The 49775-nt window shown below is 62.8% G+C and carries 44 protein-coding genes; 27 read left to right on the top strand and 17 right to left on the bottom strand.

Annotation, left to right across the window (positions count from 1 at the left end; all coding sequences use genetic code 11):
• A partial coding sequence (locus NE850_RS37735; RefSeq protein WP_310700246.1) for a hypothetical protein occupies window positions 1–191 on the top strand: 191 nt, incomplete at its 5' end.
• A 599-nt stretch (window positions 192–790) separates the two neighbouring features.
• Here the strand turns inward: NE850_RS37735 and gyrB are convergent.
• The 3 genes from gyrB to dnaA all read right to left on the bottom strand — a co-directional run bounded on the left by gyrB (window position 791) and on the right by dnaA (window position 6314).
• Window positions 791–3262 (bottom strand): DNA topoisomerase (ATP-hydrolyzing) subunit B, encoded by a 2472-nt coding sequence (gene gyrB, locus NE850_RS37740; RefSeq protein WP_007180119.1) that lies wholly within the window; start codon window positions 3260–3262, stop codon window positions 791–793.
• Between the two features lie 114 nt (window positions 3263–3376).
• Window positions 3377–4480, bottom strand: a complete 1104-nt coding sequence (dnaN, locus tag NE850_RS37745; RefSeq protein WP_310700247.1) for a DNA polymerase III subunit beta — start codon at window positions 4478–4480, stop codon at window positions 3377–3379.
• A gap of 220 nt (window positions 4481–4700) precedes the next feature.
• The gene (dnaA, locus tag NE850_RS37750) at window positions 4701–6314 is read right to left on the bottom strand and encodes a chromosomal replication initiator protein DnaA (RefSeq protein WP_007180117.1); all 1614 of its coding nucleotides are present in this window, start codon (window positions 6312–6314) and stop codon (window positions 4701–4703) included.
• Window positions 6315–6706: 392 nt separating this feature from the next.
• On the opposite strand from dnaA, the gene rpmH reads away from it, so the two are divergent.
• The 4 genes from rpmH (at window position 6707) to yidC (ending at window position 9376) form a co-directional block, all read left to right on the top strand.
• Window positions 6707–6841, top strand: a complete 135-nt coding sequence (rpmH, locus tag NE850_RS37755; RefSeq protein ID WP_004198824.1) for a 50S ribosomal protein L34 — start codon at window positions 6707–6709, stop codon at window positions 6839–6841.
• Between the two features lie 23 nt (window positions 6842–6864).
• Window positions 6865–7350: a ribonuclease P protein component gene (locus NE850_RS37760; RefSeq protein ID WP_007180116.1), complete on the top strand. Its 486-nt coding sequence runs from the start codon at window positions 6865–6867 to the stop codon at window positions 7348–7350.
• Between the two features lie 106 nt (window positions 7351–7456).
• Window positions 7457–7687: a membrane protein insertion efficiency factor YidD gene (gene yidD / locus NE850_RS37765; RefSeq protein ID WP_007180115.1), complete on the top strand. Its 231-nt coding sequence runs from the start codon at window positions 7457–7459 to the stop codon at window positions 7685–7687.
• A 30-nt stretch (window positions 7688–7717) separates the two neighbouring features.
• A complete protein-coding gene (gene yidC, locus NE850_RS37770; protein WP_007180114.1) occupies window positions 7718–9376 on the top strand; it encodes a membrane protein insertase YidC in 1659 nt (552 codons plus the stop codon).
• Between the two features lie 149 nt (window positions 9377–9525).
• Here the strand turns inward: yidC and NE850_RS37775 are convergent, their stop codons facing one another.
• Together NE850_RS37775 and NE850_RS37780 are read right to left on the bottom strand one after the other, a co-directional pair.
• On the bottom strand, window positions 9526–9933 hold the full coding sequence (locus tag NE850_RS37775) for a transcriptional regulator (protein ID WP_007180113.1): 408 nt from the start codon (window positions 9931–9933) through the stop codon (window positions 9526–9528).
• Window positions 9934–10325: 392 nt separating this feature from the next.
• Window positions 10326–10742, bottom strand: coding sequence for a transcriptional regulator (locus NE850_RS37780; RefSeq protein ID WP_007180112.1), 417 nt, complete (start codon window positions 10740–10742; stop codon window positions 10326–10328).
• Between the two features lie 366 nt (window positions 10743–11108).
• Between NE850_RS37780 and mnmE the strand changes: the two genes are divergently transcribed.
• From mnmE to NE850_RS37795, 3 genes are all read left to right on the top strand, one after another.
• On the top strand, window positions 11109–12503 hold the full coding sequence (gene mnmE, locus NE850_RS37785) for a tRNA uridine-5-carboxymethylaminomethyl(34) synthesis GTPase MnmE (RefSeq protein ID WP_007180111.1): 1395 nt from the start codon (window positions 11109–11111) through the stop codon (window positions 12501–12503).
• Window positions 12504–12676: 173 nt separating this feature from the next.
• Window positions 12677–13876 carry an integrase arm-type DNA-binding domain-containing protein gene (locus NE850_RS37790; protein ID WP_165187289.1) on the top strand — a complete coding sequence of 400 codons (1200 nt, stop codon included), beginning with the start codon at window positions 12677–12679 and terminating at the stop codon, window positions 13874–13876.
• Window positions 13877–14130: 254 nt separating this feature from the next.
• A complete protein-coding gene (locus NE850_RS37795) occupies window positions 14131–14292 on the top strand; it encodes a hypothetical protein (RefSeq protein ID WP_007180109.1) in 162 nt (53 codons plus the stop codon).
• Between the two features lie 87 nt (window positions 14293–14379).
• On the opposite strand, the gene NE850_RS37800 is transcribed toward NE850_RS37795, so the two are convergent.
• Complete coding sequence (locus NE850_RS37800; RefSeq protein WP_007180108.1) at window positions 14380–14700, bottom strand: hypothetical protein; 321 nt, start codon at window positions 14698–14700, stop codon at window positions 14380–14382.
• 275 nt (window positions 14701–14975) lie between these two features.
• Here NE850_RS37800 and NE850_RS37805 point away from each other — a divergent pair, with 275 nt between their 5' ends.
• Genes NE850_RS37805 through NE850_RS37835 form a run of 7 tightly spaced genes read left to right on the top strand, consistent with a single transcriptional unit; the run spans window position 14976 to window position 23783 of the window.
• Window positions 14976–16601, top strand: coding sequence for a methyl-accepting chemotaxis protein (locus NE850_RS37805; protein WP_007180107.1), 1626 nt, complete (start codon window positions 14976–14978; stop codon window positions 16599–16601).
• 56 nt (window positions 16602–16657) lie between these two features.
• Window positions 16658–17122, top strand: a complete 465-nt coding sequence (locus NE850_RS37810; protein ID WP_007180106.1) for a chemotaxis protein CheW — start codon at window positions 16658–16660, stop codon at window positions 17120–17122.
• A complete protein-coding gene (locus NE850_RS37815) occupies window positions 17119–18516 on the top strand; it encodes a protein-glutamate O-methyltransferase CheR (RefSeq protein WP_007180105.1) in 1398 nt (465 codons plus the stop codon). The genes NE850_RS37810 and NE850_RS37815 overlap by 4 nt, the downstream gene beginning before the upstream one ends.
• On the top strand, window positions 18509–19189 hold the full coding sequence (locus NE850_RS37820) for a chemotaxis protein CheW (RefSeq protein ID WP_007180104.1): 681 nt from the start codon (window positions 18509–18511) through the stop codon (window positions 19187–19189). Before NE850_RS37815 ends, NE850_RS37820 begins: the two co-directional genes overlap by 8 nt.
• Window positions 19186–21576: a hybrid sensor histidine kinase/response regulator gene (locus tag NE850_RS37825; RefSeq protein ID WP_165187287.1), complete on the top strand. Its 2391-nt coding sequence runs from the start codon at window positions 19186–19188 to the stop codon at window positions 21574–21576. The genes NE850_RS37820 and NE850_RS37825 overlap by 4 nt, the downstream gene beginning before the upstream one ends.
• A 17-nt stretch (window positions 21577–21593) precedes the next feature.
• Window positions 21594–22610, top strand: a complete 1017-nt coding sequence (locus NE850_RS37830; protein ID WP_007180102.1) for a chemotaxis response regulator protein-glutamate methylesterase — start codon at window positions 21594–21596, stop codon at window positions 22608–22610.
• Window positions 22611–22670: 60 nt separating this feature from the next.
• Window positions 22671–23783, top strand: a complete 1113-nt coding sequence (locus tag NE850_RS37835) for a diguanylate cyclase (RefSeq protein ID WP_007180101.1) — start codon at window positions 22671–22673, stop codon at window positions 23781–23783.
• An 18-nt stretch (window positions 23784–23801) separates the two neighbouring features.
• On the opposite strand, the gene mdeB is transcribed toward NE850_RS37835, so the two are convergent.
• Window positions 23802–26543, bottom strand: coding sequence for an alpha-ketoglutarate dehydrogenase (mdeB, locus tag NE850_RS37840; RefSeq protein WP_007180100.1), 2742 nt, complete (start codon window positions 26541–26543; stop codon window positions 23802–23804).
• A 152-nt stretch (window positions 26544–26695) separates the two neighbouring features.
• Here mdeB and NE850_RS37845 point away from each other — a divergent pair, with 152 nt between their 5' ends.
• On the top strand, window positions 26696–27223 hold the full coding sequence (locus NE850_RS37845) for an Lrp/AsnC family transcriptional regulator (RefSeq protein WP_007180099.1): 528 nt from the start codon (window positions 26696–26698) through the stop codon (window positions 27221–27223).
• 77 nt (window positions 27224–27300) lie between these two features.
• Here NE850_RS37845 and NE850_RS37850 read toward each other — a convergent pair whose 3' ends face one another.
• Window positions 27301–28113 carry an SDR family oxidoreductase gene (locus NE850_RS37850; protein WP_310700248.1) on the bottom strand — a complete coding sequence of 271 codons (813 nt, stop codon included), beginning with the start codon at window positions 28111–28113 and terminating at the stop codon, window positions 27301–27303.
• A gap of 176 nt (window positions 28114–28289) precedes the next feature.
• Between NE850_RS37850 and NE850_RS37855 the strand changes: the two genes are divergently transcribed.
• Window positions 28290–29225 (top strand): GlxA family transcriptional regulator, encoded by a 936-nt coding sequence (locus NE850_RS37855; protein ID WP_165187283.1) that lies wholly within the window; start codon window positions 28290–28292, stop codon window positions 29223–29225.
• Window positions 29226–29294: 69 nt separating this feature from the next.
• The gene (locus tag NE850_RS37860) at window positions 29295–29720 is read left to right on the top strand and encodes an HIT family protein (RefSeq protein WP_007180096.1); all 426 of its coding nucleotides are present in this window, start codon (window positions 29295–29297) and stop codon (window positions 29718–29720) included.
• Window positions 29721–29837: 117 nt separating this feature from the next.
• Here NE850_RS37860 and NE850_RS37865 read toward each other — a convergent pair whose 3' ends face one another.
• On the bottom strand, window positions 29838–30131 hold the full coding sequence (locus tag NE850_RS37865) for a hypothetical protein (RefSeq protein WP_232064232.1): 294 nt from the start codon (window positions 30129–30131) through the stop codon (window positions 29838–29840).
• Between the two features lie 167 nt (window positions 30132–30298).
• Here NE850_RS37865 and speG point away from each other — a divergent pair, with 167 nt between their 5' ends.
• Window positions 30299–30841, top strand: a complete 543-nt coding sequence (gene speG, locus NE850_RS37870) for a spermidine N1-acetyltransferase (RefSeq protein WP_007180094.1) — start codon at window positions 30299–30301, stop codon at window positions 30839–30841.
• 452 nt (window positions 30842–31293) lie between these two features.
• A complete protein-coding gene (gene sap1, locus NE850_RS37875) occupies window positions 31294–31632 on the top strand; it encodes a surface attachment protein Sap1 (protein WP_007180093.1) in 339 nt (112 codons plus the stop codon).
• A gap of 253 nt (window positions 31633–31885) precedes the next feature.
• Here the strand turns inward: sap1 and NE850_RS37880 are convergent, their stop codons facing one another.
• Window positions 31886–33619: an IlvD/Edd family dehydratase gene (locus NE850_RS37880; protein WP_310700249.1), complete on the bottom strand. Its 1734-nt coding sequence runs from the start codon at window positions 33617–33619 to the stop codon at window positions 31886–31888.
• A gap of 615 nt (window positions 33620–34234) precedes the next feature.
• Here NE850_RS37880 and NE850_RS37885 point away from each other — a divergent pair.
• Entirely contained in the window at window positions 34235–34789 is a 555-nt protein-coding gene (locus NE850_RS37885; protein ID WP_035518473.1) for a YaeQ family protein, read from the top strand.
• Window positions 34790–34826: 37 nt separating this feature from the next.
• Here NE850_RS37885 and NE850_RS37890 read toward each other — a convergent pair whose 3' ends face one another.
• Complete coding sequence (locus tag NE850_RS37890; protein WP_007180090.1) at window positions 34827–35252, bottom strand: VOC family protein; 426 nt, start codon at window positions 35250–35252, stop codon at window positions 34827–34829.
• A 396-nt stretch (window positions 35253–35648) separates the two neighbouring features.
• Between NE850_RS37890 and ada the strand changes: the two genes are divergently transcribed.
• The 4 genes from ada (at window position 35649) to NE850_RS37910 (ending at window position 40342) form a co-directional block, all read left to right on the top strand.
• Window positions 35649–36830: a bifunctional DNA-binding transcriptional regulator/O6-methylguanine-DNA methyltransferase Ada gene (gene ada, locus NE850_RS37895; RefSeq protein WP_007180089.1), complete on the top strand. Its 1182-nt coding sequence runs from the start codon at window positions 35649–35651 to the stop codon at window positions 36828–36830.
• Window positions 36827–37744: a DNA-3-methyladenine glycosylase gene (locus tag NE850_RS37900; RefSeq protein ID WP_007180088.1), complete on the top strand. Its 918-nt coding sequence runs from the start codon at window positions 36827–36829 to the stop codon at window positions 37742–37744. Before ada ends, NE850_RS37900 begins: the two co-directional genes overlap by 4 nt.
• Window positions 37745–38013: 269 nt before the next feature.
• Entirely contained in the window at window positions 38014–39630 is a 1617-nt protein-coding gene (gshA, locus tag NE850_RS37905) for a glutamate--cysteine ligase (RefSeq protein WP_007180087.1), read from the top strand.
• A gap of 217 nt (window positions 39631–39847) precedes the next feature.
• Window positions 39848–40342, top strand: a complete 495-nt coding sequence (locus NE850_RS37910) for a hypothetical protein (protein WP_007180086.1) — start codon at window positions 39848–39850, stop codon at window positions 40340–40342.
• Window positions 40343–40423: 81 nt separating this feature from the next.
• On the opposite strand, the gene NE850_RS37915 is transcribed toward NE850_RS37910, so the two are convergent.
• Window positions 40424–41986, bottom strand: a complete 1563-nt coding sequence (locus NE850_RS37915; protein WP_165187277.1) for a DHA2 family efflux MFS transporter permease subunit — start codon at window positions 41984–41986, stop codon at window positions 40424–40426.
• Between the two features lie 136 nt (window positions 41987–42122).
• Window positions 42123–42665 (bottom strand): MarR family winged helix-turn-helix transcriptional regulator, encoded by a 543-nt coding sequence (locus NE850_RS37920; RefSeq protein WP_007180084.1) that lies wholly within the window; start codon window positions 42663–42665, stop codon window positions 42123–42125.
• 252 nt (window positions 42666–42917) lie between these two features.
• Here NE850_RS37920 and NE850_RS37925 point away from each other — a divergent pair, with 252 nt between their 5' ends.
• Both NE850_RS37925 and NE850_RS37930 read left to right on the top strand, forming a co-directional pair.
• Window positions 42918–43286 (top strand): hypothetical protein, encoded by a 369-nt coding sequence (locus NE850_RS37925; RefSeq protein WP_007180083.1) that lies wholly within the window; start codon window positions 42918–42920, stop codon window positions 43284–43286.
• A 183-nt stretch (window positions 43287–43469) separates the two neighbouring features.
• Window positions 43470–45035: an efflux transporter outer membrane subunit gene (locus NE850_RS37930; RefSeq protein ID WP_007180082.1), complete on the top strand. Its 1566-nt coding sequence runs from the start codon at window positions 43470–43472 to the stop codon at window positions 45033–45035.
• Between the two features lie 202 nt (window positions 45036–45237).
• On the opposite strand, the gene NE850_RS37935 is transcribed toward NE850_RS37930, so the two are convergent.
• The 4 genes from NE850_RS37935 to gspK are packed head-to-tail and all read right to left on the bottom strand — an operon-like array spanning window position 45238 to window position 49288.
• Window positions 45238–46017 (bottom strand): type II secretion system protein N, encoded by a 780-nt coding sequence (locus tag NE850_RS37935; RefSeq protein ID WP_165187275.1) that lies wholly within the window; start codon window positions 46015–46017, stop codon window positions 45238–45240.
• Window positions 46018–46051: 34 nt separating this feature from the next.
• Window positions 46052–46555 carry a type II secretion system protein M gene (locus tag NE850_RS37940; protein WP_007180080.1) on the bottom strand — a complete coding sequence of 168 codons (504 nt, stop codon included), beginning with the start codon at window positions 46553–46555 and terminating at the stop codon, window positions 46052–46054.
• Window positions 46552–47979: a type II secretion system protein GspL gene (gene gspL, locus NE850_RS37945; RefSeq protein WP_007180079.1), complete on the bottom strand. Its 1428-nt coding sequence runs from the start codon at window positions 47977–47979 to the stop codon at window positions 46552–46554. The genes NE850_RS37940 and gspL overlap by 4 nt, the downstream gene beginning before the upstream one ends.
• 28 nt (window positions 47980–48007) lie before the next feature.
• Window positions 48008–49288, bottom strand: a complete 1281-nt coding sequence (gene gspK, locus NE850_RS37950; RefSeq protein WP_007180078.1) for a type II secretion system minor pseudopilin GspK — start codon at window positions 49286–49288, stop codon at window positions 48008–48010.
• Window positions 49289–49775: the final 487 nt, after the last annotated feature.

The following is a 49775-nucleotide window of genomic DNA, read 5'->3' on the forward strand; positions in this document are numbered from 1 at the left end:
ACATGAAGGCAGAGGACGATGCCAAGCGGTTTTGTAGACTTGAAAAAGAGACCGGCACAGGTTGGCTACCGTCACCGACGCTGGGTCACTACAATATGTGGGACTCTGCGTACGCAGAATGCGTATACGATCAACGGAAATTGCAGAATAAGCGTCTTCATGAAATTCTCGACGAGCACAATGCTCAATAACAAACGCTAAATTGCCTGCGCGGCTGGATGGTTCGACCGTGCATGCTCTGCCGCCAGCAAAGAGCTGTCTAAGGATAAGAAGTATTTACCTAAAAAAATCAACCCGTTGCAGCCGAATAACAGCTTCTTCGGGGGAAGTTGGGCTGTTGTGTAACGACTTCTAATCCAAATCGCCAAGAGACTGCATTGCTGCCGCTCAATTGCTCCCCCGTCACAGACTTCGCCAGATTCCGCGAGTTGTAGACGTCGAATAGGAAGGTATCAACGGCTAATCCCGCGTCCCGCTCGGCTTTCGGAGGCGCTCGGCGCCGTGCTTTTGCCAGGACGAGAAACAACGCACCCAAGGTCGCCAGGCGGCTCTGACGAGAAGCTCACATACGTCTGCAGAGCAGCAGCGACGGCAAAGTCGGCCGAAAGCGCCGCCTCATGATTTTTGCGAGACTCAGAAAACGACGGCCACATCAACCAGGTGGTCGCCGCGCTGGCGGCTGCGAAGGCAGTCAGGTTCCGCCATGCGAGCTATCGGAGCGCATCCATTGATAAATGTCTCAATGGATGCTTCCCAAAATCTCACATTATGGTTCCCGCTACAACAACACTTAAACATCAATATTCCCCGCCCGCAATGCATTCGACTCGATGAAAGCCCTACGCGGCTCCACATCATCCCCCATGAGCGTAGTAAAGATCCCATCAGCCGCAATAGCATCCTCGATCTGCACACGAAGAAGGCGACGCACGGTCGGATCCATCGTAGTTTCCCAAAGCTGCCCAGGATTCATCTCGCCGAGGCCTTTGTAGCGCTGCTTCGAGATATTGCGCTCAGCATCAGCCAACAACCACTTCATAGCGCTCTTGAAGTCAGTAACAGCCATACTCCGCTCGCCACGTTTAATGACAGCGCCAGTCCCAATCAACCCCTTAAACGTATTAGCGGTATTGATCAGCTGCTGATAGTCAGCAGTGAGTTGAAAATCCTGATCCAACACAGAAATCTTCTGATTCCCGTGATGCGTCCGCGCGACCCGCAGCGAGCGCAATTCACGCACAGGGTCATACATCGTCGTAACCTTAACTTCAGGCTTCAACGGATCATCCCTTAGCTTCGCCTCAAGAGCCTTAGCCGACGCATCAGCCGCTTCCTCGCTGGACAGATCGATCGCAATCCCATCCATCACAGCCTCGAGCGCGCCAGCGTCATACAACCGGCTCAACCGATTAACAACAGCCTGCGCCAGCAAATAAGCCCGAGCCAACTCCCCCAACGCATCCCCAGTAATCGGCGTAGCCCCTTCCGAAGCCAACAACTCCGACCCCTGCAACGCCAGTTTCAGAATGTGAGCATTAACCTCAGCCTCATCCTTCAAATACCGCTCATCCTTACCCGCCTTGATTTTGAACAGGGGCGGTTGCGCGATATAGATATACCCACGCTCGATCATCTCCGGCATCTGCCGATAGAAGAACGTCAACAATAGCGTACGAATGTGCGCACCATCAACGTCAGCATCGGTCATGATAATGATGCGGTGATAACGCAACTTATCGAGGTTGTAGTCCTCCTTACCAATCCCACAGCCCAGCGCAGTAATCAGCGTCACAATCTGCTCCGAAGAAAGCAGCTTGTCATACCTTGCCTTCTCCACATTCAGCACCTTGCCGCGCAGCGGCAAAATCGCCTGAAACTTCCGATCCCGCCCCTGCTTCGCCGACCCGCCCGCCGAGTCACCCTCGACGATATAAATCTCAGACTTGGCCGGATCCTTCTCCTGGCAATCCGCCAACTTCCCAGGCAGACCCACGCCGTCGAGCACACCCTTCCGACGCGTCATCTCACGCGCCTTCCGAGCCGCATCCCGCGCGCGCGCCGCATCCACAATCTTGCTGCAAATGATCTTCGCGTCATTCGGCGTCTCGAGCAGAAACTCTTCGAGCGCCTTCGCGACCACATCCTCCACCGGCGCGCGCACTTCCGACGACACCAGCTTGTCCTTCGTCTGCGCGCTGAACTTCGGCTCCGGCACCTTCACCGACAGCACACACGACAATCCCTCACGCATATCGTCGCCAGAAGTCTCAACCTTCGCCTTCTTCGCGACTTCGTGATCGTTGATGTACTTGTTCAACACGCGCGTCATTGCCGCCCGCAACCCGGTCAGGTGGGTGCCGCCGTCGCGCTGCGGGATGTTGTTCGTGAAGCACAGCACGTTTTCGTTGTAGCTGTCGTTCCACTGCATCGCCACCTCCACGCCCACGCCGTCTTTCTCGCCGCTGATGTGGAAAATGTTCGGGTGCAGCACGGACTTGTTCTTGTTGATGTACTCGACAAAGCCCTTCACACCGCCCACGAACGCGAAATCTTCTTCCTTGCCGGTGCGCTGATCCGTCAAGCGAATCCGCACGCCGTTATTCAGAAACGACAGTTCGCGAATCCGCTTGGCCAGAATGTCGTAGTGATATTCGATGTTGCCGAAAATCGTCTCGTCGGCGAGAAAGTGCACTTCGGTGCCGCGGTTCTCGGTCTCGCCGGTGACCTGAATCGGCGAAACGGCCACGCCGTCGATCTCTTCGATAATGCGGTTCTGCGGCACGCCACGGTGGAATTCCATGAAGTGCTTCTTGCCGTCGCGGCGAATGGTCAAACGCAGCCACGCCGACAGCGCATTCACGCACGACACGCCCACGCCGTGCAGGCCGCCGGACACCTTGTAGCTGTTCTGGTCGAACTTGCCGCCGGCGTGCAACTCGGTCATCACGATTTCAGCGGCGCTGCGCTTCGGATCATGCTTGTCGTCCATCTTCAGACCGGTCGGCACGCCGCGGCCGTTGTCAGTGATGGAAATGGAGTTATCCGCGTGAATGATCACCTGGATGTCGTTGCAATGCCCCGCCAACGCTTCGTCGATGGAGTTGTCCAGCACTTCGAATACGAGGTGATGCAGACCGGTCCCGTCCGATGTATCCCCGATGTACATCCCGGGCCGCTTGCGCACCGCCTCCAGACCTTCGAGGATCTGAATCGAGGATGCGCCGTAGCTGTTGTCGGGTTGCGAATTGTTCGTTTCAGTCATGGATTTTTTCCGGTTCTGCGTTGCTGCAAGGTTGCTGCTCGGGACTTTTCAAATCACCATAAAAACGCCAAAGGGGCGCTGCGCCCCTTGGTGTGTTCTTTGGTGTTGGACGCGTTAGATGCGCATCGGCATCACGACGTATTTGAATTCGTCGTTCTCGGGAATCGTGATCAACGCGCTGGAGCTGGCGTCGCCCAGGCTCACTTGCAACGTGTCGACCTTCAGGTTCGCGAGCACGTCGAGCAGATACGTGACGTTGAACCCGATATCGACGCTGTCGCCGTCGTATGCGATTTCCAGTTCTTCCTGCGCCTCTTCCTGATCGGCGTTGGTCGACATGATCTTCAACTGGCCCGGCTCGATGATGCAGCGCACGCCCTTGAATTTGTCCGAGGTCAGAATCGCGGCGCGTTGCAGCGAGCGCTGCAGTTCTTCACGGCCGATCACGAACTGATTCTTGTGCGACTTCGGAATCACGCGCTGGAAGTCGGGGAATTTGCCTTCCACCAGCTTCGACACCAGTTCGACCTGGCCGAACGTGAACTTGACCTGCGTCTGCGCGATGTCGATCTTCAGTGTGTCGTCGATGTCTTCCAGCAGACGCTGGAGTTCCAGAATCGTCTTGCGCGGAATGATCACTTCCTGACGCTGGAACGAGCCTTCGATCTTCACGGACGAGAACGCCAGACGGTGGCCGTCCGTTGCGACCGCCATCAACTGGTCGCCGTCCACCACCAGCAGCATGCCGTTCAGGTAGTAGCGGATGTCCTGCTGAGCCATCGAAAAATGGACCATGCCGAGCAACTGGCGGAACGTCTTCTGGGGAACCACGAGGTTCGCGCCGTAGTCTTTAGCTTGCGCGACCGTCGGGAATTCGTCCGCGGCGAGCGTTTGCAGCGCAAAGCGGCTCTTGCCGGATTGCACGGTCAGACGCTTGTCGTTCAGCGTGAGCGTGACCTGCCCGTCGGGCATGGCGCGCAGAATGTCGAGGAGCTTTCTCGCTGCCACCGTGGTCGCCACCGAATCGCCGCCTACGCCGAAATCGGCACGCGTGGTGATCTGCAACTCGAGGTCGGTCGACAGGAACGACACGTCCGGGCCGTTCTTGGTAATCAGCAAATTGGCGAGGATCGGCAACGTATGGCGGCGTTCGACGATGCCGCTCACAGTTTGCAGCGGCCTGAGGAGGTTATCGCGTTCGGTCTTGACCAGTTGCATAGAGTTCCTTCGTTGATATAACGGCCTGCGCGCCTTGCCAGGACAGCTTTCCAGCACGCAGCCGTGGCTCCCCGCCGGCGCCTTGCAGCGCCTGTCACGGCGTGAAATCCGCCCGCGGCCGCCGGGCGGTTAAACCTGTATTGTGCCTGAAAACGGAACCGCCTCACTAAAATGGGGGCGAGTTTGGAAATAAACAGGTCGTTTTTTCCAGACGAACCGCTCAGCCTTTCAGCGTCTGCTCCAGCACGTGCAATTCGTGGTTCAGTTGCGCGTCCTTGCTGCGCTCGTCGGCAATTTTGCGCACTGCGTGCAGCACCGTGGTGTGGTCGCGGCCGCCGAACAGCTCGCCGATTTCCGGCAAGCTCTTCTGGGTCAGCTCCTTCGCCAGATACATCGCGATTTGCCGCGGCCGCGCGATGTTCGCCGGACGCTTCTTCGAATACATGTCCGCGACCTTGATGCTGTAGAAGTCAGCCGTGGTCTTCTGGATGTTTTCCACCGAAATCTGCCGGTTCTGTACCGTCAGCAGGTCTTTCAGCGCTTCTTTTGTCACTTCGATCGTGATTTCGCGGCCGTGGAACTTCGAATACGCGAGGATCTTGCGCAGCGCGCCTTCGAGTTCACGCACGTTCGACCGCAAGTGTTTCGCGACGAAGAACGCGACGTCTTCATTCAGGCTCACGAACTCCGATTGCGCCTTGCGCATCAGAATCGCGACGCGCATTTCCAGCTCGGGCGGCTCGATCGCCACGGTCAGGCCAGAGTCGAAGCGGGAGATCAGGCGGTCGTCGATACCCGAAATTTCCTTCGGATACGTGTCGCTGGTGATGATCACCTGCGCTTTGTTGGCGACCAGCGCTTCGAATGCGTAGAAGAATTCCTCTTGTGTACGCGACTTGCCCGAGAAAAATTGGATATCGTCGATCAGCAGCAGGTCGAGCGAGTGGTAGTAGCGCTTGAAGTCGTCGAACGCCTTGCGCTGGTAAGCCTTCACCACGTCGGACACGTATTGTTCCGCGTGGATGTAGCGAATCCGCGCACCCGCCTTGTCCATCAGAAGCTGGTTGCCGATCGCGTGGATCAGGTGGGTCTTGCCCAAGCCCACGCCGCCATACAGAAACAGCGGGTTGTACGAGATGCCGGGATTGTCGGCGACCTGAATCGCCGCGGCGCGCGCCAACTGGTTGGCCTTACCGGTCACGAAGTTGTCGAACGTCAGAACCGGGTTCAGTTTGGAGCGCTCGTACATCGAGTCGGTTTCGCCGTTGCCGCTCGAACCGGCGCTCTGGCCCGGGCGCCACGTACGGCGGGCGGCCGCGGCTTCGTTCGCGTCGAGGCTGGGCAGATCGAGGTCGGCGGAATCTTCGGCCGCAGCGCGTGCGTTTGCGTTCTGTTCGGCCGCCGCGCGGGCATTCGCGTTGAGGTTGGCCATCGCGCTATTCGCGCCGTTCGCGCGCGCAGTCTGCGCGGCTTGCACGGCGCCGACGGCTGCGTCCACGGCGGCGCCATTGCCGGCGCTGCCGCCCATTGAAGCCGGCGCAGAAGCCGGACGCGCCGGCGCGGCTGCTGCGGGGGCGCGCATGCCGGCTTTCGGGTCGAGTACAAACTGGACGTCGACGGGGGCGTGCCAGAAATCGCGGGCCATATCGGCAATGCGGCCGGAGAACTGGCTCTTGACCCAGTCGAGCTTGAAACGGTTCGGCGCAGCGATGCTAAGCGTGTTCGCAGCGGCGTCGAAGGCGACCGGGGCCAACGGTTTGATCCACGTCACGTACTGCTGGGGCGTAAGCTCACGCTCCAGCAATGCGGAACAGTGTTGCCAGAAATCGTTCATCGAGTTGCTGTCGTTATGGTGTGCACGGCGGTTGCCGCTGCCCTTGTCGCGCGCACGCAACAAGGCCCTGAGCAGCCAGACTAACCAGGCGCAATGGCTCCAGGCGCTTGTGCCACAAGGGTTTGCGGGGCAAGCGAGCCGGAGCGGCGTGCAGGATTTTTGGGAAGTAAGGCGAGATTCTAACGCCAAAACGGACCCGCAAGGGAGTTATCCACAGGGACGGATCACCCGCCGAACTCCTCGCGGGGCACGCTCGAATCAGGCTAAACTATTGACGGTCAACGAAAAACCGGTTTAAATAGCGGGTTCCGCGAAAACCAATTCAGTAAACCTCCGGCCATTGCGCTTTCAGCGATGATCGCGCGGTTATTTTTCGATCAAGTGAGAGCAACATGAAACGTACTTACCAACCTTCCGTTACCCGTCGCAAGCGCACCCACGGCTTTCGCGTTCGCATGAAGACCGCAGGTGGCCGCAAGGTCATCAACGCACGTCGCGCGAAGGGCCGCAAGCGCCTCGCCATCTAAGGCAGGCGTTGCACGCGACGCTTATGCCGGGTAGTGAAGCCCGCGGTAACGCGGGAACGGCTGAGGCGCAGCAACTGGGCTCGGTTCCGTTGCGAGCGCAAGCCGCCTTCCCCAAAGCCGCAAGGCTGCTGAAAACGGATGAATTTTCATCCGTTTTTCGTTTGCGCCCGTGGCGCCGCACCGCGCACTTCGTGGTGTACGGCCGGCCCACCGGCAACGAAGCTCGCTTAGGCCTCGTGATCGGCAAGAAGTACGCGCCGCGCGCGGCCACGCGTAATCTGGTGCGTCGAATCGCGCGTGAGGCCTTCCGGCTGCGTCGCGCGGACTTCGGCGGTTGGGATGTGCTGCTGCGTTTGCACACGCGCTTCGACAAGAAGGCTTTGCCGAGCGCCTCGTCGCCGCCGTTGAGGGCGCTGTGCCGCAGCGAAATCGAGGCGTTGCTCGACAAGGCAGCGCGCGAAGTGACCCGTCGCGAGGCGCCGCCCGCGGAAGCGCCCAAGACGGAATGACGCTCAAGTGACCGCCCGCTTTGCAGTTCAGGCCGCTCAGGCGGCCGCGCTGCGCGGGCGTCGCCCGGTACTCCACGTTGCGCGGCGCCGTCCGGCCGCACCAGCCATGCAAACGGTACTCATCGCTTTATTGCGTTTCTACAAAGTTGCCGTGAGCCCAATGCTCGGCAACCGGTGCCGTTTTTACCCTTCCTGCTCTGATTACGCGCGCGAAGCAATCCAGTATCATGGCGCCGCGCGCGGGACTTATCTCGCCGCCAGGCGTATTTGCCGCTGCCACCCGTTTTCCGCGGGCGGCATCGATCTCGTCCCGCCTCCCACTTCTGAAAAGCGCTGACGCGCCGTTCCATCGACACTGAGACAACGCATGGATATCAAACGCACCGTCCTATGGGTCATCTTTTTCATGTCAGCGGTCATGCTGTTCGACAACTGGCAACGCGACCACGGACGCCCGTCGATGTTCTTCCCGAGCGCCACGCCGACCAAGACCGTCGGCGGCGCCGCACCGGGAACCACGACGCCGGGAACCCAGCCCGCCGATCTGCCGGCAACGAACGCAGCCGCACCGGGCAACGCGCCGGCGGCCACGCAATCGCAACTGATCAAGTTCAACACCGACGTCTATAGCGGCGAGATCGACACCCGCGGCGGCACGCTGTCGAAGTTGTCGCTCGTGAACAAGGGCGACGGCAAGCAGCCGGATCTCGTCATCACGCTGTTCGACCGCACCGCGAACCACACGTATCTGGCGCGCACGGGCCTGCTCGGCGGCGATTTCCCGAATCACAACGACATTTACACGCCGCTGCCGAACCAGCCGCATGACCTGACGGGCGACGAAAAATCGTTCCAGCTCAGCTTCGAGTCGCCGGTGAAGGGTGGCCTGAAGGTCATCAAGACCTACACGTTCACGCGCGGCAGCTATGTGATCGGCGTCGACACGAAGATCCAGAACGTCGGCGCCACGCCGGTGAGCCCGTCGGTCTATATGGAACTGGTGCGTGACGATCAGCCGGTGGAAACGCCGCGCTTCTCGCACACCTTCATCGGACCGGCCGTCTACACCGATCAGCATCACTTCCAGAAGATGACGTTCGGCGACATCGACAAGAACAAGCAGGATTACGCGACCTCCGCCGACAACGGCTGGATCGCGATGGTCCAGCATTACTTCGCGTCGGCCTGGATTCCGCAGCAGGGCGTGAAGCGCGATATCTACGTCGAGAAGATCGATCCGGCGCTGTATCGCGTCGGCGTGAAGGAGCCGGTGCCGACCATCGCGCCGGGCCAAACGGTCGACGTGTCCGCGCGCCTGTTCGCCGGTCCGGAAGAAGAGCGCATGCTCGAAGGCATCGCACCGGGTCTGGAACTGGTGAAGGACTATGGCTGGGTGACGATCATCGCGAAGCCGCTGTTCTGGCTGCTCGAGAAGATCCACAGCTATGTCGGCAACTGGGGCTGGTCGATCGTGCTGCTCACGCTGCTGATCAAGGCCGTGTTCTTCCCGCTGTCCGCGGCGAGCTACAAGTCGATGGCGCGCATGAAGGCGATCACGCCGCGCATGCAGGCACTGCGCGAACGCTTCAAGGGCGATCCGCAAAAGATGAACTCGGCGCTGATGGAGTTGTACAAGACCGAGAAGGTCAATCCGTTCGGCGGCTGTCTGCCGGTCGTGATCCAGATTCCGGTGTTCATTTCGCTGTACTGGGTGTTGCTGTCGTCGGTGGAAATGCGCGGCGCGCCGTGGATTCTGTGGATTCACGATCTGTCGCAACAGGATCCGTTCTTCATCCTGCCGGTGCTGATGGCCGTTTCCATGTTCCTGCAGACCAAGCTGAACCCGACGCCGCCGGATCCGGTTCAAGCCAAGATGATGATGTTCATGCCGATCGCGTTCTCGGTCATGTTCTTCTTCTTCCCGGCCGGTCTGGTGCTGTACTACGTGGTGAACAACGTGCTCTCGATCGCCCAGCAGTACTACATCACGCGAATGATGGGACAGGCCAAAACCAAAGCGGCCTGACATCTTGCCAGAGGCGGGCAAACGCCCGCTAGCAGGCCGATGCAAGCCGACACTGGCTGACACGACAGCGCAAGAAAATGCCGCCCGGTGCAAACCGGGCGGCATTTTTCATGGTCGCGGCTGAACTCATCGCATCGGCGACGCCATCGTCACTCTTCTTCCGCATCCTCACCGTAAAAGCGCACGATCATCTCCTCGACCAGGAAGCGGTCTTTCGGCGTCAGCGACTGGATCTTCGAAGCGAGTTCGATCGTTTCCGGCGACGGCGGATATTTCTCGCCGCGCGCCAACGGCCTCGCGTTCGTGCCCGGTGGCGGTCCGTAGTGAAGCCAATGCTCCTTGACGTTCAGCCATTCGGCTAACGTACGCAATTTGTCGGGCTTTGGAATCGTCGTGCCAGCTAGCCACTTGTGGGCGGTTTGCGGCGTGACCTCACGCTCGCCCCGGTAGCGAAGATTGAATTGCTCGGCGAGCTTGGTCCCGCCGCGAATTTTCAGCGGCTCTAGCAAGTCCTTCAGCCGTTTGGCGAAGGCGGCTTTTTCTTTGTTGGTCGGCATGGGCCGGATTGTGCAATTCAACGTTCAACCAGTTGACAACCAGCCAAGCTTACTTATAGCCTATTTGAGATACGTTTAGCTTGCAGGCACCGCCGAACAAAGCGCCTGCCAAAGTTGTCATTTTTTGTTGTTTTTCGTTGTGCGGTGGGCCAGTGACAGCCGTAGGGTCCGGCAGCGTCCTATTTTTACGCAGGACAAGCAGTGGCAATCCTAGCTTGCTTGAGATAAATCCGACTTGCCTGTTGAAATGACAGGCAGGCAGTCTATCGGGCGGCGCAGCTGTCCCGATATTAGGCAGACCCGATCCGGCAGTACCGAGGCCGGTGGGTACCAAGCCGTTGAGCGCCGAAAGCATTGGCGATCAAAGGAAAGGCCCGCAAGCCGCACCCTCGCTAACTTTCTTCGCCATTCTGGCTGGCAACGCGGACGGTCACCTCCTGGAACCCGGCGCGGTCCTCCAGGTTTATCGTCAATATCAGCGCACCCTTTTTCGGCACCCACTCGATCGTCTCGGCCGAAAGCGGATAGGTCTCGCCGGGCGCGAGCGGCTTTGCCTTCGTACTCTGCGACAGTCCGTAAGCCAGCCAATGCTTGTCCACGTCCAGCAATTTGGCTAACGTGCGCAGGTTGGCTGGACGTGGCATTGTCGTTCCGTCGAGCCATTTGTATATGGCCTGATCCGTCACGTCTGCGCCAGTGTGGAGGAGATTGAATTTTCTACAGAGCTCGGCCCCGTTGGAAATATTGCGCCGCTTCATCGAGCGGCTGAGTCGTTCGGCAAACGCGGCTTTCAATTGTTTGGTCGTCATGCATCGGATTGTGCAAGCGCCCAAGCCAGTGGTTCTCAACCAACCAAGCTAGCAAGTATCGGAATTAATATATTTTTTAGCTTTGACCAGCGCCAGCCGTGATGCGCCACGATTTTAAAAATTGTGCGTTTTTTCGCTTTTTTGCTGTCTGATGGGCACTTAGTCATCTCGTGCAGTCTTGGTTATTCTCAAAAAACAGCAGCACAATTTAGCTTTTGTGAGATAACTCCGAAATCGGCTCCGAGTTGTCAAAGCGGCCGCTCCGCCGCGCCGCCGGTCAGCCTTCACACACTGCCGCGTTACAATGCCTCGCGCCGCGTTGACCGCCAGCCCCCTGCCCTTCTCTCCGTTTTTTGCCACGCTTCCATGCTCACCACCGATTCCGATCCGATCGTCGCCATTGCCACCGCGCCCGGCCGGGGAGGTATCGGCGTGGTGAGGATTTCGTTCGGGAGAGCGGGCGAGGCGGCGGCCCAACCGCTCATGCAAGCGCTCACCGGTCAGACACTCGCCGCCCGTCACGCCAGCTACGTTCCGTTTCTCGACGCCAACGGCAGCGCGCTCGACCGTGGCATCGCGCTGTACTTCCCGGCGCCGCATTCCTACACCGGCGAACACGTGCTCGAACTGCAAGGCCACGGCGGTCCGGTGGTGCTGCAACTCGTGCTGCAGCGTTGCATCGACGCTGGCCGCGCGTTCGGCCTGCGTCTGGCCGAACCGGGCGAATTCACGCGCCGTGCTTTCCTCAACGACAAGCTGGATCTGACGCAAGCCGAAGCGGTCGCCGATCTGATCGAGGCCAGCACCGAGGCTGCCGCGCGCTCGGCGGGCCGCTCGCTCGACGGCGCGTTTTCGCGCGACATTCACGCGCTGGTCGAAGACGTGATCACGCTGCGCATGCTCGTCGAAGCGACGCTCGACTTTCCCGAGGAAGAGATCGACTTCCTCGAAGCCGCCGACGCCCGCGGCAAGCTGGCGCGGATTCGCGAGCGCCTCGCGCACGTGCTGAGCGAAGCGCGGCAAGGCGCGTTGTTGCGCGAGGGTCTTTCGGTGGTGCTGGCCGGACAGCCGAACGTCGGCAAATCGTCGCTGCTGAACGCGCTGGCGGGCGCGGAGCTGGCAATCGTCACGCCGATTGCCGGCACGACGCGGGACAAGGTCGCGCAGACGATTCAGATCGAAGGTATTCCCCTGCACGTGATCGATACCGCCGGCCTGCGCGATACCGAGGACGAAGTCGAGAAAATCGGTATTGCGCGCACCTGGAACGAGATCGAACGCGCAGATGTCGTGCTGCATCTGCTCGATGCTCGCACCGGCATGACTGTCGAAGACGAGGCCATCGCCGGACGCTTTCCGGCCGGCGTGCCGGTGGTGCGCGTGCTAAACAAGACGGACCTGACCGGCCTTGCGCCGGCAACGCGAGCACTCGACGCAGACCCGGATCTGAGCGAAGTGCGGCTCTCCGCGAAACAGGGCGACGGCGTAGCGCTGTTGCGCGAAGAGTTGTTGCGGATCGCCGGCTGGCAAGCGGGCGCGGAAAGCGTGTACCTGGCGCGCGAGCGGCATCTGATCGCACTGCGCGCCGCCGAAGAACATCTGGCTACCGCGGCCGCGCACGCCGATCAGAACTCGCAGGCGCTGGATCTGTTCGCTGAAGAACTGCGGCTCGCGCAGGACCAGCTGAATTCCATCACGGGCGAATTCAGTTCGGATGACCTGCTCGGGGTGATTTTTAGTAGGTTCTGTATCGGCAAGTGAGCGAGGATCGGCTTCTACGTCAGGAGGCTTATATTTCCGGCTTTACTACGAGATTCGACAAACACGCTCGCACACATAAATTCTCGTTTCGTTAACCCAAAACCCGCGAAATCTTTGGTACACAGCCGGCATAGGTTTAAAATCGCCGCTGTCCGCGTTTCGACGATCCGAGCATGCCCCGACTAGCCGTCCCCCTCACCGAAGCCCAGATCCGCGCGCTCGAACCGCGCGCCACCCGTTATTGCGTCGCCGACGGCAACGGCCTCGTCATCGAAGTCATGACGACCGGCACCAAGGTCTGGCGTTTCCGCTATTCGCTGAACGGCAAGCGCCAGCCGCTCGCCACCATTGGCGACTACCGGATGATTTCTCTACGCGTCGCGCGGGCCAAGGCGCAAAAGTATGCGGAGATGGTCGCGCAAGGCATTTCGCCGGTCGCCACGGCACGGCGCGATCGCGGCGCGGAAAGCAAAGCCGATGTCCTGCGCGAAGCCGCCGAGCTCTATCTCGCGACGGAAATGGCGGGCAAGTCGGAGGAATATCGCCGCACCACGCGGCGCGCGCTCGACAAGGACGTGTTGCCCGCCATCGGCCACATGTCAGTTAAAGCCGTTACCGCCGCCGATATCGTGGCGATATGCGACAGAATCAAAAGCCGCGGTTCGCCGAAAATGGCGCTGCACACGCGTAACGTGGTCAAGCGTCTCTATGAGTACCTGATTGCCCGGCAACTCGCCGCCGGCAATCCGGCCGAGGTTGTTCCGGCGCGCTCCATCGCCACTTTCGACAGCCGCACCCGCGTGCTCTCGGGCGAGGAAATCGGCGCCATGTTCCGGTCGATCGACGCGTCGAGCATTCGCCGGCCCCTGAAATTGGCGCTGCATCTGCTGGTGTTGACGATGGTGCGGAAATCGGACCTGGTCGAATCGACGTGGGCCGAATTCGATCTGGACAAAGCGTGGTGGACAATACCCGCCGCGCGCCTGAAGAAAGACCGCGATCAGCGCGTACCTCTTTCGCTTCAGGCGGTTTCCATGCTGCGCGAGCTTCACGAGACCAAGGCCAGCCGAAACTTCGTATTCCCGAGCGTTCGGGGCGACGATCGGCCCATCGCCAGGAGTACGTTGAACCAGGCCGTCAAGGCGCTCGGTCTCGACGTGGAGCATTTCGTTCTGCACGACTTCCGGCGTACCGCGACGACGCACTTGCGCGAGATGACGGCGCACGCAGACGCGCCCGACCGCAGTGCCGAAGAAGTGCCCGAGCGTGGCACGCAACGCTCGAATGCGGAAAAGGCCGTGGATCAGCGTCGAATCATGCAGCTTTGGGCGGACTTCGTCGACGCGCAGATCAAGGGCACGCGCAGCGCGTGACCCGCTAGCGCCGAGGGGCTTGCGTCGCTCTATTCCGCCAGCCGTTGCACCGACACGATTTTTTGGTACACGAAGCACATTTGATCAATCCTAACCCTTTGCCGCCAAGACAAAATCCGACTTTCCGACAGGTTTCAAAAAGGCGAAAACCCAGACGCCGCCAAGCACGCATCAACATCGATTCACGCGGTCCTTTTCTCTCGCGTTTGATCGCCTAAACTGAAGGGTGCACGCAACCCCATACGGAGGCTCCCATGTCTGAATCGCTGATGGCTTATTTGCTGGGGCCCGCCGTCATGCTGCTGGTCGGCGTCGCTATCTGGGCCGCGTCCCACTACCATCAGAAGACAAGACCGCAAAGGCGCGAGCGCTGGCTCGATACGCACTATGCGGAGTGGCTGCATCACAGGCATTGAACGGCGCATGAAATGAAAGGCCGTCGCGTAAGGCGACGGCCTTTCATTTTGTGGCACGCGCAACAGCCCACGTACTCCGCGATCAGATTACCAACCCGGTTGCGGCTGCGGATATCCGTATTGCGGCGGCGGCGCACCGCACGCCACATAGGCGCGCTGATATTGGTCATAGCAATATCCCGGCGGCGCTTGCGCATAGACCGGTGCGGGCTGATACGCCGGCTGTGCATACACGGGCTGCCGGTACGCCACCACCGGCGCCGCATTCAGCGCGGAGGTCACCACCGCTCCCAGCACGGCGCCACCAATCAGCGCGCCCACCACGTCCCCGCCGTTACCGTGCGCCGACGCCTGCCCGGCTACGCTCAGACTTCCCACCATCAACAACGCCACTGCGATCTTTTTCATGTTTGACTCCCCGCCGTTCAGGCATGGAACCGATTGTGGCCGGCGCGCGCGGAAATAGATGCAGCAAGTGGTAACCGGACATTACTCGTGTAACGCGCCAATCGCCGGCTCGCCATGAAGGTTCGCCGGTCCATTTGTTCAACTGATACATTCTCCCGATCAATGTAAAATTCGCCTCATAACTCGTCGGATAAATCTGACGAACCGTAAAGCTTTCCGACCCATCGCGTCGACAACACTGGGTTGAGGCAAAGCCACAAGTAAGGGGCGTTCGCGTGAAACAATGGACAATCCGGCAACGGATTCTGTGCAGCTTCGGGATCGTGCTGATCGTGATGCTGGCAATGGCAATCGTCGCGTTCCAGCAGCTTGGCGGCATCGACCGCGATGCGAAGAGCCAGCAGCAGGACTCGATGCCCGGCCTCTACAACGCGACCGCGATGCGCGCGGCCTGGTTTGAAAACTACAGCGTCACGCAGCGCCTGATCTATGTCGACGCGGACCCCGATTCCGTGAAGCGCGACACCGCACGTTTGCAGGAAACCCAGCAAACGCTGCAGAAGATCATCAACGATTACGGCGCGACGATTTTCCGCGACGTCGATCGTGAGGTCTTCAATGATTTCCGCCAGCAACAGGCGCAGTACCTGTCGATCCAGGCATCGCTGCTGGACGCCTTGCCTGCTTCGAAAGACAACGCTGCGCGCGTCTTCAATACGCAACTCACGCCGCTCTGGGAAACCGGCCGGCTCACCGTGCGCAAGCTCGTCGAGAACAACAAGGGCTACGCGGACCAGTCCGCTGAGAGCATCCGCAGTTCGGTCGAGACGACCCGCGTCGTGCTGCTCGTCATGCTGCTGGTCGCCGCCGTCCTCGCCACGCTGGCCGGTTACTGGCTGGTGCGCGGCGTCACCACGCCGATGGCCAAGATGCTGCAAGTGGTCGATGTGATGCGCACAGGCGACCTGACGCAACGCCTGCAACTGAATCGCACGGATGAAATCGGCGCGCTCGAAGCGGGCTTTAACCGCATGGCCGACGAACTCACCGCGCTGGTTGGCCAGGCGCAGAAGTCGGCGATGCAGGTCACCACGTCGGTGACGGAAATCGCCGCGACCTCCCGCGAACAGCAAGCCACGGCGAACGAAACCGTTGCCACCACTACCGAGATCGGCGCCACGTCGCGTGAAATCTTCGCGACCTCGCGCGATCTGCTGCGCGCCATGAACGAAGTCTCGGAAGTGGCCGGCCAGTCGGCGGTACTCGCTGGCACCGGGCACGCCGGCCTCGCACGCATGGAAGAGACCATGCGCCTCGTGATGGAAGCCGCCGGCTCCGTCAACGCGAAGCTGGCCATCCTCAACGAAAAGGCCAGCAACATCAACCAGGTCGTCGCGACCATCACCAAGGTTGCGGATCAGACCAACCTGCTCTCGCTGAACGCGGCGATCGAGGCGGAAAAAGCCGGCGAATACGGCCGCGGTTTCGCTGTCGTCGCGACGGAGATCCGTCGCCTCGCCGATCAGACCGCCGTGGCGACCTACGACATCGAACAGATGGTCAAGGAGATCCAGTCAGCGGTCGCCGCCGGCGTGATGGGCATGGACAAGTTCTCCGAAGAAGTGCGGCGCGGCATGCTCGACGTGCAGAACGTCGGCGGCCATCTCACGGAAATCATCCAGCAGGTGCAGCAGCTCGCGCCGCGCTTCTCGATGGTGAACGACGGCATGCAGACGCAAGCCACCGGCGCCGAGCAGATCACCCAGGCGCTGACGCAACTCTCGGAGGCCGCGCAACAGACGGCGGAGTCGCTGCGCCAGTCGACCCAGGCGATCGACGATCTGACGCACGTCGCCAACAGTCTGCGCACCGGCGTGTCGCGCTTCAAGGTGACGGCCTGACGCGCCGCGGCGCTGCTCGAAGCCGGCATCCGCACGCTCATCCATCGCCTACGCCGATGCTCTTCATTCTCTTCACGCTCGATAGCGAACGGTACGTGATCGACGCGACGCAGGTGGAGCGTCTGATGCCGCTCACACCGCAGTCGCCGCCGAAGACGATCCCCGGCGCGCCCTCGTGGGTGGCGGGCGTGCTCGACCACGAAGGCGCGCCGCTGCCGCTGATCGATCTGCCGGCGCTCGCGCTCGGCCGTCCCGCCGCGCAGCTAATGTCCACACGTGTGGTGCTGGTGCGCTATCCGCATGCAGGCACGACACGTCTGCTCGCGCTGCTGCTGGAAGGCGCGACGCGCACCCTTCGTCTGGACGTGGCGGCGTTTCAGGATGCCGGCCTCGATATGCCGCACGCGCGTTATCTCGGCCCCGTCGCGAGCGAAGCGGGCAGCCTCGTGCAATGGATCCGCGTAGAGCATCTGCTGCCCGACGACGTCAAGGCGCTCCTGTTTCCCGAGGCGCACGCATGAACGCGCATCACGACAACGCGCCGCTCTATCGGCGCTTCGCCGAGCTGCTGCATCGGATCATGGGGCTCGACGCGGCGTCGCTCGGTCATAGCGCGATCGAGCGTGCCGTCGATCAGCGCGCCGCCGCGTGGTACGCGGACGGTCACGCCGAAGCCACGCTCACCGACTATTGGGAAGCCACGCAAGGTTCGCCGGCCATGCTGCAGGCGCTGATCGAAACGGTCGTCGTGCCGGAGACCTGGTTCTATCGCGACGCCGACGCGTTCAAGGCACTCGCGCGGCTCGCGCATGAGCGCCTCGCCGGGCGCGGCACCGCGTTGCCGCTGCGCATCCTGAGCCTGCCTTGCTCGACCGGCGAAGAACCGTACACGATCGCGATGACGCTGCTCGATGCCGGTATCGAGGCCGCGCAGTTGCGCATCGACGCAATGGATATCAGCGACCGCTCGCTCGCCATCGCGCAGCGCGCCGTCTACGGACGCAATTCGTTTCGCGGCAATGCGTTTGCGTTTCGCGACGCGCATTTCACGCGCACCGAGGACGGCTGGCGTCTCGCGCCGCGCATCGTGGAGGCGGTGCGTTTTTCGCGCGCCAATCTGATGCAGTTCGACGCGTCCGCGCCTGGCATCTACGACTTCGTGTTCTGCCGCAATGTGCTGATTTACTTCGACCGCGACGCGCAGCAAAAAGCCTTGCACGCGCTCAATAGCGTGCTGGCCGAAAACGGCACGCTGTTCGTCGGCCCAGCGGAAACCGGGCTGCTGATGCGCTACGGCATGCAGTCCGCGAAAATTCCTTTGGCCTTCGCATTTCATCGCCGCGCGCCCGACGAAGCGCAGTTGAGCCGCTGGCATAGCATGCCGCTCGCTACCGCCGCCATGCCCGTGACGACGCCTTCATCAACGCTCGCGCCCGTGCCTTTCGCGTGGCCCGTTCGGGTTGCACGCACGCCGTTCAATAGCGTCACGCAGTTCGCTCCGCGCGGCAGTATGGCACCGCCGATGCACGGAACGTCGATACCCGTCTCGCCGGCACACGGCCCGTTGTCTCCTCCGCCCAACCCCGCGCCGATCAACGCCGCACGCGACGCATTGCAGGCCGCACGCGCGCTGGCCGACGCCGGGCGCCTCGCGCAAGCCGAGTCGGCAATCACCGCATATCTGGCACACCACGCCCCGCACGCCGACGCGTTTTATCTGCTCGGCGTCCTGGCCGATGCCAACGGCGACGCGAACCTCGCACGCGGGCACTATCGCAAGGCGCTTTATCTCGATCCCCAGCACGCGGAAGCGCTCGCACATCTCGCGACGCTGCTGGAACTCGAAGGCGATCGCGACGGCGCACGTCTGTTGATGCAACGCGCGTCGCGCGCACAGGGAGCGCAACGTGGCTGATGCACACCCCGTGGGCTTCGACGACTGCTGGAATCGCATCGGCGTGCGCGGCGATTCGTCGTGCGAGCGTCTTGCCGAGTACGTGCGCTGTCTGAATTGCCCGGTGTTCGAGACAGCCGCGGCCAGACTGCTGGACCGGCCGATTCCCGAAGCGGACCTCTCGCAGCTCGACGCTCGCGTGCCGGCGCAACCGCGCGATGACGCGCAGGGCGCGAGCGAATCGTTGCTCGTCTTTCGCATCGGCGACGAATGGCTGGCGCTGCCCACGCCGATCTTCAAACGCATCGTGCAGACACGGCCGGTTCATACGTTGCCGCATCGGCAGCATCGCGCGGCGCTGGGCGTGGTGAACGTGCAAGGCGAGTTGCTGGTGTGCCTGTCGCTCGCGCACCTGCTCGGTTTCGAAACCGATGCCGCCTCTCGCGACGACCGCGCGCGTCACGATCTGCCGCGCTTGCTGGTAGTCGCGCGCGCTGAGGAACACGCAGTGTTCCCCGTCGACCAGGTCGACGGCGTGCACCGGCTTGCCGTGGCGAGCTTTTGCCCGCCGCCCGCCACGCTCTCGCAAGCGGCCGCCGCGCATACGCGCGCCGTCGCTCCGTGGCGCGGCATGAGCGTCGGCCTGCTCGACGCCGACGCACTCTTCGACACCTTGAACCGGAGTCTCGGATGACGGACGAGCCACGCCGCCCGTCGCTGATCGATCTGTTCCGCGAAGAAGCGCGGACGCAGGCACGCGTGCTCAACGACGGACTGCTCGCCCTCGACCGCGCGCCGCGCGATGCCGCGGCGCTCGAAGCGTGCATGCGCGCCGCGCATTCGTTGAAGGGTGCGGCGCGCATTGTCGGCGTGCAGGTCGGCGTCGAACTCGCGCATGCTATGGAAGACTGCTTCGTTGCCGCGCAGGAAGGGCGTGCGTTGCTCGACCCGGCCTGGGTCGACGAGTTGCTGCGCGGGGTGGATATCGTCGCGCGCATCGGCAATGATGAAGACGACTCGGCGCGCGCAGCGGTCGGTGCGTGCGTGGCGTCGTTGCAGGCGCGTATGGCTGCCGTGTTGCCGCATGGAGCGGTCGTGCGGCAGGATGTGGCGCCGCCGGCCGCGGAGGTATCTGAACCTGTGGCCGGCAGGGCCGCCGAGCCACCCGCGCCAGCGCCTTCCGTCAGCGCAAGCCCGGATCCCGACGCCGCATTCAACCTGCTGGCCGATGCACTGCGCGCCGAGGCCACGCCGCAACACGCGCCTGACAACACCGCCTCCCGCGCGTCCGCGTCGAACATCACGAGTAGCGCGAGCAGCATAGCGGCCGAATCCGGCCGCATGCTGCGTGTGCGCGCCGACAATCTCGACCGCCTGCTGTCGTTGTCCGGCGAATCGCTGGTCGAATCGCGCTGGCTGAAACCCTTCGCGCAATCGATGCTGCGCGTCAAACGCGTGCACCGCGACAGCACCCGCGCGCTGGATCAGCTACACGAAACGCTTGCCGATCTGAAGCTCGATCCGCGCGCCCAGGCCGCGCTCGAAGAAGTGCGCCGCCTCACCGCCGAATCGCAGCATCTGCTGGCCGAGCGTCTGGCCGATCTGGAGAGTTTCGACCGCCGCTCCACGCATCTGTCGCAGCAGCTCTACGACGCCGCCCTGCAATGCCGCATGCGTCCGTTCGGCGACGGCACCGCCGGACTCGCGCGAATGGTGCGCGACGTCGCGCGTTCGCTCGGCAAGAAGGTGCGCTGGCAACTGGTCGGCGAATCAACCCAGGTGGACCGCGACATTCTCGATCTGCTCGAAGCGCCGCTCGGCCACATGCTGCGCAACGCGCTCGATCACGGCATCGAAGCACCCGCCGTGCGACTCGCACGCGGCAAGCCGGAAGAAGGAACGCTCACACTCGACGCGCGCCACACAGCCGGCGCGCTGCTGATCACCGTGTCCGACGACGGCGCGGGCATCGATCTCGACGCCTTGCGCGCGTCGATCGTGCGCAAGAAGCTCGCGAGCGAGGAAACGGTCGCGCGTCTATCCGAAGCGGAACTGCTCGAATTCCTGTTCCTGCCGGGCTTCTCGCTACGCGATCAGGTGACCGAAGTCTCGGGCCGCGGCGTCGGACTCGACGCGGTGCACGACGTCGTCAAGCGCGTACGCGGTACGGTGCGCATCGCGCATGAGCCAGGTCTCGGCACGCGCGTGCAGTTGCAGTTGCCGTTGACGCTCTCGGTGATCCGCAGCCTGCTGATCGAAGTCGCGGGCGAGCCGTACGCGGTGCCGCTCGCGCATGTGAACCGCACGCTGCACGTGAGCCGCGCGGAGATCGAATTGCTCGAAGGACATCAGCACATCGCGTTTTCCGGCCGGCGCATCGGCGTCGTCACCGCGCATCAGATTCTCGACACCGCGCCGCCCGCGGACGGAGGCGACACGGTCAGCATGATCGTGGTCGGCGACGGCGCGCAAACCTACGGCGTAGTGGTCGACCGCTTTCTCGGCGAGCGGATGCTGGTGGTGCAGCCGCTCGATCCGCGCCTCGGCAAGATCAGGAACATTACCGCCGGCGCGTTGATGGAGAACGGCGACCCGGTGCTGATCGCCGATGTCGACGACTGGCTGCGTTCCGTCGAACGGCTCGTGGCGGGCGGCGATCTCAGGCGCATGCACAACGGCGTCGCGCATGCGGCTCAGCGCGCCGCGCGCCGCGTGCTGGTGGTCGACGATTCGCTCACCGTGCGCGAGCTCGAACGCAAGCTGCTCGCCACGCGCGGTTACGACGTGACGATCGCCGTGGACGGCATGGACGGCTGGAATGCAGTACGAGGCGAGCGCTTCGACCTCGTCATCACCGACATCGACATGCCGCGTATGGACGGCATCGAACTGGTCACGCTGATCAAGCGCGATCCGCAGTTGCAGTCACTGCCGGTGATGATCGTCTCGTACAAGGATCGTGAAGAGGATCGCCGCGCCGGGCTGAATGCGGGCGCGGACTATTATCTGGCGAAAGGCAGTTTTCATGACGAAGCGCTGCTCGATGCGGTACGTGATCTGATCGGCGAAGCTTACGGTTAAACCCACGGGTGACACGGATGAAAATCGGAATCGTCAACGACATGCCGCTCGCCGTCGAAGCGCTGCGTCGCGCGCTCGCGGCGCGCCACGACTACGAGGTGCTGTGGATCGCGCAGGACGGCCAGCAGGCGGTCGATTTCTGCACCGCGCAGCGGCCCGACATCGTGCTGATGGATCTGGTGATGCCGAACGTCGACGGCATCGAGGCCACGCGGAGAATCATGGCTCGCGCGCCCTGCGCGATCCTGATCGTCACCGTCGACGTGGGCGCGAACGCATGGCGCGTCTATGAAGCAATGGGCGCGGGCGCGCTCGACGCCGTCGATACGCCGTCGCTGAGCGGTCCGGACGCGCACAGGAGCATCGCCACGCTGATCGCCAAAATCGACCGCATCGCGGCACTCGTCAAGGAGCGCAACGCGCCCGGCGCGGCGGCCGCGGCAACGCCCGCGTGCGCGACGAACCGCGCCACGCCGCTGGTGGCGATCGGCGCATCGGCGGGCGGACCGGCGGCGCTCGCCACCCTGCTTGCCGGCCTGCCCAGGGATTTTGCGGCGGCCGTCGTCATCGTGCAGCACGTCGATGCGGCATTCGCCGCCGGCATGGCGGACTGGCTGAACCAGCAATCGGCGCTGCCGGTGCGGATCGCCAACGAAGGCGACCGGCCGCAGGCGGGTATCGTGCTGCTCGCCGCCACCGACGATCATCTGCATCTGAAACTGCCTAACGTGCTCGGCTACACGCGCGTGCCGGAAGAGACGCCTTACCGCCCTTCCGTCGACGTATTTTTTCAGAGCGTGGTGGCCCGCTGGCCGGCGCGCGCCGTCGGCGTGCTGCTGACCGGCATGGGCCGCGACGGCGCGATCGGACTCAAGGCGATGCGCACCAAGGGCTATCACACGATCGCGCAGGACGAGGCGACCAGCGCTGTGTACGGCATGCCGAAAGCGGCGGCGGCGCTAGACGCTGCCGCCGCGATCCTGCCGTTGCCGCGCATTGCCGCCGCGCTCGCGAACGCGATCAACGCGTGCTAGCCGCCCATTCGCCACTTATGACCCGCTTCGATTCCCTGACATTCTTTCTGGTTGAACGACATGGACACTTCTGAACCGCATCAGAACGCCGACGCGCAGAATCTCGCAGAAGGCGACGCGAACGCGCGGGCGCCGGACGCGGTGGACGCGGCCAATCTCGCTATCGATGACGCACTGGCGCGCATCCTCGGCAATCCGCCCGCGGCCGAGTGTCCGATCATGGTGTTGCTGGTCGACGACCAGGCGATCATCGCCGAGGCGGTCCGCCAGGCGCTGGCGGACGAAGAGAGTGTCGACTTCCACTACTGCGCGTCGCCTGAAGACGCGCTGCGCTGCGCCGCGGAAACACGCGCGACGGTGATCCTTCAGGATCTGGTGATGCCGGGCACGGACGGTCTCACCCTCGTGCGCCAATACCGGCAAAATCCAAAGACGCGCGACATTCCGATCATCGTGCTGTCGACCAAGGAAGAGCCGCTCGTAAAAAGCGCGGCCTTCGCCGCAGGCGCCAACGACTATCTGGTAAAACTGCCGGACCGCATCGAGTTGATTGCGCGCATCCGCTATCACTCGCGCTCGTATCTGAATCTGCTTCAGCGCGACGAAGCCTACCGCGCGCTGCGTCAGTCGCAACAGCAATTGCTCGCGACGAATCTGGAATTGCAGCGACTCACGCATTCGGACGGTCTGACGGGCCTGTCGAACCGGCGCTACCTCGATCAATATCTGGCGGCCGAATGGCGGCGCGGCACACGCGACAAGGCCGGCCTCGGCTTCCTGATGATCGATGTGGATAACTTCAAGGCTTACAACGACACCTACGGGCACGTTGCCGGCGACGAAGTGCTCAAACGGGTCGCGCAAACCGTCGAATCGTGCCTCGGACGCTCGCCGGATCTCGCGGCGCGCTTCGGTGGAGAAGAATTCGCGGTGGTGGTGCCGGGCACGTCGGCGGGCGGCTTGCGTCTGCTGGCGGAAAAGATCCGCATGGCGATCGAGGATCTGGCCATTCCGCATGCGGGTTCAGCGAGCGGCGTCGTGACGATCAGCATCGGCGCGGCGACGCTCGTGCCATCCGCCGCCGAGCCGGTGACGAAGCTGATCGAAGCCGCCGACGTCGGCCTGTATCGCGCCAAACGGGACGGCAAGAACCAGGTCGCGGTGAGCGACTGACCAATCAGCAGCCGCTTCCTAACATTGCCAGGAAGCGGCGCCGACTGCTGCGTCGCCGAAATACTTGCGGCGCGCGTCGGCAAGCACGGCTGCCTCGATCGTGCCCTCGTCCTCCAGTGCTTTCAGGGCGGCGATCACGATCGCCTTGCGGTCCACTTCGAAGAACTCGCGCAGCGCCTGGCGCGTGTCGCTGCGGCCGAAGCCGTCGGTGCCGAGCGTCACATAGCGGCGCGGCACGTAGGCACGTATCAGTTCAGGCACGGCGCGAACATAGTCCGTGGCGGCGATGATCGGACCTTGCGATGCTTCGAGCGCTTGCGTGACATACGGCGTGCCGGTTTCCTCGCCGAGGCGCGCGAGCCGTTCCGCCGCCATTCCGTCACGCTGCAACTCGGTGAAACTGGTCACGCTCCACACGGCGGCGTCGATCTGCCAATCGTCCTTCAACATCTGCCGGGCCGCGATTACTTCACCGAGAATCGCGCCCGCGCCGAGCAATTGCACCCTGGCTTGCGTGCTCTCCTGCATTTGCGCGGCGAGCGGATAGATGCCCTTGAGAATCCCTTCGCGCAGCGCCTCCAGGTTGCCGCCCGGCACCGAAGGCTGCGCGTAGTTCTCGTTCATCACCGTGACGTAATAGAACACGTCGCGCTGCACTTCGACCATCTCATGCATGCCCTCGTCGACGATCGCGGCAACCTCGTACGCGAACGCCGGGTCGTACGCGCGGCAATTCGGAATCGTCGATGCCGCCAGGTGGCTCGTGCCGTCCTGATGCTGCAGGCCCTCGCCGCCGAGCGTGGTCTTGCCCGAAGTCGCGCCGATCAGGAAACCGCGCGCACGCTGATCCGCCGCCGCCCAGATCAGATCGCCGATGCGCTGGAAACCGAACATCGAGTAGTAGATGTAGAACGGCAGCATCGGCAGATCGTGCACGCTGTACGACGTCGCCGCCGCGATCCACGACGACACCGCACCTGCTTCCGAAATGCCCTCTTCGAGGATCTGGCCTTTCGTGTCCTCGCGGTAGTACAGCATCGAGCCGAGGTCTTCCGGCTCGTACAGTTGGCCGAGCGGCGAATAGATGCCGACCTGGCGGAACATGTTCGCCATGCCGAAGGTGCGTGCTTCGTCGGCGACGATCGGCACCACGCGCGGGCCGACTTCCTGATCCTTGAGCAGCGCGGTCAGCATGCGGACCAGCGCCATCGTCGTGGACATGTCGCGGCCGTTCGATTCCAGCGCGAATTGCCCCCAGGAGGACACCGGCGGGACGATCAGCCCCTTCGATGCAACTCGCCGCCTTCTGGGCAGATAGCCTCCGAGAGCTGCCCGGCGCGCATGCAGGTATTGCATTTCCGGGCTGTCTTCCGCTGGTTTGTAAAACTTCACCTGTTCGACGTCCTCGTCCGTCAGCGGCAGGCGGAAGCGATCGCGAAACGCCTTGAGGTCGTCGAAGTCGAGTTTCTTCTGCTGATGCGTGGTCATGCGGCCCTGGCCCGAGGTGCCCATGCCGAAGCCCTTCATCGTCTTCGCGAGAATCACCGTCGGCTGGCCGTGGTGCGCGAGCGCTTTCGCGTACGCCGCGTGCAGTTTGCGCACGTCGTGGCCGCCACGGCGCAAACGGTCGATGTCGTCGTCGCTCAGTTGCGCGGCGAGCGCGGCAAGCTCCGGGTTCTGGCCGAAGAAGCGTTCACGGTTGTACGCGCCGTCGTTCGCGGAGAAGGTCTGGAACTGGCCGTCGACGGTATGCGCGAACGCGCGCAGCAAAGCGCCGGTGCGGTCGCGCGAGAACAGCGCGTCCCAGTCCGAACCCCAGATCACCTTGATCACATTCCAGCCGGCGCCGATAAAGTGCGCTTCCAGTTCGTCGATGATCCGGCCGTTGCTGCGCACCGGACCGTCGAGGCGCTGCAAGTTGCAGTTGATCACGAACACCAGGTTGTCGAGCCCTTCACGCGCGGCCAGTGAAAGCGCGCCAGTCGATTCCGGCTCGTCCATTTCGCCGTCGCCGAAAAAGCCCCACACCTTGCGGCCTTCCGTTTGCACGAGGCCGCGATTGGCGAGATACCGCATGAAGCGCGCTTGATAAATCGCATTGATCGGCCCGATGCCCATCGAGCCGGTGGGGAATTGCCAGAAATCCGGCATCAGCCACGGATGCGGATACGAGCACAAGCCCGGTCCGCCGATCTCGCGCCGGTAGTACTGCAGGTTTTCTTCGGAGAGAAATCCTTCGAGATAAGCCCGCGCGTAGACACCCGGCGACGAATGTGGCTGGAAGTAGACGAGGTCGCCCGTGCCCTCCTCGCCGCCCGGCGCCGTGGCGCGGAAGAAATGGTTGAAACCGACCTCGAACAGATCCGCCGCGGACGCGTAACTCGCAATATGGCCGCCGAGTTCGCCGTAAGCCTTGTTCGCGCGCACCACCATTGCGAGCGCATTCCAGCGCAGCGCGGCGGCGAGCCGTTCTTCGAGTTCGAGATTGCCGGGATAGCGCGGCTGCTGCTCGAACGGGATGGTGTTCTGATACGGCGTCACGCTGGTGCGCGCCGATTCCACGCCGAGCGAGAGCGCATGGCCCGCGAGTTTGTCGAACAGAAACTGCGCGCGATCTCGGCCGACATGCGCGACGACGGCATCGAGCGCTTCCAGCCACTCGGCGGTTTCCTGCGGGTCGGCATCCGCCTGCTCCGTCGTGTCGACACGATGGGTGTTCAAAAACTGCAATTGCTTGCTACCGCTGGATAAATCCGTCATGGCGCCACTCCCGCATCGACACGTTCGGTTCAGGATCGAATCAGTCAATGGTAACCATGTGCTCGCAAAATGAGCGTCTCATTTGCTTGTGTTCCCGCACTGCGATAGGCTATTTGTTCCGGAATTTGCCCGTGACACGGAATATTTTATCTATGACCACGCCACCCAGACGGCTCGACCGTATCGACATCGGCATCCTGAGCCAGTTGCAGCAGAACGCACGCATTACCAATTCGGATCTGGCGCGCTCGGTGAACCTCTCGGCTACGCCGTGCTTTAACCGTGTGCGCGCGCTCGAAAAGCTAGGTCTGTTCAAGCAGCAGGTCACGCTGCTGAACCCGGAGCCGCTCGGGCTGCGCATCAACGTGTTTATTCAGGTCAGTCTGGAAAAGCAGGTGGAAGACGCGCTACAGCGCTTCGAACAGGCGATTTCGGAGCGCCCCGAAGTGATGGAGTGCTATCTGATGACGGGCGACGCCGACTACCTGCTGCGCGTGGTCATGCCGGATATGCAGACGCTGGAGCGCTTTATCGTCGATCATCTGACGAAGATTCCGGGCATCTCCAATATCCGCTCGAGCTTCGCGCTCAAGCAGGTGCGTTACAAAACGGCGCTGCCGCTGCCGTCGTCGGGACTGACGCTGGTCGATCCCGACGACGTGTCGACTGACTGGCGCTGAGAGCGACAGCGGGCAGCGTTCAGTCGCCCCGCCCTTTGTCAGCGGCCTATCTGTCTTTAATGCGCTCAGGGCAGTCGTTACGCCGTTGCCGCGACGCGCGTATAGCGTGCTGCCGGCAGCTTGTGCGACAGGTTCGGCTGCAACTGCTGGCGCGCGCTGTTCAAACGATCCCAGTCTGCCGCGTCCGGCAACGACGGAATCGTCACCAGTTCGCCCTGATCGAGGCCGGCGAGCGCGGCGTCCACCATGTCTTCGGCGGTCATCACGATCTGCGACGGCAGATGCTCGACCGGCAGGCCCGCACGTCCCCAGAATGCCGTGCTGGTCGCGCCCGGCAGCACCGCTTGCAGCTGCACGCCCTTGTCGCCCACTTCATGGTGCAGCGATTGCGTCAGGTTCAGCACGTAGGCCTTGGTGCCGCTATACGTGCCGTTCAACATCTCCGGCGACAGCGCGACGATCGACGAAATATTGATCACGATGCCGTTGCCCCGCTCCACCAGGCCGGGCACGACGGCCGCCGTCAGGCGCGTGAGCGCGGTCACGTTCAGGTCGATCATTATTTCGAGTTCATCCACGTCCGAATCGATGAGCGAACGGGTCGCGCCAACGCCCGCGTTGTTGACCAGCATCGCGATGCTACGGTCCGCGCGCAGGCGTTCCTCGATGCGGCGCACGTCGGCTTTGACGGTAAGGTCCGCCGCGATCGTTTCGACGTGGCGGCCGGTCTCGCTCGCCAGACGCTCGGCCAGACCGTTCAACCGCTCCACGTCGCGCGCCACGAGAATCAGGTCGTAGCCGCGCCGCGCGAGGCGGTCTGCATACACTGCGCCGATACCCGACGATGCGCCCGTCACCAATGCCGTTCCTTTGCCTGCTTGCGTTGCCATTTGACTCTCTCCTTGTGGGCGCGGCGCGTTGCGCCGCTGCCCGTCCGATGAATGGGAAAACCCGGAAACCTCCGCCGCCGCGCGGTTTGCGTGGACATTGCGGTGTTGACGAGGCAAGTGTAGGCGCGTACCCTTTTGTCTCAAATGTCATATTTACCTCGTTTTAGGACATTGCGATGAGACACGTCGGCGTGGTGGTTTTCCCCGGCTTCCAGATTCTCGATATGGTGGCGATCTCGGTGTTCGAACTGGCGAACCTGGAGGCCGGCCAGCCGGAGTACCAAGTGGAGGTCATTTCCGAGCACGGCGGAATGGTGCGCAGCTCGGCCGGCGTCGAGATCGCCACCCGCCGGTTCAGCGATCCGGCGTACGACACCGTGGTGGTCACCGGCGCGATGCAGATCGCGCCGTCGTCGTCGGGATTGCTGGCGTTTCTGAACGACGCCCTCGCCGCCTCGCGGCGTACCGCCAGCATCTGCACCGGCGCGTTCGTGCTGGCGGAAGCCGGGATTCTCGACGGCCGCCACGCCACGACCCACTGGATCCACGCGCGCGATCTGCAACGGCGCTTCCCGCAGGCGCGCGTGGACGAAGACCGCATTTTTATCGTCGACGGTTCGGTGTGGACGTCGGCCGGCATGACCGCCTGCATCGACCTGTGTCTCGCGCTTGTCGAAAACGATCTCGGCGTGGAGGTTTCGCGCGCTATCGCCAAGAAGCTCGTGGTGTATCACCGCCGCACCGGCGGCCAATCGCAGTTCTCGGCCATGCTGGACCTGGAGCCGAAATCCGACCGCATCCAGAACGCCCTCTCGTACGCCAAAAGCCATCTGCGCGAGCCGTTGACGGTCGAACAACTCGCCGACGTCGCGCATCTCAGTCCGCGCCAGTTCAGCCGCGCCTTTCGCGACGAAACCCGCCAATCCCCAGCCAAAGCCATCGAGGCATTGCGCGTCGAAACCGCGCGCGCCATGCTGGAAGCAGGCCGCCACTCCATGGAGGCGGTGGCTGCGGAAACCGGCTTCGTGGATACAGAACGGATGCGGCGCGCGTTTCTGCGCGCGTTTGGCCAACCGCCGCAGGCGATTAAACGCGCGGCGCGCGTGGTGTAACACGGGTGATGGACAATACGGGTAACCGCAGCAACACCCGATATGACCTTCCACCATGAGAGGAACGCGATGAACTACGACGACAGCAATCCCTTCGCGAGGATTCTGCGCGGCGAATTACCCTGCATCAAAGTGGCCGAAACCGATGCCGCCCTCGCCTTCATGGATCTCATGCCGCAAGCCGACGGCCATCTGCTGGTGGTGCCGAAGGAACCGGTAGCGGAGATTTTCGAGCTGTCGGATGCTTCGATGGTGGCATGCATACGCATGACGCAAAAGCTCGCAATCGCGGCTCGCGCGGCCTTGCGCCCGGACGGCGTGTTCATTGGCCAATTCAACGGCGCCGCCGCGGGACAAACCGTACCGCATGTGCATTTTCACGTGATCCCGCGCTGGGAAGGCCAGCCGCTGCGCATGCACGCGCGCGACGTCGCAGACGCGGATACGCTTGAGGCACTTGCCAAGCGCATTCGCTCGCATTGGCGCGCTCACTGACCGGGTGCTGAAAGCGCGAGGCGCGGCGCACGGTCACGCGCCGCACGGCGGGAAGAATTCGCGCGGCGTAGCACGCAGGAGTGCCAATCGGCAGCGCGGCGCGAACGCGGCGCCACTTCAAAGGCGCTGCCGCGAGCGGCGCAGCGGATGCCGCCAGTCGATACGCCGCGGCTTGACATGCGCGGGTCGCATCTCGTGAAGATGGCGGTGTTCCTGCCACAGTTCGTCGGAGAAAAGAAACGCGACGATGAGCAGCGGAATGACCAGAAAGACGCCCAATATCAAGTGCTCGATCACGGTGGCCTCCGATCGCAAGAGCATGATTTCATTGTAGAGCACCGCGCGCACCCATACCGTGCCGCGGCGCTCACAATCGCCCGATCGCGCCCAATCGCGCACCTGCGGCAACATGACGCCCGGCACTCGCCAAACCCGCATGCCGCCGCGCGTATTGCAAAAAAGTGGCGTACGGAAGCAGGACTTTGCAAGAACTCCCCGCACCAGGCCCTGACTAACTGGAACGCGCCCGCGCCGACACGGAACGCGCGTTCAAACCAATAACTCTCAAGGGGAATCCAATGACTATCGAACGCAGCAGCGAACTCACCTTGCGCCCGCTCGAGCGCACCGATCTGCGCTTCGTCCATGAAGTGAACAACAACGCGAAAATCATGCGTTACTGGTTCGAAGAGCCGTATGAAACCTTCTCCGAACTGACGCAGCTTTACGACCAGCATGTGCATGACCTGCGCGAGCGGCGCTTCGTGGCAATCGACAACGAGGGGCAGACCGTCGGGGTCGTCGAATTGATCGAACTCGACTACATTCACCGGCGAGGCGAGTTTCAGATCATCATCGCGCCTCATGCACAAGGCCGCGGCTATGCAACCCTCGCCACGCAACTTGCAACCGACTATGCGTTTTCAGTGCTGAACTTGCGCAAGGTCTATCTGATCGTCGACAAGGCGAATACAGCGGCCATTCACGTCTACGAGAAGTGCGGCTTCCGGCACGAAGCCGAGCTGATCGAAGAATTTTTCGGCAACGGCAGCTATCACAACGCTCTGCGCATGTGCATGTTCCAGGACGAATTCTTCAAGGTGAATCAGCACGTCTATTGAGTGTGCGACTGCGCAGCGCCCTCACCAAACAAACCCCGCACGCACCGCTCGTGGTACCTGGCACTGTTTATCTTCTGCAAATACACCGTTATTTTGTCATTCCTGTTTAGCCAGCTGAATGACTTTGTGTGCAACGCACCAACTGCCCGCAATAAATGTAGTAAATCGCTTAATTGACGCCCCTCGTTTACGCGAATACGCGTCGCAAAGCTTTACTGGTTAAAGCGGCGCGCGTCACCCATTTGCGGATTATCGATCGCAAGGACACTTGATCAAGTCGCTGCTCAACAGATAACCCGGCGCAAACGCTGGTGCGACAATTAGCCGCTGTTGCAACCGCACACAAGATGTGCTTGTCGTTCTCTCGCGTTCTCCTAAAGTGCAAGGTGCGGGTTCAACGTTAAAGTTAAATACATAGCTAACCTGAGTATCCACCCGCACCGGAGGAAAATATGAAAACGCGAATCGCCCTTGTTTTCGCCATTGCGGGATTGGCTGCCGCGACAGTTCAGGCGCAAGACGTCGTGATCAAGCCGCAGCAAACCATCCAGTTCAAGGCCAATGGGTATGGCTGCCTGTCGAAGGATAAACTCGACGCCGCCGACCAGCATGCGCAAGCCGGTGAACAGCAAAAAATGCAGGAATTCTTCTCCGGATACCAGTGTGTTTCGACGCCAGAAAACTCGAGCTTCCGCGTTGTGCGCGTGGTCGGACACGACGTCGAATTCGTGAATTCCGGCAATAGCGACACGCAAGGACTTTGGGCGAACGATCGATTCATCAAGCAATAAGCTGAACGCTCATATTCCGGTTCGGCATGCGTCGATCCTCTGACTTTATAAAAAGCCGGAGGCGGTGAACCTGTGAGTTAAAAATCGGCTGGGCATGAAATGCCTGGCCGTTTTTTATTTGCGTGCGCTTTTTAGTCGCCTTGAAACGGACAGAAAAAAGCCGATGCGGACGCTGTCCATCGGCATCGGCAGTGCGCTTGATTGGCAGGTGCAGGAAACGACCGCTGGCTCATGGCGCGCGCGGCCGTGCCGATCAGTGAGAATCGCGCGGCACCGGCGCACCGCTCGATCCCACCAGGAAATCGAGATCCGCGCCCTGATCCGCTTGCAACACGTGCTCGACATAGAGCTTGTAGTAGCCGCGCTTAGGCGCCTCGGGCGCCTGCCATACGGCGCGCCGGCGCGCGAGTTCCTCGTCGGTGACGTCGAGATGCAGGCGGCGTGCGTCGACGTCCAGCTCGATCATGTCGCCGGTCTGCACGAAAGCGAGCGGGCCGCCCGCGGCCGCTTCCGGCGACACGTGCAGCACCACCGCGCCGTAGGCCGTGCCGCTCATGCGGCCGTCGGAAATGCGCACCATGTCTGTGATACCCTTTCGCAGCACTTTTTTCGGCAGCGGCATATTGCCGACTTCCGCAAAGCCCGGATAACCCTTCGGCCCCGCGCCCTTGAGCACCATGATGCAATGCTCGTCGATGTCGAGCGACTCGTCGTCGATCTTCGCGTGCAGTTCCTCGACGTTCTCGAACACCACCGCGCGGCCGCAATGCTTGAGCAACCGCGCGGTCGCCGCCGACGGTTTGATCACCGCGCCATTCGGCGCCAGGTTGCCCTTGAGCACCGCGATTCCGGCCTTCGGCTTGAACGGCTCGGCGAACGTCGTGATGACCTTCTGGTCGTGATTCGGCGCGTTGCGTACGTTGTCCCAGATCGTCTTGCCGTTCACCGTCAGCGCGTCGCGATGCAGCAGGCCTTGCTCGCCGAGTTGCTTCAACACCGCGGGCAGACCGCCCGCGTAGTAAAAATCCTCCATCAGATATTCGCCAGACGGTTGCAGATTCACGAGACACGGCACGTTCGAACCCAGTTCCCAATCCTCCAGCGACAACTCCACGCCAATGCGCCTCGCCAGCGCAATCAGATGAACGACCGCGTTGGTCGAACCGCCGATCGCCGCATTCGTGCGGATCGCGTTTTCGAATGCCTGGCGCGTGAGAATCCGGTCCATCGTCAGATCCTCGCGAACCATGTCGACGATACGCCGGCCCGCGAGATGCGCGAGCACCTGACGGCGCGCATCGACGGCAGGAATCGCTGCGTTATGCGGCAAGCCCATGCCGAGCGATTCGACCATCGAGGCCATCGTCGACGCCGTGCCCATCGTCATGCAGTGGCCGCGCGAGCGGTTCATGCACGACTCGGCTTCGGTGAATTCTTCCTGCGTCATCGTGCCGGCGCGCACTTCCTCGGACATCTGCCAGACACCGGTGCCTGAGCCGATGTTCTTGCCGCGAAACCGGCCGTTGAGCATCGGTCCGCCGGAGACGGCCAGCGAGGGCAGGTTGCATGACGCCGCGCCCATCAGCAACGCGGGCGTGGTCTTGTCGCAGCCGACGAGGAGGATCACGCCGTCCATGGGATTGCCGCGAATCGACTCCTCGACGTCCATCGAGGCGAGGTTGCGAAACAGCATCGCCGTGGGCCGCAAGTTGGTCTCTCCGAGCGACATCACGGGAAACTCGAGCGGCAGGCCGCCCGCTTCATGTACGCCTTTTTTCACGTACTCCGCGAGTTCGCGAAAATGCGCGTTGCACGGCGTCAGTTCGGACCACGTATTGCAGATGCCGATCACCGGGCGCCCGTCGAATTCGTCGTGTGGAATGCCCTGGTTTTTCATCCACGAACGATGCAGAAAACCGTCACGGTCCTCAAGGCCAAACCACGCCTGGCTACGCAGCGGCTTCCTGGTCTGGTTGGAATCAGCCATGAAATCTCCTGTTGGCAAACATGTGGAGCGGGGCGCAACCGCGGGCGTGAAAGCGCGCTACCCGCATCATCTCGAAAATGAGACGGGTTTGACACCTCGCGAAATCGTCAGTGCCAGTTGGGTTTTGTAGTCGCTAGCAGCGTTTTGCGCCATCGCTTCGATCTGATGTTTTCGCCGATCAGGCCGGATTCGCCATAAAACGTAGCGAATACTGACCGTTTTCCGGCGCTTTCGAACTCGCGGCTCCAAAGCGACATGTTGCCGGTTTTACCTGCCGAAGTGACGCGTCAATACCAACAGTACGCGTTCTGAAGCGAGTGTCCGATCGATTTACCGTACAGCATGGATACATTCGGTATCATCACGCGCCAGTCGTACTTACTTTCGCGAGCAGCCTCGGTGATGCTCAAAGCCTTGCGGGAAGCCGCCGACGGGTCTAGGGCACGGCTTCCGGGCCGTCAGTGGCGCGATAAATGCTTCTTCCGTGGCAATGGCAGCCGGCTGACGGCGCGGGAGGAACAGGCAATGTACAACAAACACGGAAAACGGCAACGCGCCGTCGATGATTCTTTTTCAGTTCGCTCCGGTGGAGCGAACGTCTGGTTTAGCAACGGCATGGCTCTCAAATCTACGATTTATAAAGCGGAACTGCAGATCGCCAACATGGACCGGCACTACTACGCCGACCATTCGCTGACGATCGCCCGCCACCCCTCGGAAACCGACGAACGGATGATGGTCCGTGTCGCCGCATTCGCACTGTTCGCGCGGGAACGCCTCGAATTCTGCAAAGGTCTGTCGGACGTGGACGAACCGGACCTGTGGGAAAAGGACCTCACCGGCGCAATCGAAACCTGGATCGAAGTCGGCCAGCCGGACGAACGGCGCATTGCCAAGGCGAGCGGCCGCTCGACCGAGGTGATCGTGATCGCCTATGGCGGCCGCGCGTCGGACATCTGGTGGCAGGGCGTGCGCAACAAGGTGGAACGCATGCGCAACGTGACCGTGTGGACGCTGGGCGAAGGCGTTGCCACGGCGCTCGGCTCGCTGGCCGAACGGACCATGCGGCTGCAATGCACAGTTCAGGACGGTGAAGCCTGGCTCGGCAGCGCCGAAGCCGATGCGGTGAAAATCGAATGGACGGTGCTGAAGGCGCCCGCCAACGCCTGATGTTTGCCGCTTCTCAAGGCTTAACGCGTGAAGCACCCTAAAGCGACGTCACGCGCGCCGCTTCCGGCGGCCCCTTGAGTTCGACCATGTTGCCCTCCGGGTCGAACAGATACAGCGACTGTCCATAGCCGTCCGCGCCGTAGCGCAGTCCCAGTTCGCCCAGCCGCGCGCCGCGTTCGGCGAGATGCGTCTTGAGCGCTTCGGCGTCGAATGGCTCGATGCGCAAACAGAGGTGATCCATATTCCGGCCCGTGCCCGGCACGCCGTTTTCGGCATGATCAGGTTTGGCGCCTACCTGCAATAGATCGATCAGCGAGCGCCCCGCGCGCAGTTGCGTCAGGCCGAGATCGCGCTGCTCCTTCTCCACGCTACAGCCGAGCACATCGCAGTAAAAACGCGCCATCGCCTCGACGTTCGTCGCCCGAATGACGACGTGATCAATCTCTCGAATGTGGATTTTCATGTCGAACGCCCCTTGGCTGGTTCGAGGAAGGGATGAATAGCCAGTGTAGAAGAAAGGGCGGCGCTGCGAGCGAGGGCCGGATCGGACAGGTACAGGCGAAAAAAAGCCCGCTCTATGTGGAGCGGGCTGAATCCATATCAGGAGGAGACATGGAGGAGACAAGTACTAATATACACATGGGGTTGGTGCGACGCAATAACTTTTTAAGGGAAAACCCGATATCGTGCAGAATTGTCGCAGTTTGCGGCAAAACGGGCGCCTGGCGGGGCTTCGGGCGCTACGAAGAAGCTACGAAATGGCTACGAACAAGCGCAATGACAGAGCAAGAACCGGGGCGTAGTGTGTCGGCATGCGGCCTACATTGGTGAGCATCGACACCGCCTTTCCGGGACCATCATGAACCGCAATCCTTCCGATACCGCCTTCGGCGCCGCCAGTTGGAGTTCCGACGACGAGCGCTGGGAAGCCGTCACGCGCCGCGAACCGCAAGCCGACGGCGCGTTCTTCTACGGCGTCAAAACGACCGGCGTGTTCTGCCGGCCGTCGTGTGCGTCGCGCCAGCCGCGCCGCGAGAACGTCGCGTTCTTCACCGACGCCGCCGCCGCACGCACCGCGGGCTTTCGCGATTGCAAGCGGTGCCAGCCCGGCGGTTTGCCGCGCGAGCTTGAGATCGTGAACCGCGCATGCGCCGCGCTCGACGCCGACCCGCAACAACGCCTCACGCTCGCCCAGTTAAGCGACGCCGTGCACATCAGCCCGTTCCACTTGCAGCGTCTGTTCAAGCGCGTGGTGGGCGTGTCGCCGCGTCAATATCAGGCCGCGCAGCGGGGCGCCGCGTTGCGCGACGCGCTCCAGAGCGGCTCGGACGTCACTCGCGCCACGCTCGACGCGGGCTTCGGCTCGCCATCGCGGATGTATGACAGCGCCCCGGCCGAACTCGGCATGGCGCCGTCCGCGTATCGCCGCAAGGGCGCGGGGCTTACCGTGCGCTACACGAGCGCGTCGACGCCGCTCGGCTTCGTGCTCGTCGCGGCCACGGAGAAGGGCATCTGCAAAATCGGTTTCGGCGCCGACACCGCCATGCTCGCCGACGACCTGCGCAGTGAATTTGCCAACGCCGACCTGTTGGAAGATACCGGACACCTCGCGCCGTTCATCGCGCAGATCGACGCCTACTTGCGAGGCACGCGCCAGGACTTCGATCTGCCGCTCGATATTGCCGCGACGGCATTCCGCCAGCGTGTGTGGGACGCGTTGCGGCGCATCCCCTACGGCGAGACGCGCAGCTATTCGCAGATCGCCGAAACGGTCGGCGCACCGCGTGCCGTGCGCGCGGTAGCCAGCGCGTGCGCAACGAATCCGGTGGCACTGGCGATTCCTTGTCATCGCGTAGTGGCAAAGGGCGGGGCGCTGGCGGGATATCGCTGGGGTCTGCCGCGCAAGGCTGCGCTGCTCGACAACGAGGCACAACATGCCGGCGATTTTTCGCGCAGCCAGACGACGCGCGACGAACGCGTCCTTGCCGACGCCGGTATCGGCAACGAAACCTCCACCACCAAACTGGACCACGCCGCGTGAGCACGCCTGACGAAGTCGCTACCCTCGAATTGCCGTTCAAACCACCCTTCGACTGGCCGCGTCTGCTGCGTTTCTTCGGCGGACGCGCAACGCCGGGCGTCGAAGCGGTGGAAGACGGCGCGTACCGTCGCGCGATCGATTGGGCCGGCGACAGCGGCACACTCAGCGTGCGTCTGCATCCGCGCAAGCGCTGCGTTGTCGCCAGCATTGAAGGGCCCGTGAGCCGCCACGCCGATGCGCTCGTTACGCCGATTGCGAAGATGTTCGACCTGCATGCCGATCCGAAAAAGATCGGCGCCGAACTCGCCGCAGATCCGTGGCTCGCGCCGCTCGTCGAAGCGGTGCCCGGCCTGCGTGTGCCGGGCGCGTGGTCGGGCTTCGAACTGGTGGTGCGCGCAATCGTCGGGCAGCAGGTCAGCGTGAAGGCGGCGACCACCATCATCGGCAGGCTCGTGCAGCGCGCCGGCGGGCGCATCGAGGGACATCCGCATGAGAACACCGCCTGGCGCTTTCCGACGCCGGCCGCGCTGGCCGCCGTGGATCTCGCGCAGATCGGTATGCCGGGTAAGCGTGTGGCGGCGCTGCAGGGTTTCGCGCACGCAGTCGCCACAGGCGACGTGCCGCTCGACAGCAACACGGCCGACGCGGACAGCCTGCGCGCCGCGTTGCTCGCGCTGCCCGGCATCGGCCCCTGGACCGTCGAGTACGTCGCCATGCGCGCATGGCGCGACGCCGACGCGTGGCCCGCATGGGACCTCGTGCTGATGCAGTCGATCTGCGCGCGCGATCCGTCGCTCGTGCGGCCCACGCAGCAACGTACCCGCACCGACACGTGGCGGCCGTGGCGGGCGTACGCGGCGATGCATCTGTGGAACGAAGTGGCGGACCGTGCCGGCGCCGCGCGTGGCGGCTGAAGCCTGGCACCGGGCGGGGAGAAAAGCGGATCGCGCGCAAGGTGCGCGGCGGCTACAGCGATGGGGCGCACAGCCGACAGATTGGCTCAAAAACCACCCGGATTGTCCGGAAAAGAGGCCGCCCGGAGTACCCGGATGGGCCGCAGGAACGGCCTCAAGCAGCGGTTGTGGCGAGATGTTAAAGTGCCCGCTACTGAAAATTCCGCCGAACGTTGTCAACCGCGCTGTGCTGCGGCACATGGCGGCCCGACAACGCCCGACTCGCATCAATGCCAAACACGACATCTTCCCGCACGACCGACGCGTTCTCGCACCGCCTGTCCGTGCTGACCTCAGGCCCGCAGCGCGACGCGCTGATACGTGGCCTGCGCGGCATCGAAAAGGAAAGCCTGCGCGTGACGCACGAGGGCAAGCTCGCCTTGACGCCGCATCCACGCGCGCTCGGTTCGGCGCTCACGCATCCGTCGCTTACCACGGACTATTCCGAAGCGCTGCTCGAACTGATCACGCCCGCCGAGCACGACATCGCGGTAACGCTCGATAAGCTCGACACGCTGCATCGTTTTGTCTACGCGGAACTCGACGGCGAGATCCTGTGGAACAACTCCATGCCGGGCCTGCTGCCCGACACCGACGAAGGCATTCCGATCGCGCGCTACGGCAGCTCGAATATCGGCAAACTGAAGTACGTCTACCGCATTGGTCTCGCGCTCCGTTACGGACGCACCATGCAGTGCATTGCCGGCATCCACTACAACTATTCGCTGAACGAAGAAGTGTGGCGGCTGCTGCATGCCGATCAGCAATCCACCGCGAACGCCGTCGACTTCCAGTCCGACCGCTATCTCGCGCTGATCCGCAATTTCCGCCGCACCAACTGGCTGTTGATGTATCTGTTCGGTGCTTCGCCTGCGCTGGATCGCCGTTTTCTGCGCGAGCGCAAACATACGCTCGATACGTTCGACGCCGACACGCTCTACCGTCCGTACGCGACCAGCCTGCGCATGAGCGACCTCGGCTATTCGAACACCACGGCGCAAGCCGCGCTGCACGCGGATTACGACACGCTGCCCGGTTATCTCGACGCGCTTGCGAAAGCCGTGAGCCAGCCGTATCCCGCGTACGAAGCAATCGGCACACAGCGCGATGGCGAGTGGGTGCAGATCAACACCAACGTGCTGCAGATCGAAAACGAGTTTTACTCGACGATCCGCCCGAAGCGCATCACGTATCCGGGCGAGCGTCCGCTGCACGCGCTGGCCGCGCGCGGCGTGCAATACGTGGAAGTGCGTTGCATGGACATCGATCCGTTCGAGCCGACCGGTATTTCGCTGGAGACATCGCGCTTTCTCGATGCCTATCTGCTGGTCTGCGCGCTCGACGACAGCGCGCTGTTGCCGCCTGATGCCTATGCCGAAGCCAATCAGAACTTCGGCCGCGTGACGATGGAAGGGCGTAAGCCCGGCCTCGAGCTGACACGCGACGGCCAGCCGGTTGCGATGGCGGATTGGGCGAACGAGTTGCTCGTCAAGATCGATGCGGCCGCGGCCACGCTCGACGCATTGCACGGCGGCGACGCACATGCACGCGCTGTCGCTGTTCAACGCGCGAAGCTGGCCGATGTATCGTTGACGCCGTCGGCGCGCGTGCTGCAGACCATGCGCGAGAAGCAGCAGAGTTTCCTTGCCTTCGGCCTTGCGCAAAGCGAAGCGCACGCCGCGTATTTCCGCGCGCGTCCGCTGGACGCGGAGCAGACCAAGGTATTCACCGATCTCGCTGCACAGTCGCTGGCCGAGCAGGCGAAACTCGAACGGGAAGAAGTCGGTTCGTTCGACGCATTCGTTGCGGCTTATCGCGCGTACACGTTGAACCGGTTCAGCGTCTGAACAACGCGCAAGCTCGGGTGAGGTGAGGTGAGAAACAAGCGGTCAGAAAGGCCGTTTTTTCTGCCCAGGTAACGTCTACGCAATACGCCATTGAATGTCGAACACTATCGGCAAATTCTCCACGCGTTCTGACGATTCTCTGATCCAGATGAAACACCGCACCGCTGCGGCGGTCCAAACTCATACGACGCGCACCACAGAGGGAGGATTCGACGCGATGAAAAAAAGTCTGTTGGCCATGCTGTGTGTAGCGGCGGCGGGATGTTCGACGCAAGGGCAGGTCGATCCGGACGTCATGCAGATCGCGACAACGCCGTTGACGTGTTCAAACAAAACGGAATGCGATGTCTGGTGGCAACGGGCGCAAGCGTGGGTGACGAGCCATTCGAAGTACAAGATCGAATCCTCGACCGACACGCTGATCCAGACTGCCGGTCCCGATGGCGGCAAGCGCGCGTTGGCGTATCAGATCACGCGCGCGGCGAATCCCGACGGCACTGCGACTATCGGCTTTGCCGCACATTGCGATGGCTCGATGGGTTGCAAGCCGAACCCGTGGGAAGCCGGCGCCGACTTCAAGCAATACGTGCGGAGCGCCACCACCGGCGCGCCGCAGAGTGGCGTCAAACCCTCGGAGCCTTCGACTCCGCATCCGGATGCCTTGCAGGGGCAATCGAACCCGGCAACAAACGGCGAAGCCGTGACGCAATAGAAAAAGCGGAAAGACGCGCGCAAAGTGTCGAAGAAAAGTCTCGCTTCGGCGCGCGTTCGCTCAACGCTGCCTCATCCAACTTCAATGCCCCATTGAAGGCCCGACGCCCTTGCGTGGTTTGGTGATCCAGACCAGCACCGCGAGCACGAGAAACGCCGCACACGAAATGCGGAAGAAATCATTTGTGGCCATCATATAAGCCTGCGCGGTCACTACCTGATTCAACTGCGCGGTGATGCTGTCGCCAGACAGTCCGAGGCCGGCCAGTGCGTTGGTATAAGCATTGGTGTTCGGGGCATACACGTTGACCGAATCGGTCAGCATCGCGTGATGGTAGATCGTGTCGTTCTCCCAGTACGTCGTACTGATCGCCGTACCAATCGCGCCCGACAAGGTCCGGAAAAAATTGGACAGGCCTGACGCACTGGCCAGCCTTTCATCCGACACGCTGGAGAGCGTGATGGTGGTCATCGGCACGAAGAAGCAGGCCACGCCGATCCCTTGCACGAGCCGTGGCCAGATCACGTGATTGAACGGCACGTCGAGCGTGAACGTGGAATTCCAGAACGAGACGAACGCGAACACGATGAACGCAAAACTCGCCACCACGCGAAGGTTCAACCGGTGCATGTTCTTGCCGATCATCGGCGAGAGAAACAGCGCGAGCAGCCCGACCGGCGCCGTCGCCAGACCCGCCAGCCCGGCCGTATAACCCATCACCGTCTGCAGCCAGAGCGGGAAAATCACGACCGAGCCGAAGAAGGCCATGAACCCGAACGAGATGATCAGCACACCAAGCGCGAAGTTGCGATCCTTGAACAACGAGAGATCGACGACCGGTTCTTTCTCCGTCATCTCCCACACCAGCATGAAGGCAAGCGACACCACCGCGATCACCGCAAGAGCAACGATAAATGTCGAATTGAACCAGTCGCGATCCTTGCCGAGGTCGAGCATCATCTGCAGGCACGACACGCCGATCACGAGCAGCGCGAGGCCGACCGCGTCGATCCGCTGTTGCGTGGTCTTCGTCTCACGGCCACGCAGCAGCAGAAACGCGCACACCGCCGAGAACACGCCGATCGGCACGTTGATGTAGAAAATCCACGGCCACGTGTAGTTGTCGGTGATATAGCCGCCCATCACGGGGCCGAAGATGGGCGCGCAAATCACCGTCATCGCCCACAGACCCAGCGCGAGTCCGCGCTTTTCCGGCGGATACGAGCGCATCAGAATGGTTTGCGAGAGCGGAACCATCGGCCCGGAAACGAGCCCCTGGACCAGCCGGAACGCGATCAGCGACTCGAAGTTGTGCGCGAAGCCGCACAGCGCCGAAGCAATCGTAAAAAGCAGCACGGACAGCGTAAAGAGCTTCACTTCGCCGACGCGGCGCGCGAGCCAGCCTGTCAGCGGCACCGCGATCGCCGAGGCGACGGAATACGACGAGATCACCCAGGTGCCCTGACTGGTCGCTACGCCAAGGCTGCCGGAAATAGTCGGCACCGCGACGTTCGCAATCGACGTGTCGAGCACCTCCATGAACGTGCCGAGCGCGAGCCCGACCGTGAGCAGCGCCAACGCGCCGCCTTTGAGCGGGGCGGGTTCGGCAGCGGGCAGGGCAGCGGCGGAGGCCGTGGCGTCCATAGATTTTTCTCCTCAGCCGGGAAAGCTTGTCGCAGCATCTTTATCGCACGCTTCGCGTGGCGCACTTACATGCCGGATCACTCTCTGCCCAGACAGATATCTTTAAACAATGACACGCTTGAAAAGCGCGCTCTGGTTAGCGTTCGCCGCGTTCCGGCGGCGTGTTTTCGGGTGATTCGTCCTGCGATTCCTGTTGCGGCCCCACGCCACACCCCGCGCTTGCGCCCGCGTCGATGCCGTTCGCAATGAAACGGCCGAGCAGGTCGATCAAGGTGGCGTGGTCGGCGGCTGAAAACCCTCGCAACTGCTCGTTCAGCACCGCCGCGCCCAGACCGGGCAGTTGCCGCGCGGCTTCGTGACCTTGCGGCGTCAATTCCAGCTTTACCATCCGACGGTCGGTTTCACTGCGCGTGCGCACGATAAAGCCTTTCTTTTCAAGGCGATCGAGCAGACGCGTCATCGATCCGCTGTCATACGACATGGCGCGCGACAGTTCGAACGGCGTATTCGCGCGCCGCGACGACAACATCAGGATCACGCCGATCTGCTGCGTGGTCAGCCCCAGCGGCTTGACGGCACGGTCCGTCCGCTCGACCAGCACATTTCGAGCTTTCGTCAGGTAGTAGCCAAGACTCGATTCGAGGTGAATCTCGTCTGCCTTGTAGGGACCGTCAGTCATCGTGTATCCGGCAACGTCGTCAAGCAGAACGGATTTTAGCTGCCTAAGCAGACAAGTCAAACCTGATTTCACGGAGTGCGAACAGCAGAAAAACAACACGGCCAGCGCGCGCAGAGCAAAGTATCTTGAAATTTGATTGCATAGTCAATATTATTGCAGGCAACGAGTTACGCGCGACCCGCGCCACCCGAGACCATGTTCTGACCGATTGCCTGCACGCCGCGAACCCGCCGTGCGAAAAGGATTTCCCCGATGCTGTACCTCAAAAACACGCTTGGCGGCCTGAGCCGCTCCCTGACCGATTCCGCGCTGAGCACCTTCAAGGGGCCGCACCGCTGGTGGAAACTCGCACTGTTCGCCGTGCTGTTCGTGCTGCCAGGCGGATCGGTGGGCGTGGCGGCGCTGGCGTGGGCCGAGCATCGGCGGGCACGCAAGAGTGTCAAGAGGGCGAAAGTCGCGAAGGTCGAATTGACGGCCGCGCCGCTTCCCACGGTCAACACCGCCGTTGCGCAAAAGCACGTCGGTCCCGTCGGCGCCTGCCAGGCGCGCGGCGATGCGCCCTGCCGGGCTGCGGCCGGCAAGGGGCTCCGCCAAGCCAAGTCGACCGAATCACGCGTGTAAAGGTCTGCCCGGTAACAGCGCGTAACCTTCGCGACAGCCTCAGTAACACACCTGCCACCTTCCTCGCATTACCCTTTCAGTTTCCCGCGCCCAGCGGGCTCATACGCTAACATTCCCGCAGACCAGTATCTCGCTCGGCGTGCCGCCCTCGGCCGCGCTGCGGCGTCAGAAGGAATTCATTGCATGCAGTCTGATCGAATCTCGCGCGCGCGGACGCTTGCGCCTCGCGCCCTGACCATTGCTGTCGCAGCGGCTCTCGCCGGCCTGCTGTCCGCCTGCGTGGTCGGCCCCGACTACAAGCGGCCCGCAGCCGCGATCCCGGCTTCATATAAGGAAGCCGCCCCCGGCTGGAAAGTCGCCGAACCGGCCGATCAGCACGATCGAGGCGACTGGTGGACCATTTACGAAGATCCGCAACTCAACGCGCTAGAAGACCGGCTGAACACCGCGAACCAGACGGTCGCCCAGTTCGCCGCCGCCTACCGGCAGGCGCGCGCGCTGGTCGGCGAAGCGCGAGCAGCGTATTTCCCCACCATTGGCGCATCGGCGGGCGCCACGCGTTCCGGCAACGGGTCGTCGTCGAGCGGTAGTTCGAGCGCCACGACGAGCCGCTCCGGCGTCAGCAATAGTTTCAACGTGCAACTCGACGCAAGCTGGGAGCCGGATCTGTGGGGTTCGGTCACCCGCTCGGTCAACTCGCAGAAGGCCGGCCAGCAAGGCGCCGCGGCAGACCTCGCCAACGCGCGGCTATCCGCGCAAGCCACGCTCGCCCAGACCTATTTCTCACTGCGCGCGCTCGACTCGACTCAGAAATTACTCGACGACACCGTCGCGGCTTACCAACGCTCGCTGCAACTCACGCAGAACCAGTACGCGGCCGGCGTCGCCGCACGCTCCGACGTGATTCAGGCGCAAACGCAATTGCAGTCGGCGCAGGCAGCCGCGATCGACAACGGCGTCCAGCGCGCCCAGGACGAGCACGCGATCGCAGTCCTGGTCGGTGAACCCGCCTCCACGTTCTCGATTCCGCCGATGCCGCTCACCGCCACGCCGCCCGCCGTGCCGGCGCAAATGCCGTCGGCGCTGCTCGAACGGCGGCCGGACATCGCATCGGCGGAACGCAAGGCGGCGGCGGCAAACGAGCAGATTGGCGTCGCCATCGCTGCGTTTTTCCCGTCGCTGACACTGTCCGCGTCCGGCGGCTTCGAAAATTCGGTGTTCTCGCAATTGCTGACCGCGCCGTCGCGCTTCTGGACGCTCGGCCCGCAGCTCGCCGCAACCCTCTTCGACGCCGGTCTGCGCCAGGCCCAGACCGATGCCGCCCGCGCCGCCTACGACGGCGATGTCGCGAGCTACCGTCAAACGGTGCTGGCCGCGTTCCAGGACGTCGAGGACAATCTCGCGTCGCAGCGCATCCTCGAGCAGGAAATCGTCGTGCAGCGGCAAGCGGTGGATTCCGCGCGTCAGGCGCTCGCCATCGTCACGAACGAGTACAAGGCGGGCACGGTCGGCTATGTCAACGTGCTGACCGCGCAAACCACCGCCTTCACGGCCGAGCAGAAACTGGAAAACATCGCCGGACAGCGGATGGTGTCGTCGGTGGGTCTGGTGAAGGCGCTGGGCGGCGGCTGGGACGCGTCGCAGATGAATCGCGAAACGGGTGATGTGGCAGCGCCGCTGCCGGCGTCAGCGGCTGCACCGGTTGCCCAAAACGGGGCGACGCCGCCTTCGCAGATGCATAACGAGTAGGAGCGCTGGCCGTCGGCGCAACGCAAAAGAGGCGTGACCGCATTCTCGACGGTCATGCCTCTTTTTTTGCATCGGCGCCTGAAGGCGCTAACAGGTTCAGCAGTTCCCAGGGGCTTCTCGCGCAGAGCGCCAGCAGCCCCTGCTAACGACGTTCATGCCGACGCTCGACCACCCCCCGCGCGGGAGCGCCCGGCAATCCGCCTCAGTGCACGAACGTCAATGCTACCGTGTCCGGCCCGCTCGGCCGCCCCAACAGGTTCAGCAATCCCGCAAGGTTATCGCGTGCCTCCGGCGCGGCGCTGGCCGTCCCGCGAAAAGACGTCGACGCCGCCGACACCGTGCCGTTGCCGGTCAGCATCAACGGGCCCTTGGTGGTCGTCAGATCGAGCGTGGACGACTCGCCCTGAGCCTGAAACAACACCCGGTACGAGCCGAGCGGCTTGACCATCGAGACGCGCGAGCTGACGTCGGTCAGCGTGACGGTCAGTTGTCCGAACGCCTCGCGGTTGAAGCTGCGCCAGTCCGACCACGACAATTGCACATTGCCCTGCAGATCGAGCGTATTGAAGGGCGCCCCAAGGCCGCTCAGCAGCGAAGCCGGTACGGCGATCGTGCCCGGCGTGACAGTCGCGCTGCGCGGCGAGGCGTCGACCGTGATCGGCTCCGGCATCGCCTCGCTGTGCCGCATGGTCATGCGTACACGGCCGGTAAAGAGCGGCCAGAAAGCCGTATGCCATTCGATCCGGCCAGGCAGCAGGGTCGCCGCGCTCATGTCGGAGCCCGCGGCCAGCATTAGCGTGGCCGAGCCGTGCCACAGCGAGCCGGCCGGATTGACGAGATTGACGTGGCCGCGCGTCTGTTTGGCGAACTGCGGCGTGATCCAGGCGGCCGGCAGCATTGCCAGCATCACGACTGCGGCGGACAGCAGCGCGACCACCAGCCAGGGAAGCGCGACGCGCAGGCGCCGCATCCAGTAAGTCATGCGAGATCCTGTGACGGCACGGGCGCGGTTATTTTCATTTCGCGGTGGACGGCTGCAGCGACGCCGTCAGATCCACCTGGCCGTCTTCCTTGAGCGCCGTGGCGTGGGCCTCCGAAACTTGCACCTTGAACTGCTTGCGCACGTCGTCGACCCAGTTCGTCCACGCCGGGAACGACGCGTTCTTCAACTGGATCTGGACCGCGTTGCCGATCACCTGGATCTGCGTCGCCGCAAGGCCATGATCGTTGAGCGAAGCGGTGAGGGCGTCTTTCAGCGCGGCGCCGGTCGGCGCCACGCCCTGAGCCGCCGCCGAGAGTTGCCGCGCTTCGTTCGCCTGCGCGGTCATTTGTGCCAACTGCCGCTGCAAGGTGGGCAGCGATTCATGCAGATGCGTGCGTCCTTCCTGCGCGGGCGCCCACAGCACCGACCACGCGATCACCACGGCGAGCACGCCACCGCCCCACGCCAGCAGGGTTTTTTCGCGCTCGGTGCGCTGGTCCCAGAATCCGGCCCATGTTTGAGCAAGTTCAGCTTTCATTGTCCGTTCCTGATGGTCCACTTGCCGGTGTTGCTGTCGATCGCGCCGCTCAGCCCGTTGCGGCCAAGGCGCTTCGAGAAGTCGGGATCGAGTTTGACCTCCGGCTTGAAGGTCACGTCGAGCCTGCGGTCGTGATAGTCGAGCGCGGCAATGCCGTTGACCGGCACCGGCGCCAGCGAGCGGGCGAGGCCGTCGGCCAGCGGCAGGAAATCGTCCGGCGACAGTTCGCCCGCCGCGACGCGCAACTGCTGCAATTGGCGCGCCATCTGGTCGGGGGCATCGAGCACGACGGTGGTTTTGGGGAAGGTATTGAGCAGCAGTTCGGTCATCTGCGTATTGATCGCGTCGCGTTGACGCGCGAGCAACAGCCACTGCACGTTCGCGCCGACGATTGCGATCACCAGCGCGCCGACCGCGAGCCACGCCGGCAGGCGCAGACGCCGCAGGGTCGCGCGGTCGAGCCGCCACGGCTGCGAAGCGAACTCGAACTGGCACAGGTCGAAGCGGCACTCCAGCGCGCGCCGCGCGAGTTGCTCGAATGGCAACGGACTGGCGCCGTGGATATATGCGGCCAGCCGCGCCGGACTATTCGTGGCGAGACTCGGCTCATTGCCGGGCACTTCGGTGAGCATGTACAGCGAGACCGGTGCCGCGCCCGCGAGCGCGCCGAGCGTCGGGTTCACGGCGCTGGCCGGCACGGCCAGCCCTTCGCCTTGCACGCCGCGCGCGATCGCCAGTTCGACGCGCGGCACACCGCTACCCGCGGCGCTTTCCAGCGCGCCTTCGAGCAGCATGGCGGGGGCGGTCTGCACCACGGCGCCGAGCACGGCGGCCACCATCGGCACTACGGACGCAAGGCCGGGCGCCACCACCGGCGCAACACCCGGCAGAGACGTGGCCACGCCGGCGGCGCCCGCCAGGGCCGGCTCACCGGCGTTCACCATTTCCGCGACTTCGGCGGGCGCATTGATATCGAGCGCGGCCGCCTGCGGCAGGCAGCGTGTTACCGGCACCGCGCGCAAGCTGCGGTGACCGGCGTTGGCGAACGATTCGCAGACAAAACGGAACCAGCCGCGGTCGATGATCGCCAGCAACTGCCGGCCGCCCGCGAGCGGTTTCGGATCGACCGCAATGTGGCAGGTCTGCGGATCCTGGATCAGTTGATCCTCGACGATATTGGGCAGCGCCTGACGCAGCCGCGGGCCGCGCAGCGGCGGCAGCGTGGCGGGCATCATCAGCAGGTCGCGCGCGGCGACCATCAGGACGGCGATTGAGGCGCGCGGCAGCAGCGCGAGCGCCGAACGGCCGGCGCGCTGGGTGCGCCCCGACTTGTCGAGCAGCACGAACGGCAACTCCGGCAGTTGCCATTCCTGCGACGGCACCGCCGGATCACGCGGCGGCAATAGAACGATCAGCGTGCTCAAAGGCCACTCTCTCTGGGAAAGGCGTTATTCATAGTTGGTCTTCTACTCGCACGATACGCGTAGTGTGAGTCAATGCGTCGCGATAGACGAGGGTCGTGCGGTCCACCTCGGCGCGTTCGTGCTGCACGCGGCCGTGGATCAGAAAGTAATTCGAGTTGACGTCGAGTTCGCTCGGATCGATCGAGACCGACTGCGCGCCCGCAGCTTGCAGCGCGAGTTGCACGTCGCCGGCGTTCCGAAAAAACACGGTTTGCCGCCGCGCGACGAACGCTTGCGCCCCCGACACGCTCATTCCCGGCACCACTGCCGCGATCACTTCGGCGGAGGCCGTATTGACGTTGACCGCCGAGACGGTCGGCAGCACGGTGACGAACGGCCGCAAGCGCGCGACCATTTCGGGCGTATAGCCCGGAATGTCGAGCAGCGAGTCGACGTTGATCAATTGCAGAGGCGCGTTCGCCGCGCTGTCGTTGCTGTCCTCGATGCCGGGTTTGTCGGTGAAGCTGCCGCCGGTGGCGCCGCCTTGAACCTGCGGGGTCGCGGTCGTGCCGTTCGTCGACGTGACGGTCTGGAAACGGGTTGCCGATTGCGCGAGGCTCGCGCGGACCTGGACTGCCGTGGTTTTTGCCAACTGGCTGTTCAGGCCGAGCGATACGAGCAGGCGCTGATAGGCGCCGACCTGGTTCATGTCCAGTTGCATCACGCCGGGTGCCGGGCTGTCGACCAGATTGCGGAGGTTGAATTTCGCCTGGGCGTCTTCGATTGAACCCGATAGATAGGTTTCCGCGCCTTGTTCGGCTCTGACTTCGCCGATCTGGCCGAGGAAATCGGACAGGCGGGTTTTGGCGATGGGGACGCCCCATAGGCCGCCCAGGTAGGTGATACCGGCTGAGGTGTCGCCCTCCGAGCGGAGAATCAGACGCGTCCAGTCGAGGGCGCCTCGTGCGACCCATTGGGCCTGGGATAGGAGGCGTTGGTTTTCTATCCGGCGGATCTGGACTTGTTGGCGCCAGAGCATGCCGGAGACGAGGATTGCTGATAGGGCGACTACTAGTAAGGCGCTGATGATTGCTACGCCTTTCTCGTTTGGTTGGATTTGTTTTTTGTTGGCCTTTCCTTGAATTGTGTGTGGTCTATTAGCGTTGCCCCCGTGCGGGGCGGCACCTACTTTCTTTGCCGCCGCAAAGAAAGTAGGCAAAGAAAGCCGCTTCACACCGCCAATGCTAAGCGGATCCCCCGCACAGTCACGGTAGTGGCACATCTGGAATCGGTCATCTCGCACACTCACCGCCCGTGACAAGGCAGTCATACTTCGCGCCTCGCACCAGGTGCTCGCCGGAACGGCTCGCGCGGAACACCATTGGGTGTTCTTGCCTTTGTGGGCGCCATCGGCCTCGCCTCGGTGGGGAGCGGAAACGGATCGGCTGTAGTTTGAGGTACTGCGGTGTGCAGCAAAACATCGTTGGTTTTCATGTGTACCGCTCGGCGCGCGCAACGCCGCCGGAACGGATGACGGCCTGGTCACGGGCGTATGTCGTGCGAGGGATCGTTCGTTTATCGCACCACTACCGTCACTGCGCAATGGACCCGCTTGTACGTTAGCGGTGTGAAGCCGCTTTCTTTGCTTACTTTCTTTGCGGCGGCAAAGAAAGTAAGTGCCGCCCCGCACAGCAATGCTCTCAACTTAAGCCCCAAAGAGCTTGTAAACGAGGCATCGTCCCTGTAAACTTCATCGCATAACTCACTGATAAATCAACGATATGAACTCAAATACCAGCGTCCTCGCGGCTTCTGGC

Source organism: Paraburkholderia sp. USG1 (genome assembly GCF_031570135.1).
GTDB classification, from domain to species: domain Bacteria; phylum Pseudomonadota; class Gammaproteobacteria; order Burkholderiales; family Burkholderiaceae; genus Paraburkholderia; species Paraburkholderia dioscoreae.

What these genes read in the sequence shown, in the direction of transcription:
- NE850_RS37760 (WP_007180116.1), top strand. Translation starts at nt 6,865, where the DNA reads ATGCCGGGTAGTGAAGCCCGCGGTAACGCGGGAACGGCTGAGGCGCAG.
- dnaA (WP_007180117.1), bottom strand. Translation starts at nt 6,314, where the DNA reads ATGAACGATTTCTGGCAACACTGTTCCGCATTGCTGGAGCGTGAGCTT.
- ada (WP_007180089.1), top strand. Translation starts at nt 35,649, where the DNA reads ATGAACCGCAATCCTTCCGATACCGCCTTCGGCGCCGCCAGTTGGAGT.
- NE850_RS37850 (WP_310700248.1), bottom strand. Translation starts at nt 28,113, where the DNA reads ATGGCAACGCAAGCAGGCAAAGGAACGGCATTGGTGACGGGCGCATCG.
- NE850_RS37780 (WP_007180112.1), bottom strand. Translation starts at nt 10,742, where the DNA reads ATGACGACCAAACAATTGAAAGCCGCGTTTGCCGAACGACTCAGCCGC.
- rpmH (WP_004198824.1), top strand. Translation starts at nt 6,707, where the DNA reads ATGAAACGTACTTACCAACCTTCCGTTACCCGTCGCAAGCGCACCCAC.
- NE850_RS37825 (WP_165187287.1), top strand. Translation starts at nt 19,186, where the DNA reads ATGACGGACGAGCCACGCCGCCCGTCGCTGATCGATCTGTTCCGCGAA.
- gyrB (WP_007180119.1), bottom strand. Translation starts at nt 3,262, where the DNA reads ATGACTGAAACGAACAATTCGCAACCCGACAACAGCTACGGCGCATCC.
- yidC (WP_007180114.1), top strand. Translation starts at nt 7,718, where the DNA reads ATGGATATCAAACGCACCGTCCTATGGGTCATCTTTTTCATGTCAGCG.
- sap1 (WP_007180093.1), top strand. Translation starts at nt 31,294, where the DNA reads ATGAAAACGCGAATCGCCCTTGTTTTCGCCATTGCGGGATTGGCTGCC.
- NE850_RS37830 (WP_007180102.1), top strand. Translation starts at nt 21,594, where the DNA reads ATGAAAATCGGAATCGTCAACGACATGCCGCTCGCCGTCGAAGCGCTG.
- NE850_RS37815 (WP_007180105.1), top strand. Translation starts at nt 17,119, where the DNA reads ATGAACGCGCATCACGACAACGCGCCGCTCTATCGGCGCTTCGCCGAG.
- yidD (WP_007180115.1), top strand. Translation starts at nt 7,457, where the DNA reads ATGCAAACGGTACTCATCGCTTTATTGCGTTTCTACAAAGTTGCCGTG.
- dnaN (WP_310700247.1), bottom strand. Translation starts at nt 4,480, where the DNA reads ATGCAACTGGTCAAGACCGAACGCGATAACCTCCTCAGGCCGCTGCAA.
- NE850_RS37795 (WP_007180109.1), top strand. Translation starts at nt 14,131, where the DNA reads ATGTCTGAATCGCTGATGGCTTATTTGCTGGGGCCCGCCGTCATGCTG.
- gspK (WP_007180078.1), bottom strand. Translation starts at nt 49,288, where the DNA reads ATGACTGCCTTGTCACGGGCGGTGAGTGTGCGAGATGACCGATTCCAG.
- gshA (WP_007180087.1), top strand. Translation starts at nt 38,014, where the DNA reads ATGCCAAACACGACATCTTCCCGCACGACCGACGCGTTCTCGCACCGC.
- NE850_RS37835 (WP_007180101.1), top strand. Translation starts at nt 22,671, where the DNA reads ATGGACACTTCTGAACCGCATCAGAACGCCGACGCGCAGAATCTCGCA.
- NE850_RS37845 (WP_007180099.1), top strand. Translation starts at nt 26,696, where the DNA reads ATGACCACGCCACCCAGACGGCTCGACCGTATCGACATCGGCATCCTG.
- NE850_RS37930 (WP_007180082.1), top strand. Translation starts at nt 43,470, where the DNA reads ATGCAGTCTGATCGAATCTCGCGCGCGCGGACGCTTGCGCCTCGCGCC.
- speG (WP_007180094.1), top strand. Translation starts at nt 30,299, where the DNA reads ATGACTATCGAACGCAGCAGCGAACTCACCTTGCGCCCGCTCGAGCGC.
- NE850_RS37865 (WP_232064232.1), bottom strand. Translation starts at nt 30,131, where the DNA reads ATGTTGCCGCAGGTGCGCGATTGGGCGCGATCGGGCGATTGTGAGCGC.
- NE850_RS37775 (WP_007180113.1), bottom strand. Translation starts at nt 9,933, where the DNA reads ATGCCGACCAACAAAGAAAAAGCCGCCTTCGCCAAACGGCTGAAGGAC.
- NE850_RS37855 (WP_165187283.1), top strand. Translation starts at nt 28,290, where the DNA reads ATGAGACACGTCGGCGTGGTGGTTTTCCCCGGCTTCCAGATTCTCGAT.
- mdeB (WP_007180100.1), bottom strand. Translation starts at nt 26,543, where the DNA reads ATGACGGATTTATCCAGCGGTAGCAAGCAATTGCAGTTTTTGAACACC.
- NE850_RS37935 (WP_165187275.1), bottom strand. Translation starts at nt 46,017, where the DNA reads ATGACTTACTGGATGCGGCGCCTGCGCGTCGCGCTTCCCTGGCTGGTG.
- NE850_RS37915 (WP_165187277.1), bottom strand. Translation starts at nt 41,986, where the DNA reads ATGGACGCCACGGCCTCCGCCGCTGCCCTGCCCGCTGCCGAACCCGCC.
- NE850_RS37940 (WP_007180080.1), bottom strand. Translation starts at nt 46,555, where the DNA reads ATGAAAGCTGAACTTGCTCAAACATGGGCCGGATTCTGGGACCAGCGC.
- NE850_RS37925 (WP_007180083.1), top strand. Translation starts at nt 42,918, where the DNA reads ATGCTGTACCTCAAAAACACGCTTGGCGGCCTGAGCCGCTCCCTGACC.
- NE850_RS37810 (WP_007180106.1), top strand. Translation starts at nt 16,658, where the DNA reads ATGCTCTTCATTCTCTTCACGCTCGATAGCGAACGGTACGTGATCGAC.
- NE850_RS37920 (WP_007180084.1), bottom strand. Translation starts at nt 42,665, where the DNA reads ATGACTGACGGTCCCTACAAGGCAGACGAGATTCACCTCGAATCGAGT.
- NE850_RS37880 (WP_310700249.1), bottom strand. Translation starts at nt 33,619, where the DNA reads ATGGCTGATTCCAACCAGACCAGGAAGCCGCTGCGTAGCCAGGCGTGG.
- NE850_RS37890 (WP_007180090.1), bottom strand. Translation starts at nt 35,252, where the DNA reads ATGAAAATCCACATTCGAGAGATTGATCACGTCGTCATTCGGGCGACG.
- mnmE (WP_007180111.1), top strand. Translation starts at nt 11,109, where the DNA reads ATGCTCACCACCGATTCCGATCCGATCGTCGCCATTGCCACCGCGCCC.
- NE850_RS37800 (WP_007180108.1), bottom strand. Translation starts at nt 14,700, where the DNA reads ATGAAAAAGATCGCAGTGGCGTTGTTGATGGTGGGAAGTCTGAGCGTA.
- NE850_RS37860 (WP_007180096.1), top strand. Translation starts at nt 29,295, where the DNA reads ATGAACTACGACGACAGCAATCCCTTCGCGAGGATTCTGCGCGGCGAA.
- NE850_RS37790 (WP_165187289.1), top strand. Translation starts at nt 12,677, where the DNA reads ATGCCCCGACTAGCCGTCCCCCTCACCGAAGCCCAGATCCGCGCGCTC.
- NE850_RS37910 (WP_007180086.1), top strand. Translation starts at nt 39,848, where the DNA reads ATGAAAAAAAGTCTGTTGGCCATGCTGTGTGTAGCGGCGGCGGGATGT.
- NE850_RS37885 (WP_035518473.1), top strand. Translation starts at nt 34,235, where the DNA reads ATGGCTCTCAAATCTACGATTTATAAAGCGGAACTGCAGATCGCCAAC.